Origin of the sequence: Rahnella sp. CG8 (assembly GCF_023701875.1) — a bacterium.
Classification (GTDB): Bacteria; Pseudomonadota; Gammaproteobacteria; order Enterobacterales; family Enterobacteriaceae; genus Rahnella; species Rahnella aceris.
This window is the reverse complement of sequence record NZ_JABAED010000015.1, coordinates 1-54,932: the sequence shown is the minus strand read 5'-3', so window position 1 is coordinate 54,932 and position 54,932 is coordinate 1. Positions and strand designations below refer to the sequence as shown.

The 54,932-nt window shown below is 51.8% G+C and carries 61 protein-coding genes and 1 pseudogene (1 of these 62 running past the window's edge); 19 read left to right on the top strand and 43 right to left on the bottom strand.

The features are described 5' to 3' along the window. From HGO41_RS15190 to HGO41_RS15115, 16 genes are all read right to left on the bottom strand, one after another. Positions 1-561 carry the 5' portion of a beta-ketoacyl-[acyl-carrier-protein] synthase family protein gene (locus HGO41_RS15190; protein ID WP_250981188.1) on the bottom strand. It extends 384 nt beyond the left edge of the window, so the window shows 561 of its 945 coding nt (coding positions 1-561); its start codon is at positions 559-561; its stop codon lies beyond the left edge, outside the window. Continuing rightward, on the bottom strand, positions 558-1,409 hold the full coding sequence (locus HGO41_RS15185; RefSeq protein WP_153376329.1) for a hypothetical protein: 852 nt from the start codon (positions 1,407-1,409) through the stop codon (positions 558-560). Before HGO41_RS15185 ends, HGO41_RS15190 begins: the two co-directional genes overlap by 4 nt. Continuing rightward, positions 1,396-2,526, bottom strand: a complete 1,131-nt coding sequence (locus HGO41_RS15180; RefSeq protein WP_250981187.1) for an acyl-CoA dehydrogenase family protein — start codon at positions 2,524-2,526, stop codon at positions 1,396-1,398. Before HGO41_RS15180 ends, HGO41_RS15185 begins: the two co-directional genes overlap by 14 nt. A 41-nt stretch (positions 2,527-2,567) precedes the next feature. Next, a complete protein-coding gene (locus HGO41_RS15175) occupies positions 2,568-3,554 on the bottom strand; it encodes a 3-oxoacyl-[acyl-carrier-protein] synthase III C-terminal domain-containing protein (protein ID WP_013577952.1) in 987 nt (328 codons plus the stop codon). Then, complete coding sequence (locus tag HGO41_RS15170; protein WP_225444953.1) at positions 3,538-4,269, bottom strand: alpha/beta fold hydrolase; 732 nt, start codon at positions 4,267-4,269, stop codon at positions 3,538-3,540. Before HGO41_RS15170 ends, HGO41_RS15175 begins: the two co-directional genes overlap by 17 nt. An 89-nt stretch (positions 4,270-4,358) precedes the next feature. Further along, the gene (locus tag HGO41_RS15165) at positions 4,359-4,865 is read right to left on the bottom strand and encodes a hypothetical protein (RefSeq protein WP_119262390.1); all 507 of its coding nucleotides are present in this window, start codon (positions 4,863-4,865) and stop codon (positions 4,359-4,361) included. Next, on the bottom strand, positions 4,856-6,004 hold the full coding sequence (locus tag HGO41_RS15160) for an acyl-CoA dehydrogenase family protein (protein ID WP_153376335.1): 1,149 nt from the start codon (positions 6,002-6,004) through the stop codon (positions 4,856-4,858). The genes HGO41_RS15165 and HGO41_RS15160 overlap by 10 nt, the downstream gene beginning before the upstream one ends. Then, positions 6,001-6,405: a VOC family protein gene (locus HGO41_RS15155; protein ID WP_013577948.1), complete on the bottom strand. Its 405-nt coding sequence runs from the start codon at positions 6,403-6,405 to the stop codon at positions 6,001-6,003. The genes HGO41_RS15160 and HGO41_RS15155 overlap by 4 nt, the downstream gene beginning before the upstream one ends. Positions 6,406-6,524: 119 nt before the next feature. After that, positions 6,525-8,039, bottom strand: a complete 1,515-nt coding sequence (locus HGO41_RS15150; protein WP_014416592.1) for an AMP-binding protein — start codon at positions 8,037-8,039, stop codon at positions 6,525-6,527. After that, on the bottom strand, positions 8,008-9,561 hold the full coding sequence (locus tag HGO41_RS15145) for an AMP-binding protein (protein WP_250981186.1): 1,554 nt from the start codon (positions 9,559-9,561) through the stop codon (positions 8,008-8,010). Before HGO41_RS15145 ends, HGO41_RS15150 begins: the two co-directional genes overlap by 32 nt. Next, positions 9,562-9,816, bottom strand: a complete 255-nt coding sequence (locus tag HGO41_RS15140) for a phosphopantetheine-binding protein (protein WP_013577945.1) — start codon at positions 9,814-9,816, stop codon at positions 9,562-9,564. Between the two features lie 10 nt (positions 9,817-9,826). Beyond that, the gene (locus HGO41_RS15135; RefSeq protein WP_250981185.1) at positions 9,827-11,407 is read right to left on the bottom strand and encodes a class I adenylate-forming enzyme family protein; all 1,581 of its coding nucleotides are present in this window, start codon (positions 11,405-11,407) and stop codon (positions 9,827-9,829) included. Beyond that, on the bottom strand, positions 11,404-12,294 hold the full coding sequence (locus HGO41_RS15130; RefSeq protein WP_223510018.1) for a beta-ketoacyl-[acyl-carrier-protein] synthase family protein: 891 nt from the start codon (positions 12,292-12,294) through the stop codon (positions 11,404-11,406). The genes HGO41_RS15135 and HGO41_RS15130 overlap by 4 nt, the downstream gene beginning before the upstream one ends. Before the next feature lie 119 nt (positions 12,295-12,413). Further along, the gene (locus HGO41_RS15125; RefSeq protein WP_014416588.1) at positions 12,414-13,325 is read right to left on the bottom strand and encodes a hypothetical protein; all 912 of its coding nucleotides are present in this window, start codon (positions 13,323-13,325) and stop codon (positions 12,414-12,416) included. A 9-nt stretch (positions 13,326-13,334) separates the two neighbouring features. Then, positions 13,335-14,642, bottom strand: coding sequence for a type III PLP-dependent enzyme (locus HGO41_RS15120; protein ID WP_112197096.1), 1,308 nt, complete (start codon positions 14,640-14,642; stop codon positions 13,335-13,337). Further along, the gene (locus HGO41_RS15115) at positions 14,623-14,925 is read right to left on the bottom strand and encodes a hypothetical protein (protein WP_013577940.1); all 303 of its coding nucleotides are present in this window, start codon (positions 14,923-14,925) and stop codon (positions 14,623-14,625) included. Before HGO41_RS15115 ends, HGO41_RS15120 begins: the two co-directional genes overlap by 20 nt. A 285-nt stretch (positions 14,926-15,210) precedes the next feature. On the opposite strand from HGO41_RS15115, the gene HGO41_RS15110 reads away from it, so the two are divergent. From HGO41_RS15110 to metQ, 3 genes are all read left to right on the top strand, one after another. Beyond that, positions 15,211-15,546, top strand: a complete 336-nt coding sequence (locus tag HGO41_RS15110) for a DMT family transporter (protein WP_014416586.1) — start codon at positions 15,211-15,213, stop codon at positions 15,544-15,546. Positions 15,547-15,865: 319 nt separating this feature from the next. After that, positions 15,866-17,077 carry an MFS transporter gene (locus HGO41_RS15105; RefSeq protein ID WP_013577938.1) on the top strand — a complete coding sequence of 404 codons (1,212 nt, stop codon included), beginning with the start codon at positions 15,866-15,868 and terminating at the stop codon, positions 17,075-17,077. A 196-nt stretch (positions 17,078-17,273) separates the two neighbouring features. Beyond that, on the top strand, positions 17,274-18,086 hold the full coding sequence (gene metQ / locus HGO41_RS15100; protein ID WP_013577937.1) for a methionine ABC transporter substrate-binding lipoprotein MetQ: 813 nt from the start codon (positions 17,274-17,276) through the stop codon (positions 18,084-18,086). 71 nt (positions 18,087-18,157) lie between these two features. Here the strand turns inward: metQ and HGO41_RS15095 are convergent, their stop codons facing one another. From HGO41_RS15095 to HGO41_RS15085, 3 genes are all read right to left on the bottom strand, one after another. Continuing rightward, a complete protein-coding gene (locus HGO41_RS15095; RefSeq protein WP_225444951.1) occupies positions 18,158-18,496 on the bottom strand; it encodes a YuaE family lipoprotein in 339 nt (112 codons plus the stop codon). 155 nt (positions 18,497-18,651) lie between these two features. Then, on the bottom strand, positions 18,652-18,987 hold the full coding sequence (locus HGO41_RS15090) for a nuclear transport factor 2 family protein (RefSeq protein ID WP_013577935.1): 336 nt from the start codon (positions 18,985-18,987) through the stop codon (positions 18,652-18,654). Between the two features lie 125 nt (positions 18,988-19,112). Next, positions 19,113-19,292 carry a GDFGVC terminal motif YodC-like protein gene (locus HGO41_RS15085; protein ID WP_013577934.1) on the bottom strand — a complete coding sequence of 60 codons (180 nt, stop codon included), beginning with the start codon at positions 19,290-19,292 and terminating at the stop codon, positions 19,113-19,115. A 134-nt stretch (positions 19,293-19,426) separates the two neighbouring features. On the opposite strand from HGO41_RS15085, the gene HGO41_RS15080 reads away from it, so the two are divergent. Beyond that, positions 19,427-19,858, top strand: a complete 432-nt coding sequence (locus HGO41_RS15080) for an OsmC family protein (RefSeq protein ID WP_013577933.1) — start codon at positions 19,427-19,429, stop codon at positions 19,856-19,858. 62 nt (positions 19,859-19,920) lie between these two features. On the opposite strand, the gene HGO41_RS15075 is transcribed toward HGO41_RS15080, so the two are convergent. Together HGO41_RS15075 and HGO41_RS15070 are read right to left on the bottom strand one after the other, a co-directional pair. Further along, complete coding sequence (locus tag HGO41_RS15075) at positions 19,921-20,268, bottom strand: type II toxin-antitoxin system RelE/ParE family toxin (RefSeq protein WP_014416584.1); 348 nt, start codon at positions 20,266-20,268, stop codon at positions 19,921-19,923. Between the two features lie 40 nt (positions 20,269-20,308). Then, complete coding sequence (locus HGO41_RS15070) at positions 20,309-20,539, bottom strand: type II toxin-antitoxin system prevent-host-death family antitoxin (protein WP_013577931.1); 231 nt, start codon at positions 20,537-20,539, stop codon at positions 20,309-20,311. Between the two features lie 224 nt (positions 20,540-20,763). Between HGO41_RS15070 and HGO41_RS15065 the strand changes: the two genes are divergently transcribed. Continuing rightward, a complete protein-coding gene (locus HGO41_RS15065; protein WP_013577930.1) occupies positions 20,764-20,961 on the top strand; it encodes a hypothetical protein in 198 nt (65 codons plus the stop codon). 158 nt (positions 20,962-21,119) lie between these two features. Here HGO41_RS15065 and HGO41_RS15060 read toward each other — a convergent pair whose 3' ends face one another. Both HGO41_RS15060 and tehB read right to left on the bottom strand, forming a co-directional pair. Next, positions 21,120-21,392: an ElaB/YgaM/YqjD family protein gene (locus HGO41_RS15060; protein ID WP_013577929.1), complete on the bottom strand. Its 273-nt coding sequence runs from the start codon at positions 21,390-21,392 to the stop codon at positions 21,120-21,122. Positions 21,393-21,474: 82 nt separating this feature from the next. Then, positions 21,475-22,074 (bottom strand): tellurite resistance methyltransferase TehB, encoded by a 600-nt coding sequence (tehB, locus tag HGO41_RS15055; protein ID WP_112151503.1) that lies wholly within the window; start codon positions 22,072-22,074, stop codon positions 21,475-21,477. Positions 22,075-22,279: 205 nt separating this feature from the next. On the opposite strand from tehB, the gene HGO41_RS15050 reads away from it, so the two are divergent. Further along, on the top strand, positions 22,280-23,521 hold the full coding sequence (locus tag HGO41_RS15050) for a diguanylate phosphodiesterase (protein WP_153376345.1): 1,242 nt from the start codon (positions 22,280-22,282) through the stop codon (positions 23,519-23,521). Positions 23,522-23,631: 110 nt separating this feature from the next. On the opposite strand, the gene HGO41_RS15045 is transcribed toward HGO41_RS15050, so the two are convergent. The 5 genes from HGO41_RS15045 to HGO41_RS15025 all read right to left on the bottom strand — a co-directional run bounded on the left by HGO41_RS15045 (position 23,632) and on the right by HGO41_RS15025 (position 26,677). After that, a complete protein-coding gene (locus tag HGO41_RS15045; protein ID WP_014416580.1) occupies positions 23,632-23,889 on the bottom strand; it encodes a biofilm development regulator YmgB/AriR family protein in 258 nt (85 codons plus the stop codon). Between the two features lie 99 nt (positions 23,890-23,988). After that, positions 23,989-24,360, bottom strand: a complete 372-nt coding sequence (locus HGO41_RS15040; RefSeq protein ID WP_013577925.1) for a biofilm/acid-resistance regulator YmgB/AriR — start codon at positions 24,358-24,360, stop codon at positions 23,989-23,991. Between the two features lie 421 nt (positions 24,361-24,781). After that, complete coding sequence (gene ycgZ, locus HGO41_RS15035; protein ID WP_013577923.1) at positions 24,782-25,021, bottom strand: regulatory protein YcgZ; 240 nt, start codon at positions 25,019-25,021, stop codon at positions 24,782-24,784. A 171-nt stretch (positions 25,022-25,192) separates the two neighbouring features. Continuing rightward, positions 25,193-25,735, bottom strand: coding sequence for a GNAT family N-acetyltransferase (locus tag HGO41_RS15030; protein WP_112151505.1), 543 nt, complete (start codon positions 25,733-25,735; stop codon positions 25,193-25,195). A gap of 27 nt (positions 25,736-25,762) precedes the next feature. Next, on the bottom strand, positions 25,763-26,677 hold the full coding sequence (locus HGO41_RS15025; RefSeq protein ID WP_250981184.1) for a LysR family transcriptional regulator: 915 nt from the start codon (positions 26,675-26,677) through the stop codon (positions 25,763-25,765). A gap of 114 nt (positions 26,678-26,791) precedes the next feature. Here HGO41_RS15025 and HGO41_RS15020 point away from each other — a divergent pair, with 114 nt between their 5' ends. Together HGO41_RS15020 and HGO41_RS15015 are read left to right on the top strand one after the other, a co-directional pair. Next, positions 26,792-28,180: an MFS transporter gene (locus tag HGO41_RS15020; protein ID WP_250981183.1), complete on the top strand. Its 1,389-nt coding sequence runs from the start codon at positions 26,792-26,794 to the stop codon at positions 28,178-28,180. Then, the gene (locus HGO41_RS15015; RefSeq protein ID WP_013577919.1) at positions 28,177-28,566 is read left to right on the top strand and encodes a hypothetical protein; all 390 of its coding nucleotides are present in this window, start codon (positions 28,177-28,179) and stop codon (positions 28,564-28,566) included. The genes HGO41_RS15020 and HGO41_RS15015 overlap by 4 nt, the downstream gene beginning before the upstream one ends. A gap of 56 nt (positions 28,567-28,622) precedes the next feature. On the opposite strand, the gene HGO41_RS15010 is transcribed toward HGO41_RS15015, so the two are convergent. From HGO41_RS15010 to HGO41_RS14995, 4 genes are all read right to left on the bottom strand, one after another. Beyond that, positions 28,623-29,894, bottom strand: a complete 1,272-nt coding sequence (locus HGO41_RS15010) for a c-type cytochrome (RefSeq protein WP_013577918.1) — start codon at positions 29,892-29,894, stop codon at positions 28,623-28,625. Between the two features lie 15 nt (positions 29,895-29,909). Further along, the gene (locus tag HGO41_RS15005; protein ID WP_013577917.1) at positions 29,910-31,679 is read right to left on the bottom strand and encodes a GMC family oxidoreductase; all 1,770 of its coding nucleotides are present in this window, start codon (positions 31,677-31,679) and stop codon (positions 29,910-29,912) included. 45 nt (positions 31,680-31,724) lie between these two features. Next, positions 31,725-32,450 carry a gluconate 2-dehydrogenase subunit 3 family protein gene (locus tag HGO41_RS15000; RefSeq protein ID WP_013577916.1) on the bottom strand — a complete coding sequence of 242 codons (726 nt, stop codon included), beginning with the start codon at positions 32,448-32,450 and terminating at the stop codon, positions 31,725-31,727. Positions 32,451-32,939: 489 nt separating this feature from the next. Further along, positions 32,940-33,962, bottom strand: a complete 1,023-nt coding sequence (locus tag HGO41_RS14995; RefSeq protein ID WP_049804370.1) for a LacI family DNA-binding transcriptional regulator — start codon at positions 33,960-33,962, stop codon at positions 32,940-32,942. A 359-nt stretch (positions 33,963-34,321) separates the two neighbouring features. Between HGO41_RS14995 and HGO41_RS14990 the strand changes: the two genes are divergently transcribed. The 6 genes from HGO41_RS14990 to chbG all read left to right on the top strand — a co-directional run bounded on the left by HGO41_RS14990 (position 34,322) and on the right by chbG (position 39,601). After that, positions 34,322-34,642 (top strand): PTS sugar transporter subunit IIB, encoded by a 321-nt coding sequence (locus tag HGO41_RS14990; protein WP_013577914.1) that lies wholly within the window; start codon positions 34,322-34,324, stop codon positions 34,640-34,642. A 127-nt stretch (positions 34,643-34,769) separates the two neighbouring features. Next, positions 34,770-36,128, top strand: coding sequence for a PTS N,N'-diacetylchitobiose transporter subunit IIC (chbC, locus tag HGO41_RS14985; RefSeq protein ID WP_013577913.1), 1,359 nt, complete (start codon positions 34,770-34,772; stop codon positions 36,126-36,128). A gap of 65 nt (positions 36,129-36,193) precedes the next feature. Then, positions 36,194-36,541 carry a PTS N,N'-diacetylchitobiose transporter subunit IIA gene (gene chbA, locus HGO41_RS14980; protein ID WP_013577912.1) on the top strand — a complete coding sequence of 116 codons (348 nt, stop codon included), beginning with the start codon at positions 36,194-36,196 and terminating at the stop codon, positions 36,539-36,541. 14 nt (positions 36,542-36,555) lie between these two features. Next, entirely contained in the window at positions 36,556-37,392 is an 837-nt protein-coding gene (gene chbR / locus HGO41_RS14975; protein WP_013577911.1) for a transcriptional regulator ChbR, read from the top strand. Positions 37,393-37,452: 60 nt separating this feature from the next. Continuing rightward, complete coding sequence (locus HGO41_RS14970) at positions 37,453-38,796, top strand: 6-phospho-beta-glucosidase (protein ID WP_250981182.1); 1,344 nt, start codon at positions 37,453-37,455, stop codon at positions 38,794-38,796. Positions 38,797-38,842: 46 nt separating this feature from the next. Continuing rightward, positions 38,843-39,601 (top strand): chitin disaccharide deacetylase, encoded by a 759-nt coding sequence (gene chbG, locus HGO41_RS14965; RefSeq protein WP_013577909.1) that lies wholly within the window; start codon positions 38,843-38,845, stop codon positions 39,599-39,601. Positions 39,602-39,659: 58 nt separating this feature from the next. Here the strand turns inward: chbG and HGO41_RS14960 are convergent, their stop codons facing one another. The 6 genes from HGO41_RS14960 to HGO41_RS14935 all read right to left on the bottom strand — a co-directional run bounded on the left by HGO41_RS14960 (position 39,660) and on the right by HGO41_RS14935 (position 45,497). After that, positions 39,660-40,550: an oxidoreductase gene (locus HGO41_RS14960; protein WP_013577908.1), complete on the bottom strand. Its 891-nt coding sequence runs from the start codon at positions 40,548-40,550 to the stop codon at positions 39,660-39,662. Between the two features lie 20 nt (positions 40,551-40,570). Continuing rightward, entirely contained in the window at positions 40,571-41,398 is an 828-nt protein-coding gene (locus HGO41_RS14955) for a DMT family transporter (RefSeq protein WP_013577907.1), read from the bottom strand. Positions 41,399-41,473: 75 nt separating this feature from the next. Then, positions 41,474-42,379 (bottom strand): transcriptional regulator GcvA, encoded by a 906-nt coding sequence (gene gcvA, locus HGO41_RS14950; protein WP_112151509.1) that lies wholly within the window; start codon positions 42,377-42,379, stop codon positions 41,474-41,476. Positions 42,380-42,500: 121 nt separating this feature from the next. After that, positions 42,501-44,381, bottom strand: a complete 1,881-nt coding sequence (locus HGO41_RS14945) for an amidohydrolase (RefSeq protein WP_013577905.1) — start codon at positions 44,379-44,381, stop codon at positions 42,501-42,503. Between the two features lie 14 nt (positions 44,382-44,395). Further along, positions 44,396-44,962: an antibiotic biosynthesis monooxygenase gene (locus HGO41_RS14940; RefSeq protein ID WP_250981181.1), complete on the bottom strand. Its 567-nt coding sequence runs from the start codon at positions 44,960-44,962 to the stop codon at positions 44,396-44,398. 118 nt (positions 44,963-45,080) lie between these two features. Further along, positions 45,081-45,497, bottom strand: coding sequence for a winged helix-turn-helix transcriptional regulator (locus HGO41_RS14935; protein WP_013577903.1), 417 nt, complete (start codon positions 45,495-45,497; stop codon positions 45,081-45,083). Positions 45,498-45,617: 120 nt separating this feature from the next. On the opposite strand from HGO41_RS14935, the gene HGO41_RS14930 reads away from it, so the two are divergent. Next, positions 45,618-46,475 (top strand): SDR family oxidoreductase, encoded by an 858-nt coding sequence (locus tag HGO41_RS14930; protein ID WP_013577902.1) that lies wholly within the window; start codon positions 45,618-45,620, stop codon positions 46,473-46,475. Between the two features lie 59 nt (positions 46,476-46,534). Here the strand turns inward: HGO41_RS14930 and HGO41_RS14925 are convergent, their stop codons facing one another. Further along, on the bottom strand, positions 46,535-46,792 hold the full coding sequence (locus HGO41_RS14925; protein ID WP_014416568.1) for a biofilm/acid-resistance regulator YmgB/AriR: 258 nt from the start codon (positions 46,790-46,792) through the stop codon (positions 46,535-46,537). Positions 46,793-47,295: 503 nt separating this feature from the next. On the opposite strand from HGO41_RS14925, the gene HGO41_RS14920 reads away from it, so the two are divergent. After that, positions 47,296-47,832 carry a P-loop NTPase family protein gene (locus HGO41_RS14920; RefSeq protein WP_241917423.1) on the top strand — a complete coding sequence of 179 codons (537 nt, stop codon included), beginning with the start codon at positions 47,296-47,298 and terminating at the stop codon, positions 47,830-47,832. On the opposite strand, the gene idi is transcribed toward HGO41_RS14920, so the two are convergent. From idi to HGO41_RS14900, 4 genes are all read right to left on the bottom strand, one after another. Then, positions 47,785-48,318 (bottom strand): isopentenyl-diphosphate Delta-isomerase, encoded by a 534-nt coding sequence (gene idi, locus HGO41_RS14915; RefSeq protein ID WP_250981180.1) that lies wholly within the window; start codon positions 48,316-48,318, stop codon positions 47,785-47,787. The two genes, HGO41_RS14920 and idi, sit on opposite strands and share 48 nt — an antisense overlap. Positions 48,319-48,899: 581 nt before the next feature. After that, positions 48,900-49,376: a DUF2778 domain-containing protein gene (locus tag HGO41_RS14910; protein ID WP_014416566.1), complete on the bottom strand. Its 477-nt coding sequence runs from the start codon at positions 49,374-49,376 to the stop codon at positions 48,900-48,902. Next, positions 49,373-49,855: an Hcp family type VI secretion system effector gene (locus HGO41_RS14905; RefSeq protein WP_013577896.1), complete on the bottom strand. Its 483-nt coding sequence runs from the start codon at positions 49,853-49,855 to the stop codon at positions 49,373-49,375. The genes HGO41_RS14910 and HGO41_RS14905 overlap by 4 nt, the downstream gene beginning before the upstream one ends. A 206-nt stretch (positions 49,856-50,061) precedes the next feature. Beyond that, positions 50,062-50,481 carry a MarR family winged helix-turn-helix transcriptional regulator gene (locus HGO41_RS14900; protein ID WP_013577895.1) on the bottom strand — a complete coding sequence of 140 codons (420 nt, stop codon included), beginning with the start codon at positions 50,479-50,481 and terminating at the stop codon, positions 50,062-50,064. A 51-nt stretch (positions 50,482-50,532) separates the two neighbouring features. Here HGO41_RS14900 and HGO41_RS14895 point away from each other — a divergent pair. The 3 genes and pseudogenes from HGO41_RS14895 to HGO41_RS14885 form a co-directional block, all read left to right on the top strand. After that, a pseudogene (locus HGO41_RS14895) lies at positions 50,533-50,630 on the top strand (hypothetical protein); the annotation flags it as partial. 726 nt (positions 50,631-51,356) lie between these two features. Continuing rightward, positions 51,357-52,736 (top strand): glycoside-pentoside-hexuronide (GPH):cation symporter, encoded by a 1,380-nt coding sequence (locus HGO41_RS14890; RefSeq protein ID WP_014416564.1) that lies wholly within the window; start codon positions 51,357-51,359, stop codon positions 52,734-52,736. Beyond that, positions 52,733-54,772 carry a glycoside hydrolase family 31 protein gene (locus HGO41_RS14885; protein ID WP_250981179.1) on the top strand — a complete coding sequence of 680 codons (2,040 nt, stop codon included), beginning with the start codon at positions 52,733-52,735 and terminating at the stop codon, positions 54,770-54,772. Before HGO41_RS14890 ends, HGO41_RS14885 begins: the two co-directional genes overlap by 4 nt. The last annotated feature ends 160 nt before the right edge of the window (positions 54,773-54,932 follow it).

The following is a 54,932-nucleotide window of genomic DNA, read 5'->3' as shown; positions in this document are numbered from 1 at the left end:
AAAACAGTGAATGCCGGACACCCTGCGCTCACCGCCGCCCGGTCTCAGCAAGGCACACACAAAGGCATCACCGATTAATGTGCAGCCGGGAACATAGCGCTCTGCCAGGCTGAAATCTGCCAGCGTGTCGCCTGCCAGCAGAGCCACACACTGATATTTTCCCTGCTCAAGCATGCGCTCAGCCATCAGCAGACCCCAGAATAACGTGGCGCAGTTTTGCTGATTAAGGGTGATGAGATGTGCGTCAGGGGCAATAAAATCAAAACGTTGCCGCAGCAACGCTAAATCAACCCGTTGCCGTCGTGAACGGGCGGGCAATCCCTGAACCAAAATAATCGCATCGATTTTTTCAGCCTGCGTTAACTGTACGACGGTTTGCTGCAACAGCGATTCAAACGTCGCGGCGGCACTTTCGTCTTCAGCCAGCGTTGATGCTTCCTGAAAACCGAAAAGATGCCGGAAGGTCCGGGCTTCGCTGGGGTTCGCGCCGCGATGGGCGAGGATCGCGTCAAGCGATATCCGTGTGACAGGAATACAGGTTTTCAGCGCAAAAATATTCATCTCAGGTTCTCTGCTGCCGCCAGACCGCACAGGCTTATCCGTCCGTTGTGTTCACTCATCAGCAGATAATCACGTCCGGGCTGCCAGTTTTGACCCAGGGCGACAAAAGGCGCCGCGCAAAGTAAACGGGGATTGACCGCCAGTGACGTAAAGCCTTCCGGTAAACTGGCGAGACAATTTTGAGGGCCGATCAGCGTTAACCGTTCGCGGGTAAAACCGAAATGCTCAACGGACTGCAAGATGGCCTCGCTAAAATCTGCGGACGTTTTCAGACGCTGATACCCCAGATAACGTAATCCGCGCTGTTGCGTATTGACCAGACAGAGGCAGGCATTGTTTTCCGGTTGCAGGCGCGCCATCAGCGGTGAAAAGTACATCAGGCTTTTTTGTTCGGCGATCAGTAACAATCCGTCTTCCGCTTTCCCTTGCAGGCAGTCGCTGAGGCCATCAAGGGCAAACAACGCCGCATCCGGCCCGCGATCGCTGATTGCCAGCGCCAGACAGTCGGTGAGGCCAAGCTGATGTATGGCTAAATTCACCACAGAACTCCCCATGTGCAGGTCAGGCGTCCAGTGCGCCATCAGCACCGTTTTCACCCGCTGCGGCTGAACGACCGGGGCAAGATGTGGCAGCAACGTAGCGACCATATCGCTGAAGGCTGCCCGTTCATTGCTGGTGATCCAGGTGTTAACCTGCTCGTTTTCCTGACTGAGCGGCTCACCGTTAGCGGCGAAAAAATGCTGAACATACGAACGCCAGTGCGGAATATCCGTTTCCCACTCCGGTTGAGGGACGTCGGTGTGATGAAACGACTGGCTGACAATATCGGCGGGATCAAGGTACAGCATGGCGTTGATCTCCCTGAATTTCAGGTGTGCGGAAGCTGTTAAGTAAGTGGATATTGCTGGTGCCTTCCATGTATTCAAAAGCAAAGCTGTCGCGGTAGCGCTTGCGCAGGAAAGTCTCTTCCAGCCAGTCTTCGGTGGCGAGCCAGTGGGGCAGATGGCTCGCCGTCTCTTCGGCCAGACGGGTAGCGCTTAATTTGAGGCGGCTGGTGCTGGCATATTGCTGCTGACCCGTACGGTAGCCTTCCGCCAGTGCGAGCATCTGCTGAAAGAGAACATGATATTTACGCCACTGGCAGGCGATCCAATGTTGCGCAGTTGCGGGTAATGGTCGGGTTTCCAGCGTTTTCAGCAGACCGTAAGTGGTGCCCAGCGCCATAGCCGCCACCATGGGACGGTGGCGCTCAAAGACCTTGCTCAGCGCATTAAGCCCCTGCTGCAATCCCCGGCGTTCATGCCCTAAAATATCGTCTTCTTTGACACTCAGATTGGTCATCGTCAGACGTGTCAGTGCCGCACCCGCTAACCCGAAGGTATCGAGCAGTTCACGCTGCAAAGGTCCGGTTCTGCCTTCGGGAAACACCATCACCAGCCGGTGGGTCTGTTCATAACGGGCAAATACCAGGCCCGCGCTGGCGCGCATCGCGCCGCCGACCAGCATCTTTTGCCCGTTCAGCCACCATCCCTGACTGTTTTGCGTGAGTTCGCAGGCAATTGCCGTGGCGTCGGAGCCAAACCCCGGTTCGGTGACGGCAAAAAATGTCCAGGCAGGGCTGTGTTCAAAGCAGGCGAAAAACCGTGCCTGTTGCCGCTCAGTGCCGAGCGTCAAAATAGCGCGGGTGCTAAGGGATGCACCGGGCAACATCATCATCGCGCTGGCATCTGCCCGGCTCAGATATTCGATGATCTGTAAGTGATGTGAGTAATCAACGTCAGAGAAGGCCGCCGTTTCCCAGGGATTAAAACGGGAGGGAATGCCGATACAGGCAATGCTCATCAGTTCGGGATGATCAAAACAGGCCAGCGCCTGATCCGGTTTATATTCCGAAATTTTGCCAGCCGTGGTGAGCAGTGCCTGGAGTTCATTCAGCTGCGGGTAGTATCGGGTAATATCAGCCATGAGGAGTTAACACATCACATAAAGAACAAGTGCGTATTAACTTAATCCTGCTTAATATCTGGAAATTGCTCCAAATTGCAAAATACCGGAATTTCATTACCGGCTGATAATACCAGCAGCAATGAAGAGAAGGTCGCGCCCATGCCTACGCTTACCAGCATCACATGATTGCCGGGCGATAATCTTTTCTGACGGATCAATGTCGCCAAATTCAGATAAGGATCTGCGCCGAAACAATGACCATAACGTGGCACGTTTTCGAGAAATAGTGTTTGCCGCGGAATATTCAGTTCGTCAGCAAGTTTCTGCCATGACGATAAATTCACATTATGCGGTGCAATCCAGTCAAGCGAACCGGCAGTATGCCCGAAATGTTCCAGGGCATTGCGCATCGCGGTGGCGATAAAAGAAAAATAAACGCTGGCGAAGCGTGATTCCTTACCTGATTCATTTCCGCGATGCTGACTGAATTCTCCCGCCTGCATGCTGTATCTGGCGGTCACTTTGCAGCGTTCCCCGGCGCGACTGAGCAGAACGGCGCAGGCCGCTTCGCCCATAATGGTGGTATCGTCGATCAGTTCGACTTTGGGGTGAAAGGCCTTTTCGCCGACCAGCAACAAGGCATATTCCCCCGTTTTAATCCGGCTGCAAACATATTCCACGGCTGACAATGACGTCGAACAATGCCCCATCGTCAGCGAGGTGTAATGGGTGTCGTCAGCAAATCCGGCCTCGTCGAGCAGGGCTTTGCCCGACAGGTCGAAAGGGCGAATGCCGGGCAGCGTATGGGCATGCACCACATGTTTAATGCGGGGGAGCCAATCAGCGTGATGGTCGGTGAACTGCTTTAACAACGGGCGCAACAGATCATCAAGTGAACCCGGCTGGCGTGGGAAATTTGCCAGCCCGTAAAAGCGGGAAAACATTCTGATATCCAGCGGACTCAGTTGCAGCGCGGGCGCGACTTCCGCCAGTGATTTCCGTTGTTCAGGAATGTAGACCGTCAGGGATTCAATGTGACCCAACATAGTGGCTCCTTTTTTCAGGATCAGCGTTTGCCGTACGGAGAAAGGCGTTTAATTCGTAGTGTGTCCGTTGATGAGTCAGCACACCCAGATGGCCGGTATGCTCTATCAATGCCAGTTGGCTGCCGGGTAACTGACGGTGAATTTTCCACGCATCGGCCGGATTGATTCTGGTGTCCTGCTGACCCTGAAGTATCAGTGCAGGGATGTCGCCCAGCGCAAAAAGCGAGTCCGTTGCGGGCATCTCCGGTGCCGGGAAGCGGGCCTGATACCACGCGCACAGCGGGGCAAGATAAGATTCAGGCAGATGATTTTGCCGCAGGTAGTGTTGCAGCAGGCTGGTAAACGAGGCCGGAACTGACATCAGCACCAGCCGGCTGAAGCGAAAGCCGAGAGATGCCGACAAGGCGGTGATCAGCCCGCCAGCAGAATGGGCAACGACGGTGTCGAAAGCACCAAAGGTATTTTGCAGGGTGAGCAGTAACTGGCACTGTGCGGGAAAATCACAGGGGGCTGGCGTTTGCGGATCATGTCCGAGTAAAAACGGCAGATACACCTCATATCCCTGCGCCAGCAGAATATCTTTAGCCTGCGCCAGCATCAGGGGATGACCACCCCAGCCATGTAACACAAGCGCTTTTTTTGCCGCCTGCATCGGACCTTGACTGATCAGCACCCGGCTGCGATATGGCCCGCAATGCACTGTTTCCGTTCTCATCAGCGCGAGCTGCTGCACCTCTGAGGGACGCATCGGAAAAACAGCCGGGGTTGACAGCTTATCTGTCAGCGAAACCAGCAAATTATCCATTACTTTCTCAACATCCGTGCCGAGAAAATCAGATAGTGCAATTCTGACTCCTGAGGCGTGGGATCCTGACTCAGCCTTTGTATCGGGTCGTAGAGATAAAGTAAGCGGCATTCCTCCTGCATCAGGGTCTGAGCCAGCCTGTACGCCTCACCGGGATCAAAACGGCCACTGCAAATCCCCCAGGCTTCGGAAAATTCCGGGCAGTGGCACAGCAAACTTTGCAGTAAAGGGGTGGCGCCGCGTGCGGCCGGATACCGTGAATCGTAGACCAGCAGACTCTCCGTAGAGGAGAGAACATGGTGCTGGCAAAGCGTGATCAGGGCTTTAGCATGCAGACGGTTTCCGCAATCCTCTTCAGGCCAGTGATGATACCAGTTGCCCGCCGCCCTGTGTTCTGTCGCCAAAAGTTCTGAAGCAATGAAATGCCGGCTGTCCGGTGTGACGGCCTGGCTGCGGGTGAGAACCGTTATCGTGCCCTGACCGAGCAAGGTGACGGTTACAGGCATGTGTTCACCTCTTGCGGCCGGGAAAACCCCTGATTTAAACGGTGGATCTGCCGCGTTCCCTCAGTGTATTCAAAGGCTTTCACATCCCGGAAGGCCTGCCATAGTGTGTTTAGCAGACGCATATCTCTGGCCGGTGTACGGTGAATCAGTCCGCAAATCAGCTCTTCCGCCAGGATCACGCAACTGGTTTTTACCATTCCGGGATGATTTTCCGGCGCAAGCTTATCTTCGGTTTGCTGGCAGACCCGCAGCCCGTGGTGATAGACCACCAGCCAGCGGCGTTCCATCTGCGACAGCCAGGCAGACTGCGAAGGTGTCAGTCGCCGCTCATGTTGCCATTCGTGCAGTGCGCGCCGCGCGACACCCAGCGCCAGCGCGCCGACGCAAGGACGCAGGGCATCGAATGTGGCGATGGCGGATTTTGCAAACCGCTCCGTCGGCTTCAGATGCCTGCCCAACATGTCTGCTTCAGGGATAAACAGATCATCAAACTGCATGTGCGCAAGGTTAGTGCCTTTCAACCCGTTTAATTCCAGTGCGTAGCGGGAAATTTCTGCTGACTGCGGATTAAAAATAAAAGCATTAATACCCAGAGGTCCGGGTGCTGTGCGGGCAAATATCACACCGGTATCGGCAATCATGCCGTTGCCGATGAACATTTTTCTCCCGCAGAGCAGATACCCGCCGTCAACCGGCGACGCCGTGGTTTCCATGGCACCTGCATCGCTTCCCTGCGCCGGTTCAGTCATCGCAAAACAAGACCAGCTTAAGGTCTGCTGAAAGCGGCTAAAAAAAGCATCCTGTTGTTGTTCTGTCCCCAGCCCGGAGACGGCAAAAGCCGCCATGCCGGGGCCGGGAGCCGAAAACATGAGTATCGGGGAGATAAAGGCCACTTTTTCATAGAGCCGGTAGCGCTCAGTCAAACGGATGTGCTGATAAGCCTGAAGATGTGGCTTGTGTGACGGGTATTCAGCGGGCACGCCGAGGAGATTAAACGCCGCAGCCTGCGACCACTGGCTGATGACCGTCCGCGTGTCGTCCGGCGAGGTTATCTGGCGGAGCTTATCGGCAATCGCCTGCGCCTGGGCATCCGGCGTGAAAAAATCCGCGTCTGATGGGTGATCGTAAAATGATTTCATAGCGACCCCGACATGATTTCGATGATTCCGGCATCAGGATGATAAAGGTGGCTGGCGCGGTGATGATTATTAAAGGCATGAAACGGGCGCGTTAATACCATCCAGCCTGCGGATTTCATGGTTTGATATTGCTGGTCAAAATCATCGACAACAAAACAAATATGATAAGGCAGGGATGACTTGCCTGATTTATCCAGCATGCTTTGCAGATGAATATTATCTGGCAATGGTTCAACCAGCTCGATCTGGTTATTTCCCTCTGCCGTGGACAGCAACGTGATTAACACCCGCTGAGCATGAATCTGTTCTTTATACCTGACGGTCACGGGGAAAAAGAGTTTAATAGCCGCGACGGTTGCATCGGTATCTGATACGACATAACCGGTATGATCGAAACGCATGATAACCCCGTTAACCCGTCATAAAATTATATGGCCTTCATCATCATGAAGATAAATTGATGCCGGGTATTTTCTCAGCAATTACGCTGGATTTTTTATATGTGATTGCAGGATGTCGATTAAAAACTGTCAGAAACCGCGTATTGCCGGACGAGTTCCTGCCGGTCTATTTTGCCATGCAATGTCAGGGGGAAGTGTTGGCAAAAGACCAGTTGTTTAGGGATCATGTATCCCGGTAGCTGCCCGGACAAGAAATGGCGTAATGCTTGCCGCTGCAGCGCATTGTCATCATGCAGTTGTACAAACAGTTGCAGGTCGGTCACTTTTCCCTGTTCTTCGAGCGGTACCAGACAGCACTGGATCACGTTGGCATTTCGGCACACGGCGGATTCTACTTCTGCCAGCTCAATGCGATTGCCATGCAACTTAAACTGTCCGTCATCTCTGCCGCAAATAAACAGTGACTGATTTTCGTCGACAAAACCGCGATCGCCCGTGGCGTAATAGCGACCCCATTCATCCTCAGCAAAAGCCTGATTGCGGGGGTGATCCTCCGGCAGATAGCCCTGTGAAACCTGAGGGCCGTAAAGCCTGACTTCACCTACCGTTGTGGCAGAAACCGGATGACCGGCCGCATCGACGATGCGAATGCGGTTCAGCCCTTGCGGCTTGCCCAGCGGCAATAACCCCGCCTGATGGTGTAGCGGCTGGGACAAAAGATGCGTATGCGTCACGCAGGTTGTCTCGGTCGGGCCATAAGCGTGCATCACTTCAAGCGACGGAAAACGCGTCTGTAACTGTGTGATCAAACCTGGCGCAACCCGTTCACCGCCGATATAAAAACGCTTCAGGGCGGGGAACTTAACGTGGCTGAACAGCGCGTCTTTAAGCATGAGTTCAGCAAAACTGGGTGTTGAAAACCAACTGGTGACGGCCACATCTGGCTCTCTTGTCATCAGCCTGATGTTTTGCCGGGGCAAAACATTATTGCAATGATCCAGCATCAGCACGGTCTGCCCGCGGCTGAGAACCGGAATGAGATCGAGGATCGCCATATCAAAAGAAAAACAGGCGTGATTAATATGGCAGCCCTTGTCCGTTCCGCCGGTGACTTGCGGTGCGAACCACGCGCTGAAAGCGGCAAAATTGTCATAACTGACCATAACGCCTTTAGGCTCACCGGTGCTGCCCGAGGTGGAAAGGATATAGAAAAGAGATTGGGTTAATGATGGTTCAGCGGGCAGCGTTGCAGGAGAAATGTCTGCCAGTGAAGCACTGACACACTGCGGCCATTGCTCCAGCCCGGCGAGGGGGTGCGGCAGGGTGGTGATGATCACTTCCGTGCGCGTCATCCGGGCTATTTTTTCAATTCTGGACGGCGGATTTGCCTGATCCACAAAGGTGAAGCAACAGCCTTTACTGATGCAGGCCAGAATAGCGGCGACCGCATCGAGTTGTTTATGACCATAGATCAGCACATTGCGACCCGCGAGAGGGGTAAGAAAATGGGCGATGGCGGCCGTCCGTGCGCCCAGTTCAGCAAAACTGTAGGTGCCTTGCTGATTAATCAGCGCGATGGCGTCATCGCGGTTGCGAAGCCGGTCAAACAGCGGTCTGATTTGCGATAAAAACATATTTCTCCCCTTTATCCAGTGCCAGATCACGCGCCGCGCTGCGGTCAAGTTTTCCGTTATGATTCAAAATAGTATGAGGAATGGCATACCAGTAACGGGGGATCGACCACGGCGGGAAATGTGCCTGCATCGCGTGGCCCAGCGCTGAAAGCGCGCAGGAATCATTGAGGATCACGCAGGCCTGGATGGCCTCGGCATTGCCTTTGCGTAGAAAAGGCACTGCAACGACATCCGACACGAGATTCTGGCTACGCAGGAAATGCTCAATTTCATAGAGATCGATGCGGTGTCCCTGGATCTTGACTTCCCCGTCCTCGCGGCCAAGAAAATAGTAACAATCTCCCTTCGCCTGGCCGATATCACCGGTCAGATAGGCATTTTGCCCGGCATGGCGGATAAACTGTGTTTGCTGTTTCAGCGGTGCATTGAGGTAGCCTGGCCCGATGCAGGGGCCGCTGATTAACAGCTCGCCCCGGCCGCTGTCACTTTCCTGTCCGTGCAGGCTGAGTACCGCGCCCGGTCTGGCCGCGCCAATCGGCAAGGGTAGCGGGTCGCTGATCATTTCAGGTGTAATAAGCACCGAGGTCACCGCAACCGTGCATTCCGTCGGGCCATAGGTGTTTATCACGCTGGCATCGGGAAATCGTGTCCATAGCTGTGTGACGATGTCTTTTGTCAGTGTTTCACCGCAAAAAATAAACCGCCGGAGCAGGGGAAGTTGTGCGGCACTGAACGTGGGGTCCAGCAGATAAAGGCGGATAATCGAAGGCGTGGATACCCAGCAGACAACACCGGTTTCTGCATGCTGTGCAATCATTTTGCGGGTGCTGATGAGTTCGCGGTGATCGAGCACCGACAGCGGTTGCAGGAAAACCCAAGCTAACCAGATTTCAAATAAGGAAACATCAAAGCAGTAGCGAACATTGCCGGTGACGGCACCGTCCAGTGGAAAATCTTCGCGGATCCAGTGAATGAAATTCACCATATTGCGCAGGGTGATTTGGATCCCTTTCGGCTCGCCGGTGGTGCCGGAGGAAAACATGATGTAAGCCAGCGGTTCGCCGGGGACATCCTGCAAACGCTGGCGGCTTTCACTCAGCAGCGCATGCAGTGTGGCATCCGTACAGACAGGTCCGTTAATTTCCGCCGTGTTGAGTACCCTGACCGCGTTCATCTGAACCGGCGTCGCCGTCGTATTCAGCAGCAGACCTGCACCGAGGGTGAGCGCAATTTTCTCCACGCGTTCCGGGCTGTTATCCGATTCAACAGGCACCACAGGGCAGCCACAGAGCAGGCATGCCCACCAGGCGGCAATAAAATCGAACGACTTATGCCCGTAGACCAGCACCGGTTTTACATGGCGGTCAGTGTCTGTCTGATGCTGGCGGATCTGCACGGCGAGATCCATTGCGCGCTGACTCAGCGTGGCATAATCGCGACGGTGTGTATCATGGCACCAGGCAAGTTCGGGCCGGTGCCGGAAACGCATGAAAATCGCGATAACCTCTGCCCATTGTTCCATTCAGGCAGCCCGGTTCGCGAGTTGCAGTTGAATGAATCTCGATAAGCTGCCCACGGTTTCAAAATGCTCAAATTCCAGCGTGGCCGGATCCAGGATCAGCCCGTCGACTTTCTCTTCCAGATACATAATCAGTTCAATATACAGCCCGCTTTCAAAGCCTAAATCGCGTTCCAGATGTGTTTCTGCATGCAGTTCTGAGAGATGAGAACTTTCCAGCACTAAGCCGATGGCCTCAATGATTGTTGAAGTAAACATAATGATTTCCTTATGATTTTACGGATTCGCGTTGAACATCATGGGAGCGCTGTAACAGGAGTTCAGGCAGCCGGTTACGATCAATCTTTCCGTTATTATTTTTGGGTAACGCCTCACTGAAATAATAGCGGTGAGGGCGCTTGTAGCTTTCGAGATGGGTCTGACAGAAGGCTTTGAGCAGGGCAATATCGGGCGCCGTCACACATTCAATACAGGCGACGATCTCATCACCGTAAATGGCATGAGGGACGCCAATCACCGCTACCTGTCCGACCCCGGGGATGCGTTTGAGCACGCCTTCGACTTCCCGCGGCGCCACTTTTTCGCCGTTGGTTTTCAGAATGTCATCTTTGCGGGCGACAAAATAAAGCAGGCCACGTTCATCCAGCCGGCAGATGTCTCCGGTATACAGCACGGATTCGCCGGGCAGCGGGCCGGGACGTAATTTCTTTTGCGTCTGTTCTTCATTGCGCCAGTAACCGCGCATGACCGTCGCGCCACGAATAACCAGCTCGCCCGTGGCATTGCTGCGATGCGGGACACCGTTGTCATCCACCACCCAAAGTTCGGTATTCGGGATGGCGTAACCGACGCTCTCTTTATGTGTCGACAACATCGCTGGCGGAAGCCAGGTGCAGCGATGGCATTCCGTCAGTCCGTACATAGAGAAAATTTCTGCCTGAGGGAACAGGGCAATCAGCGTATCAATATCATTGGAATGCAACGCGGCAGCCGTATTCGTGATTTTACGCACGGATGAAAAATCATAACGTTTTGCCAGAGGGGCAATGAGGGCCAGCATGGTGGGGACAATCGGCAAAACCGATGCCCGCTGTTTCACCAGTTGTTTGAGGGCAAACAACGGACGGCTGAAATCTTTTTCGATAATCAGCGTCGCGCCCACTCTGGTGGCCATGATGGCCTGATAAAGCCCGTAGTCAAAACTCATCGGGATCGTGCAGAAAATCCGATCGCTTGCCCTCAGATCCAGATAGGTGCTGACGGATGTCGCCGCGCTCAACATATTGCGCTGGGTCAGCATGACGCCTTTCGGATCTCCGGTGGAACCGGATGTGTAAATCAGGCAGGCCAGATCGATATCCAGCGCGTCTTCCGGCACAAGCGGTGTAACGTCTGCCTGCGCCGCGATCTGCTGTAATGAAAGTAACGCCGGGCGGCTCAGACTTTCTGTGCCCGGCTTGTCAAACAGCACCGGATACGGGGCGTGATCTGCACTAGCCGTGACCCGCGCATCCGCCTGATCTGCACTGCTGATCAGCAAACTGGCTTCTGCGTTGTTGCATATCCAGCCCACGCGCGCGACGGGCGTGTCAGGGTTAAGAGGGACAAAAATGGCTTGCAGGTGCTGAACCGCCCAGAAGCACACCACAAAGTCGATACTGTTCGGCAGCCAGCCCACCACCCGATCGCCCCGTTTAATGTGATGCTGTTGCAAAGAGGTGGCCGTTTTCATGACCCGCTGGAACAGTGCTGACCAGCTTATCTCTTCATCACCGGCAACCAGGGCGGTTTTCTCGGGAAAAGCCTGTGCAGCACGGGCCAGCCACTGCGTTAAATGGGTTGTGCTCATGGAATATCCTCATTGTCTGATTCGAGAACCATTGCGCCAAAGGTGCCCGCCACGCCTGAGGCCAGAGCCAGAATGCACCGCGCTCTGACGGCATTATCCCCACAGGCAAGCAGGCTTTTGATATTGAGAAACGCATCGCTGCAAAAGCAGTGACCGAGCGTGTAGAGGTTATGGCGGAATACGATGTCCCGGCTAAATCCGCTGCGATCAGCAAGGCGGTCAAAGGTCACCGGGCTGATGTGGTAAGGGAGCACGGCGCTGAGTTCTTCCGGTTTACGTCCCGCGCCCGCCAGCGTTTTTTGAATGGTTTCGGTCATCACCGGCAAAAATGCGTGGTCATAGGCATTTTCACTTTCGCGATCCGTTTCCCGCATCCGCGTGCCATAAGCCCCGAGTTGTTGTAAATGCAGTGCGCGCAGATGCAGCGAATGAGGAGAAGGGGCCATGCCAACCAGCGTGGCGCAAAAGGCTTCGCCAAAATAACCATTCTGATCGACATATTGCACCGTGCGGTGAAAACATTTTTCACCGGTGATCAGCACCCCGCAGACAGAGGCCTGGTTCTCAGAGCCACAGTTCTCAGAGAGAGTGTTCTGCTGTGCGGCGCGCATTTTCGCCTGCAAATATTTCAAACTCACCAGACCTGAAGCGCAGGAAGCCTGTGTCGCAGAAAAAAATTCGATCTCCTGGTCGCCAAAAAACGTCTGAAATACCGTGGACAGTTCTTCCATCCGGTCAAACGGGCTTGTGGCGTGCAGAGAATGCGCCCAGGCGACATAGCGGATTTGGCGAAATAAACCGGGGTCGCATTCAGCGCGTAATTTTTGCAGAAGGTCGGAGAGCAGATCCGGCAATGTTTCATCAGCAAACAGACTGGCAGATTGCATCTTATGAAAACGGCTAAAAATTTTATGATTCCGTTCTCCCCAGCAGTATTTTTTTTCCAGCAGGGAGAGCGGGGTAAGAACCGGAGCTATCAGGCTTGTGATGGCATGGATATACACCTTCAGCTCTCCATCACAAAACTGGCGAAGATCATATTCTTCCCTTCCGGCATCATTAATAAGAACCGCGTATTTTTCTGAGCGAGCTTTTTTAATAACACCCAGGGTGCTGAAGACAGTAAAGCATCGTCCCAGGTTTCTATCCTGACACCCGAGAAGTTGGCATCCCGTTGCAGAACCTGTGAAAACGATTTGCTGGTCAGAATAATCAGCGGCAATGCGTTTTCAGCGGCACTGAACATCTTCAGCGTGGAAAGCAGGGGATAAATGTCCGCCGTTGAAACCGGCAGCGAGGTTTTCTGATAATTTTTAAAGGTAATATTACCGGCGACCTTATGGGGTTCGTGGGTCGCGTTGCTTTGTAAAAGGAGCAAACAGCAACTGGCCGCAGGGTGGAAATTGGCGAGATAAGGGCTGTCATACAGAATGGCATCCTGATCTGCCATCATCAGCAGGGCTTTACGCGGACGTTTGTCCCCGCTGATATCTTCCAGGTAATCTTCAATGATTTGCAACGCGACAAATCCACTGCTTAAACCATGATCGCTGATGGCAATACCAAAAGCGTTATGAGAACCGGTTTCATAAATAATGGCATTGGTCACTGAAGCGCCAATTTCAGCATCGGGGGTCCAGTGGGTCAGTACCACCAGATCCAGGTCATTGACCAGCGCCTGCTCTTCCAACTGGGTCACCAGTTTTTTGAGCATCGTCGTGAATGTCAGGTTTTGAGAGTTAACCCAACGGGAGACGGGCTGAAGCTGGGCTTCGCATGTGCGGGAATGTGACTGAAAAAAAGCGTTAACAAAACTTTTAACTTTATCCAGTTGTTCACTCTCCACCGTAGCAGAAGGATTGTTATTTTTTTCAAACTCATGCCAAAGAATATTGGAGGCTGAAAATTCCAGAGACATACAGATTCCTCAGGCATTTCCGACAGATAAAGGCTGACATATCTGAGGTGCCAGTAATGTCTCAATGCTATCTGCGGTTCGGATAAGGAAAGCCTGACCTTTCTCCACCAGAATTTCGGCGGGATGACCAAAACTTAAAAAGTTGACGGGTGAAGCACTGGCCCCGTATGCGCCTGAATGTCCGATGCCGATCAGATCACCCGGATGCAGTTCCGCCAGCATAATGTTTTCACCTAATATATCGGTGGGGGTACAAAGCGGGCCGGTGACCTGATAACGATGTTGTGTCCCGGCACGGGTTTCACCCAGACGGGCCATCGGAAAATTACGCCGGATCAGCGAGTTGATGCCAGCGGCGCTGCCGTGACAGTTGGCTCCGCCATCACACACCGCGAACCATTCGTCCCGGGAGGGTTTAAGATAATTAACGCGGGTGACGAAAATGCCTGCACGGGCAATCAGATATCTGCCCAGTTCGACGATGATCTTACAGCGCGGAAATTTGTCATGATAATTGCGGATAACGGGCGCTAACGCGCCACCGAGCGCAACAATATCCAGTGGCTTTTCTTTATCAAAATACCTGACGCCAAAACCCCCGCCGACATCGACAAAATCAAAATCGACCTTGTAGATCTCCTGCAAAGATCCCGCCAGTGACAGAATATTCAGGGTATTTTTAGCCAGCGCTTGCCAGTCGAGGATCCGTGTACCGAGATAAATATGGATCCCCGCCAGTCGTAAATTTTCCTGTTGTGCGACACAGGCAAATGCCTGCGGTAAAAGTTGTTCGTCGATGCCAAATTGCCGTGGTTTGCCGCTCATCACCAGTTTGGCTTTTTCGCCCGTAAAATCAGGGTTGATGCGCAAGGCGATGGTTTGTATAACGCCCATGCTGGCAGCAATATCATTCAGAAGTTTTATTTCTTCAATGGATTCGATGACGACAGCTTTAATACCGATGCGACAACATTGGGTTAATTCAGCAATGTATTTTCCGGGACCCACAAAAATAATATCCTCCGGGGGCACACCCTGACTTATCACTGTTTCCAGTTCTGCCAGAGAACACACTTCACAACCCGTACCTTCCCGGTTTAACAACTGAACCAGTGTTTTATTGGGATTAGCTTTGAGCGAATAAAAATAATGAATCTCATCCGGAAGTGACTTTTTTAATGCTGAAAAGTCGGCCTTTATTTGCGAGGCGCTGTAGGCATAAAACGGCGTCGGCACCCTGTCAGCCAGACGCTGATAAGGAATGTCGTCGATTTTTTCTGTACTGATAAACTGGCTATCAGGAGGAAAAGCTGACATCGCTAAACCTCCGGGATAACAGTGATTCAATCTGATTGATATTTTTGAAGTTTTCGAAAAGATCGCCATCGAGGATATCAAAAAAACTCCCGGAAACCTCGGTTCTGGCTTCCATCCATTCGCCCATCTCTGCGATAAAGCCCACTAAATGGATTGAGTCCAGTAACCCTTCAGGCCCGTAGATATCAGCTCCCTGTGCAATAGCCGCCAACTTTCTATTGTCAACACCCACTTTCTCTAAGCATGAGAGTATAAATTCTTTCGTTGTCGATGAAATAGTCATTGGTTTCGCCACTTTAAAAACTTCGAACTGACATGATATCCGCCGTATCAGGAAAGATTTGCTTGAAATTGCGCCTGCAATAAAAGAAGAAAATCATAAAGCGGGAGAAGCACACCGGCGTTGTGACAGGGCGCTGACATAATAATTTCCGGCCATGCGGAGTATTCGTACCCGGTTATTTTTATGACAACAGTAAAACCCGGCATGATTGCCGTTAAGACGGTTTAATGTAAGACTCTGTGGGGTAATGTTTTATTTTTATAAATCTCATATTGAGAAGGTCTTATGTTCAAAATATATCTCATCCTTGCTGTTTCTATCTGCGCTGAAACACTGGCGACGACCATGATGAAGGCGTCTGATGGATTCACCCGGTTAGTGCCGAGCGTCATTGTGGTCGTCGGTTATGCCATCTCCTTTTATGGACTTTCTCAGGTCGTTAAAGTGATGAATATCGGCATCGCCTACGCTATCTGGGCAGGCATGGGGATTTTCCTTGTTTCGGCCATGTCATTCTTCATCTACAAACAGCGGCTTGATACTCCGGCGCTGATTGGCATGGGCTGCATCGCTCTCGGCATTATGATCATCCAGCTTTATTCTAAATCTGTGTCGCATTAACCCTGAAACGCTCTTTCCCCGTCACGTTATTCGCCGCCGCATCCGGCGGTTGATCTCTTTTTCTGCAATTTAGTTACAACATACTTATATGTGGAATCATTTCCTGTCCACGTTATCTGTATGTGCCTTTTCCGTTTGAACCTCCGCGCGCCTCTGCAGCCTGCATCGCAGGCGGAGACTGGCTTATCTGGCAGGTGCATAAGAAATACCCTGGCAGTCATTATGAAAAGGGCTTGACCCTGTGATGGTGATCACGTTTATTACGTTCAAATACTAAAACAACACCTTCGAAATAATTCACCTTGCTAAGGATCATAAAATGACTGAGTGCTCATCGCTGGACACCCGGCCAGAAACTTCTGCATTCCGCCGCTGGCTGGCGGTTTTCTCACTGGCCTGCGGCACCTTCGCGCTGGTTAATACCGAATTTCTGCCGATCGGTTTACTGTCGCCCATCGCGCAATCTCTGGGTGTCACTGAAGGGCATGCCGGTCTGGCGGTGATGTTGCCCGGTTTAGTTGCCGCGATTTCTGCGCCGCTGATCATGCTGTTTGCCCGAAAAATGGATCGCCGCACCTTATTATTATTGCTCTCTGCGACGGTGATCGTGGCCAACGGTATCGCCGTGATGGCTCAGTCGTTCAACATTCTGCTGATCGGACGCATAATTCTGGGCATCGGTGTCGGTGGTTTCTGGTCATTTGCTATTCCTTCCGGGCGGCGGCTGGTGTCAGAGGAGCAGGGCGCCCGGGCCATTTCGCTGATCACTGCGGGCGTGGCGGTCGGCACGGTCGCAGGTGTACCGGCGGGCGCCTTTATCGGGGATCTGTTCGGCTGGCGCATGGCATTTATGCTTAACGCCGTGCTGGCGCTGGCGTTTTTCGTGCTGCAATGGCTGGCGCTGCCTTCGCTGCCGGCACAACACTCTATCGGCCTGCGTGCGATGCTCAGCGTCACGAAAGTCGCGGGGATCCGCTACGCGCTGATCATTGGCGTATTTATGGCAGGCGGCCATTTCGCGGCGTATACCTACCTCGAGCCGTGGCTGCGGTTTAGCCTGCATCTTTCAGCCAGCAATATTTCTTTGTTACTGATGGGCTACGGTGTGGCGGGGTTATTAGGCACGCTTACCACGGAAATTACTGTCCGTGAGCTCGGTGTAAAGAAAGCGTTTATGCTCAATATGCTGCTGCTCAGCGCCTCGGTGCTGGTGTTGTCGCTGTTCCCGGTGCCGCTGGCGCTGGCCTGTGCCCTGGTGATCCTCTGGGGACTGGCGTTTGGTGCGCTGCCGGTGTGTCTGAATATCTGGACGTATCAGGCGTCGCCTGCGTTGTTTGAAACCGGCTCGGCGTTGCTGGTGTGTGTCTTCCAGACGTCGCTGGCGCTGGGCGCATTGTTCGGCGGGATCCTCGCTGACAGCGCGGGCGTCAGCAGTGCCTTCCTGCTCGGCGGTGTGCTGACATTGCTGGCGGGCATCACCATTTTCCTGTCCCGCCCGCAACCTGCGGTATTACACGCGGCGGGCAAATGATCGGTTTACGATCAGGAAATCTTTCCACATAAGACAATCCTCCTGCCGGAACCTGCATACAGCGGGTTCCGGCAGCATTCCCGCTCTAGGTTATTTCTTTTTCGTATTTGCGCATCCCGACAGGCTTTGAAACACTGAGCATCTTCAGCGATGCTGTTTCAACCTTTTAATTATTCACGGAAAGAGTAAAACCGTTATGCGCATAACACTAAAATTTTCAGTTCTGGCATTATCTCTGGTGGGCGCACTGGCGCTGAGTGCCTGTGATCAAAAATCGCAGGAAAACCACATTAAAGTGGGTATCAGCGCGGGTATCGATCAGCAGATGTGGGAAACCATCAAAAAGACTGCCAAAGACAAATATAACCTTGATGTGGAAGTCGTGACCTTCAACGATTTCGTGTTGCCAAACTCGGCGCTGAGCAGCGGTGACATTGATGTAAACTCGTTCCAGCACCGTCCCTATCTGGATAAGCAGATCAAAGAGCGTGGCTACAAGCTGGTGGAAGTGGGGAAAACCTTCGTCTATCCGATTGCAGGATACTCCCGCAAGATAAAATCCATTGATCAGCTCAGCGATAACGCGCAGGTTGCGGTGCCTAATGACCCGACTAACCTTGGCCGTTCGCTGTTATTGCTGCAAAAAGAAGGTTTGATCAAACTGAAAGAGGGCGTAGGTTTGCTGCCGACGTCTCTGGATATCGTTGAAAATCCAAAGCATCTCAAAATTGTTGAGATCGAAGCGCCGCAACTGACACGCGCCATTGATGACGACAAAATTGAACTGGCGATCATCAATACCACTTATTCAGGACAGGTCGGGCTGACGCCGGGCAAAAATGGCCTGTTTGTCGAAGATAAAGATTCACCTTACGTGAATATCATCGTGGCACGTGAAGATAACAAAGACAGCCAGGCCGTGAAGGAGCTGGTTGAGGCTTATCAGACGGATGCGACAGTGAAAGCGGCGGACGCTATCTATCACGGGGATGCGGTGAAAGGCTGGTAATGCGGGCAGGATGGTAGAGTAATCATTGAATCCTGAGATTATAAAATCCCAGGATTCAATGTCTGATTCTGTTAGATATCGTTGAGCATCTGAGAACGCTGATTCATGTTATTGAACACGGCGCTTTTAACTCGGGCACAGATAAGTGTCTGCTTATCTTTTAATTCAAGCGCAAACATTTCTTTGGAGTCTTTGTTAATCAGCGAAGCATTGGTTTTATAAACTGCATATGCGTCGTTGAGCTGACTAAATTGTTGCTTATAAACATTGAAAGCTTGTTTATCCAGCGTCTGAAGTGCCCTGAACTCACTGTAGCAACGGGTATTCAGTGCTGACTGATCCTGCTCAGTGTTTTTAACTGTTGGCTGCGCGCATCCGCTTAAAAATGCGGCGGCAACAAACACAGACATCCACGCAAAAGGCTTATTCATTATGGCCGGTCCCTTGATCAGATTATTCTCAGTAATTTCCGACCACTATATTCAGAATTTTACATAATTGGAAATTATGATTGAGGATATCCATCCGCAACCAATGAATACTTCCAGTCACAAAAAATGCATGATTATTCAAAATAGAACCAGGCTGTCTTAATCAGCCCGTTTTCGACTTCAAACACGGCAATGCTGTTGACGGGGGTCTCATAAATTCCGTAGATCATTTCATGGTCAAATACTTTATTGCCCAGCACGGTTCGTGAGATCAGCTCAGCACGTAATGCGCTGTTGTTGAACCGGTGGTTTTTATAGAACGTTCTGAGTGCGTCTTTCCCCTCTAAGGAAGGCAACATATTGGGCATGCGATAGGCGATAAAGTCTTCGCTGTAGCAGGCGGAAAAGGCATCGAGATCGTGGTGGTTATAGGCCTGAAACTGTTTCTCTACCGGAATGCTGGCGTCCATGTATCATTGTTCTCGTGAATTATTATTTAATAATATCGAATATTAATTCATGTTGTGCTTTTTGGCAATCTGACGAAAACAAAAAGGCCGCCGTGGCAGCCTTGAGGGATAAATTGATGGAGTGATCAGCACACGCCAAAATCGCCGTCTTCGTGATACAGATCCACGGTGTCGGCTTTTACTTCAATTTCAGTGGCAGAAAAGTCGTCCGTACGCGAGCACCACAGCGTGTCGCCTTCAACACGACGGACGATCATTTTCGGGCCGCCGGTTTTGGACTGAACAACATCTTGCGGTTTAAACATGCTTTATTCCTCGGTTATCTATTTTGTTGTGATTTATAGAAAAGTTACCCGCAGACCGCATAGCCCGGCCATCCTCGCGGATCACCGATCAGAAGCTATACTTAACGTTAATGTAATGCAAACCGGAGGAAAATATGACCATTCATAAGAAAGGACAGGCACACTGGGAAGGCGATATTAAACACGGTAAAGGTTACATCTCTTCTGAAAGCGGTGCCCTGAAGGAACAACCCTATGGATTCAACACCCGCTTTGAAGGTAAGCCAGGCACTAACCCGGAAGAACTGATTGGCGCGGCGCACTCAGCCTGCTTCTCCATGGCGCTCTCGCTGATGCTCGGCGAAGCGGGGCACACGCCGGAAAGCATCGATACTGTCGCAGATGTTTCACTCGATAAAGTGGATGGCGGCTTTGCGATCACCAAAATCGCGCTCGACAGCAAAGTGAAGTTGCCAGGCATCGATAAAGATAAATTCGATGAAATCATCAAAAAAGCCAAAGCTGGCTGCCCGGTTTCACAGGTTCTGAAAGCCGAGATTACGCTGACGTACCAGCTGGAAAACTGATGATTTAACAGAGGATGACGCGCTGAAAAAAGCCACGCGATGTTTGCGTGGCTTTTGCGTTGTTAGCCCATGATCAGCTTTTTAAACAGCAGCGCCTGAACATTTTGCCGCTGCGAAAGCAGCACATAAACAGAGATCAAATTTGCCGGTTCATCATAGGTATATATGATGCGATAACCGCTCAACGTACTGCATTCGCGATACTTGATAATCCCCAGCGCTGCAAGATCAGGTGAAACCGGGCAGGACAAAGGAAATACTTTCACTTTTGTTTCAAACTCATCTAATACAGCGTTGATGATCTTTAAAGGGTCGTTTCCCTGTAAGGTCTGGAACGAAGCGATTTCATCAATGGATAGCTTTACAGTTTGCAGGTACTCAATCGTAATTTTACTTTTCGTGGCAGACATAAATTGATCCCAATAATGAGCCGATGAGATGAGTGACTCATCAGTAGAGATCTGCTAACAACTGTTCCCTCGTCAATGTCCGGCCTTCAGCTTTATCATTTTCTGCCAGTGTCAGCAGCTTGAGTAAAGCGATGGTTTCATCCCTTTTTTGCCTGTCTTCATAGGATTCAATCACATAAGCCGGTTCACCATTCTGAGTGACCAGTATAGGTTGTGATAAATCAAGCGCAGCGGCATGCTTCTTCACGAAGCTGATGGTCTGTATTTGCATGTTTTACTGCTCCTGTCGAGGCTTCGGTCTAAATATAGGTCTTTTACAGACTGCTGACAAGGCGGAATTTCTCCGCCTCAGGCTATGCCAGCCGGATGCTGGATACCCTTAACCCTGATAGAAAAATGCGATCCCGGCTGTGCCCGAATTCTGACAAATGGCATTACATCAGCTATAGATACTGAGCGTTATCTGAAAAATTCGAATAATTTACCGGGGTCATCATGAAGGACGAAAGCGAAAAGACAGGCCTGATCGGGCTGGCCATTGGTGCGGCTGTTATGGGGTTAATTTCCAGCGGAACGATTATTAACCGGGAGAGCATCATTGATGAACTGCGGCGGCTCGGGCGTAAAAAAGGGGACGGTGTGGAAGATGAAATTTTCGTCAAAGCCGCTCAGCTGGTCGGTAAAGGGCAATGATTCACGCAAGCTGGCGAAAAAATACCCGTCAGGGGAGACGGGTATTGGATTTGCTACAAGGGGAATGTCTGAATAATCTGTAGATTGCTACAGAAGACAAGATCATACCCTCTTTTTGTGAATAATTTGTGTAGGAGAAATCTGTTTCTCCCGGACGGTTATTTGCGGCCTAAAAGTAGCCCCAGAACCACGCCAATCGCACCGGCAGCAATCAATCCCGACAGCGGATTTTCTTTGATTTTATCCGCCACGTCAGAAACTGCTTCACTCGCCTGCGCGGAGTATTTGCGTGCAGCACCTTTAAGCTGATGTTTCGGAGAGTCAACAAAATCTCCAAATTGCTTTTGCGCTTCACCGGCAAACTGGTTAACCGTGTTTTCTACTTTATCTTCCACACGGCTAGGATCTTTATCAAAGTCTTGTGATGACATATCGTGCTCCTTTTTGGGTGGAATTTAAGTTTAGTCGAAAAGCCAGGCTATGCAGGGTTTGCCTGCGAAGGACTGATGGATATCAGATTTTTCTTGCCAGCAGCGTCGCAAACCGCAACTTGTAACGGTCTCCGTTTTCGTCGCGTTTATGCAGTTCGCCGACATCTTCGTTATATTTCACGATTTCCCAGCCGCGATAATAATCACGCAGTTCTGACGGCTTGAACGTGAACGGGAAGGGCAGCGGGCACGGATAATCCGGGCTGTCCATGGCGGCTACAATCAGGTTATAACCGCCCGTGTTGGTGGCCGCATGCATGTCTTCAATAATGCGCGGGATGCTGTCGCGTTGCAGAAACATCATGACCACGGTGGAAAAGATAAAATCATATTCACCGCTGAAACGGTGCGTGTTCAGATCAGCTTCGCTGATATTGATGTTATTCAGTGATTCCGCCGCGATAATATCATTCACTTTTGCGACGCTTATGGCGTTGTTATCCCAGCCCGTCACCTCAAACCCTTTCAGGTTAAGATACAGCGAGTTACGCCCGCTGCCACAGCCTAAATCCAGTGCTTTACCCGGCCGGACATGCTGTGCGGCGTTGATGATTTCTGAGTGGGTACGGGTCAGGCCGTATTTTTCGCTGTAAAAATCTTCTGGTGCGGGTTGTTGAGTCATGCCCTGTTTCCTGTAAATGAATAGAATGTCAGCGATTATCCTCCAAAATGGCAACCGCGCCATTACTCTTAATGGTCACAGGCCTGAGCATCACGGCATTTTTTCACCACAATATGTTAGCGAAGATAATCAATTGAGATTTTTCCGTAAATAAAATTTCTGTTATCGTGGGGTTCATAACTGAAGCCTGCCCTGGAATTTCTTAATGCTTTTAACCCTCGTCTACCGCAGCCACATCAGTGACTCTGTCCTGCCTGCTTCTCTGGAAGAGATGGTGTCGCGAGCCAACATCGGGAATGAACGCAACAGTATTACCGGTATTCTGCTTTTTGACGGAATGCACTTTTTCCAGTTGCTGGAAGGGCCGGAAGAGGCCGTCGATGCTATTTATAATACGATTTGCAGCGATCAGCGGCACAATAATGTCGTTGTTCTCATGCGTGATTACGCGCCGTCGCGCCGCTTCGGTAATGTGGGGATGGAACTTTTTGACCTCAGGCACCATCACGAGGATGTTGTCCTTCAGGCCGTGCTGGATAAGGGGACGTCCAAATACCGGCTGACCTATGAAGACCGCGCGCTTCAATTTTTGTGCACCTTTGTACAGGCTCGTGAAAAGGAAAATTATCTCGAAATCCTTCCGGCAGATTCCTGGTCTTTTATCGCCGATGAGTCACTGAAACCTGAAGCAGGATTTATCTTTCCCGAGATGAAGGATTACAGCTTTACGTATCAGCCCATTGTTGATCCACTGAGTCGCGAGATTACCTCTTACGAAGCCCGTCTGTGCGGTCCAGGTGGCGGTTCTCCGATGGAGTACTTTTCTGCGCTTTCCAGAACAACCATTTATGAAGCTGACCTGAAAACCAAAAAGCTGGCTTTTGCACTGGCACAGAAGATGGGGATCAGCGACAAAACGCTGACAATCAAACTTTTGCCTATGACGTTAGTCCGGGTACCTGATGCTATCGGATTTTTAGTTCATGAGATTACTGCTCATGGTCTGGTTCCGGAGCAGATTGTCGTGGCAATCACCGAGAACGGCGTCGTGACACGCGAAGATAATTTCGTTACAGCGTTGCAACAGCTTAAAGCCTCAGGAATGCGACTGGCGATTGATGATTTCGGCGCAGGATCAGCGGGATTGTTGTTGCTGACTCAATGCCAGCCGGAAAAGATTATGATTGACCGCAATATGATTTGTGACATTCATACCAGCGGACCCAAACAGGCCATTGTTCAGGCCATTATCAGGTTTTGCTCTTCTTTGGAAATATCGGTTATCGCGACGGGTGTTGAAAAAGCAGAAGAATGGATGTGGCTCGATGCGGCAGGGGTGTGTAATTTCCAGGGCTCGCTGTTTGCTTCACCAAGGCTAAATGGAGCACCGGTTGTCGCGTGGCCGGAAGTTAAGCAGGAATATCTGTTAACAAACCGAAATCTTTAAATATCAAAAGTCCGATAAAAGATTTCAGTAAGATTAAATGAATCAGCCGGACAAATATAAAATATTTATCCGGCTGATTCGCAAAGTCTTAACGCTACGCAGGTGATATATTATACGACATCATCATCAGGAGTGCGGTATACGACGTATTCAAGTGCCTCTAAGTATACATCCTGTTTACCCGAATCACTTTCCTGCTCAATTTTTTGAATCAGGTAAAGAATAATATCTTTATGGGTTACCCGTTCTTTCCGATTTTTTAAATTATTATAAATACGGATGACAGTTTCATTTCCGACCAGAAGTTCCGGGTCTTCTGTCAGAATATAATCAGCTAATTTGACATGAGTATAAGACACATCTTGCATTTTGATACCCTCCGCACTTGCTGTTTATGAGTGAAGTCACGTTCGGTTTTCAAAAATGAACGTGAAATTATTAAATATAATAAATCTAATCAGCCGGGATCAGACGCCGGAATTTTCGGGTGTCATACCCACAACCATTTCCAGTGCACTACGCAGAATATCCAACTGCACCACATCGGATGTGCATTCAAGCTGTGTAATCAGGTGCAATATAATGGCTTTATTTGTCACTTTGCCTTGTTCGGCCAGAATGACGCGAATAGCGGCACCCAACACTTCGGTTTCACTCAAAAACAGTTCGCCCGCATTGTTGAAATAGTTATAAACATCTGAGTGATAAACAGAATCTGTCATCGTCTGGGATGGGTTTGAATTCATCGCATCGCCCTGATTTAGCGAATGATTCTTTGATGAATCAATGTCTTTTCTTGTCATCGGACGGCCCTTCAGCATTGAAAAAGTGTCGTACATTATCGACATCCCGCACTTCGTAGGTAATTCGCGCACGTTTATCAGCCAGATCATGGCGGATCTCATTAATAATCCGCTCGCAGGCACTTTTCCGATTTATGTTGTCAGCACTTGCAGCCATAAACTGTAATTGTGCGATGAGTCTGTCAGTCGATATCGGGTTCTTCGATTTAAGCAAGGAAATTACGGCCTCACCTATCAGCTTATCAGTCAGTCTTTCTTCATTACTTCTGTACATATTAGCAGCCTCTGAATATATGCCGGCCAAAGTTCTTGGGCAGATTAGCTTCAGGTTCAGAGTTGGTACTTTACGCCTGAGGGCATAAAATTTGGTAGGCTGTGAATTAATCAAGCCCGCATAATATGTCGAACTGAAATGCTATGAAGCCAATCTTTGCACTATGATCTTAATCAGGGTGGATCATGAATCTCGTTCAAGTACCAGACGGATAAGCTTCATATAATGCTTTTCCTCTTCTTCACTTCCAGCCGCTTCAACACGATTTAAAAGTTTTGAACATAAAGCTTTGCGATTGAGGTTCTTTCCTGCCTCAAGAATTTCAACAACAACGCGCCCCATTGTTTCCTCTTCAGAAAAGACCTGACTGTATAAGGAATGAGACGTGTCCGGGGCCATTCCGTTGTGTCTGTTCTGACGCATAATTAACCCTTATGTTAATAGATGTGTGAGTAATGATTGCCTGTGTGACTATAAAGTTATACAAGATATAGAAAGTTGTACAGGTATTTTTAGAAAAAAAAAGCTAGCAATGCCTGAGACTCAGAATTTTCCGATCTCAGGCGGGGGACGATCGCCCAAGGTGGTTTTATGTCAGCTGAACGATGGGCCGCTGACTGTGCGCGGGTTGGTCTGCCGGTAAAGGTAACTGCCCGTGCCATGGAGCGGATCGCCCTCAAAACCCACTTTCTGCATGCCGATTTTTTCCAGAACGCGCTGTGAAGCCAGATGATTTTCACGTACGGTAGCCGAAATCCGCGGTATGCCCAGTTTCTCAAAACCGGTGCTGAGCGCTGTGCTGGCAAACTCCGTTGCCAGTCCTTTTCCCCACGCTGTTGTCGCAAAGCGATAGCCAAGAAACACACGGTGATTTTCGTAGCCTTCACGGATACCCAGCCCGCCGAAACCGATAATCTGATCCGGTTGATGATTGTGCGCAATGGCCCAGTGCCCGTAACCATTATCCGGCCATTCCCTCAGCCAGTTGTTCAGTTTTTCCTGTGCTGCCGCGATGTCCGGCAATGGCCCGCGCGGGTTAAAAAGATTGGTTTTCGGATCGCCGTAAATAGCAAAAAACGTGGGAATATCCTCAGCCGTAACAGGCCGGAGCAGCAACCGTGATGTCTCGATGATCATAATGAATGTTTCCTCCCGTGAGCTGAGTTAAATCTTAGCTTGGGCGGGGAACTCCGCCAGCCGGCTTTGCAGAAAATCAATAAAGCTTCGCACCTTTTCAGGCACGTGACGGGTGTTAGGATACAGCGCGAAAATGCCCTGTGGGGGAAAACGGTGACCGGGCAGCACATGGCATAAACGCTGTGCGTCGATTTCCGGCTGCACCAGCCAGTCCGGCAACAGCACGACGCCTGCACCTGCCAGCGCAAAGGCTAACAACGCCGAGGCGCTGTCGGCCACAATGGCGGGCGGCGTCGTCACGCGAAACGGGTTTTGCTTTCCCTGAGCATCAGTGACCGGCCAGCTCATAGGTAACGGCAGACGGCTGTGAGCGATCCACCGGCTTGCGGCCAACTGGTCCGGCGTAGTGATGTTTCCGTGTTCGCGCAAAAAGGCCGGAGATGCCACCGGCAGTATACCGAAACGCCCGAGTGCGGCGGCGTGATGACTAGAATCAGTCAACTGGCCGAGACGGATCGCCAGATCAAAACGTCCGGCGATCAGGTCGTCGTGATGTGAAGAGGCGACGTGCTGAATGCGCAGTTGCGGATGCAGTGCAGAAAACGCCGCCAGCGCCGGAACCACCACGCGCGCGCCGTATTCCGGGGTACTGGTGATCCGCAACTGACCGCTCAGGCCACCGTGATCACGACGCACGTCGTCGAGCACCGCTTCGGCTTCCTGCAATAAATCCTGACAGCGTTGATAAAAGCGTTCGCCTGATTCCGTCAGTGCCAGCCGCCGGGTACTTCGGGTCAGCAGTGCGACGCCAGTTTCACTTTCCAGTTGCTTCACATTAAAACTCACTACCGCTTTGGTCAGCCCGAGGGAGACTGCTCCGCCGGTAAAACTGCCTGCGTTAACCACCGCGACGAAAATCTCCAGCCGCTGTAAATTCAGCATTCTGTGTGTCCTTACTGTCAAAATAATTTTGACAGTGTAACTGCACCGCGTCCGTTTATCCGTAAGAACTTCTCCGTTACATTGGCCGCCTTTACCCATTGTGGATGCGTAAGAATGAGTCACAGGGCGCGGGTTGCCGCAGTGTATTTGCTCGGTTTTTTCGTTGATCTGATCAACATGTTTATCGCCAATGTGGCGTATCCCGGCATTGCACGGGAATTTCAGGCACCAGTCAGCGCGCTGGCGTGGGTCAGTACCGGATATATTCTGGGGCTGACACTGGTTATTCCGCTCAGCCGCTGGCTGGCGGGGCGTTTCGGTGCGCGGCGGGTGTTTATCCTCTCGCTGACGATTTTTATGCTTGCCTCACTCGCTGCAGCGGGCGCCGCAAGCCTGACCACGCTGATTGGCTGGCGGGTTTTGCAGGGGCTTGGCGGCGGATTGCTGATCCCGCTCGGGCAGACGCTGACTTATGCACTGTACCGCAGCCATGAACGCGCCCGGCTGTCTGCGGTGATCATGCTGGTCGGGCTGCTGGCACCGGCGCTGTCTCCGGCTCTCGGCGGCATTATCGTGGACAGTTTTAGCTGGCGCTGGGTGTTTATTGCCAGCCTGCCGCTGTCGTCGCTGGCCTGGGTTCTGGCACTGTGCTGGCTGCCGCAAACGCCACGTGAACCGGCAGGGAGGTTCGATCTGAAAGGATTTGCGCTGCTGAATGGCGGGCTGGCGCTGGTGCTATGGGGGCTGACATCTCTGGGCGAAAACAATGAATGGCTGAGCGGCAGTGCATTATTCGTGGCCGGTGCAGGGCTGATGACGATGTTTGTACGGGCATCGCGAAAACACCCTGAGCCGCTGCTGGATCTGACGCTGATAAAAGATCCGTTATTGCGCACCGGCATGCTGATTTATCAGTGTATTCCCGGCGTGTTTACCGGCGTCAGCCTGATTGCCATGCTGTATCTGCAGAATGAACACCACTTCTCGGCGGCGCAGTCGGGCGGGCTGATGTTGCCGTGGTCGCTGGCGTCATTTGCTGCCATCAGTTTTACCGGCAAAATGTTTAACCGGCTCGGGCCGCAGGCGTTATTTATTCCGGGCTGTCTGATTCAGGGTGCGGGTATTGGTTTGCTGGCGCTGCTCAGTGTGTTTCCCGCAGCGCCGTGGCTGGCAATCGCGGCGTTTACGTTAATGGGGGCGGGCAGCAGTCTGTGCAGCAGTACGGCGCAAAGCGCTGCGTTTTTACATATCCGTACTGAACAACTGGCTGACGCCAGCGCCCTGTGGAACATCAACCGCCAGCTGAGTTTTTGTCTTGGCGTGACGCTGGTCAGCGTGATGCTGAGTGCCTGGCAGCTTTCTGTTCCGGCATTCGCCTATCCGCTGAGTTTCACCGTTGCGGCGTCCAGCGTCATTATTCCCATCATGTTGTGTCTGCGGTTACCGGGGCACGCCATTATTCAGGAACGGCTTCTACAGGAACACCAACAGGAAAAGTTATGAATCGTTTTGTGAAAGAAGTGTTTGATGCGCATGGGTTAATTCAGCGCTGGTTTTCAGACTCCGCTGCACCTGGGCAGGTTTGTGATGAACTGCTGGCGCGGTTTAGTCCGGCCTATTCGATGGTAACGATCACCGGCCACCGGCTGGATCATCCGGCATTGTGTGCTTTTTTCAGGGCGCAGCGGGGCGCGAAAAGCGGGCTGAAGATTGAGGTCGAAAAGCCGGTGGTGATTGCTGAAAGTGAAAAAGGCGCGGTAGTCGCGTATCAGGAACGCCAGCAGTTGCCCGGCCAGCCGGAAACGCTGCGTTATTCGACGGTGTTATTTGTGGTGGATGCAGAAGGGAAAATTCTGTGGCGTCATTTGCATGAAACGCCCGCTGCCTGATCGCCTATAAAAAAACGGCCTTCCGTGAGGAAAGCCGTTTGAGCCTGCAAAAGTGATTACTTCGTCAGGGTTTTTCTGACTTCGCTGACGTCTTTCGCCGTCACTGCCGGTGCGTTGTTGCCCCAACCCTGACGGATAAAGGTCGACAATTGCGCCGCTTCTTCGTCCGTCAGACGGCTGGCAAAGCCCGGCATCACCAGCGTGGACGGTGCCCGTGCCGTTGACGGTTGCTGCGCGCCCGCCAGAATGGTGTGGATCAGCCCGGTCGGATCTTTCGCGTTCACAATCGTTGCCTGATCCAGTTGCGGGAAAACGCCCGGTGCACCTTTGCCGGTGACAAAGTGGCAGGCGCCGCAGTTATCCAGATACAAACGCTCGCCTTCGCTGAGGTTTTTCGCCGCCGTCAGTCTGGCTTCGGTCGCGCTGGCTTTTTGCGTGTCCTCTGCCGGAACCGGCGGGTTACCGCCCAGGAACTTGATGTAGGCCGCGATGGCTTTGAGGTCGTCATCGGTCATGTGTGCGGTACTGTTTTCCACCACAGACGTCATTTCGCCACCAACTGCTGCTTTGTCATTACGCCCTTTGCCCAGATAATCGACAATTTCCTGCTCGTTCCAGTGCGCCACGCCGCGCAGGGAAGGCACATCCCAGTTATTCAGACTGCCGCCTGCCAGGAAATCAGAGTCGCTGCTGTCCAGCGCTTTTTCGTTCATGCCGAAACCGCGGGGAGTATGGCAACTGCCGCAGTGCCCGAGACTTTCCACCAGATACGCACCCCGGTTTACCTGCTCAGAAGCGCCACCGATTGGCTGGAAAGGTTTGTCAGACGCGAATGCCCAGTTCCAGAAACGCATGCCCCAGCGCTGGCTGAACGGGAAGCTCAGATCGGTCTCAGGCGGTTGTTCTGCGCTCGGTTTTACGCCCTGCATAAAGTAAACGTAGAGCGCGTGCATATCCTGATCGTTGATTTTAGCGTAATCCGGATAAGGCATTGCCGGATACAAACGGGTGCCGTCCGGCAGAACGCCTTTGCGCACTGCATCCGAGAATTGTGCTTCGCTATAACCGCCAATACCGTGGTCTTTATCCGGTGTAATGTTGGTGGAATAAATGGTGCCCAGATTGGAGTTGATCGCCAGCCCGCCTGAAAACGCCGGTTTCCCCGCCACCGTATGACAGGCGCCGCAGTCGCCCAGACGCGCCACATATTCTCCCTGTTTGATCAGCGCTGCGTTGTCGGGTTGTGTATTGGTATCCGCCTGCGCATTCGCCATAAAACCCGCACCCAGCAGCAAGGCGTTAGCGATAAATAAACTTTTGAGTTTCATCCTGTTCATCTCCGCTTATGCCTGAACCAGTGGACCAGGGTTTTTCAGGTACTGATCTTTAATCGCCTGCGCCGCCATCAGGGTGATCGCGCCGATGGTGTCCGTCGGGTTAGCCTGGAAGTTTTGCGGGAAAGCGTTACCGCCCGGCACAAATACGTTATGCACATCCCAGCTTTGCAGGAACTTGTTCAGCGCCGAGGTTTTCGGGTTATCGCCCATCACCGCGCCGCCCACGTTGTGGGTAGAGACGTATTTGGTCAGGTCAAAATGCGCGTCCATCGGCAGGAAGCTTTCGCTGTAACTGTCCGGGTTCAGCTCTTTGGTGATATTGCCCACGATGCCTTTCAGATATTGCTGCAATTTGAGTTCGTTCTGTTTCCAGTCGAAGGTCATACGCAGCAGCGGATAGCCATATTCATCTTTGTAATTCGGATCCAGATCCAGATAAATATCGCGGTAAGACTGGCAGGTGGTGGTGATGCTGATTTTCATCGAATGGCCGTACCATTCTTCCATGCCTTCTTTCCAGCCGGTGCCCCACGCAGGCGTGCCTTTTGGCAGCGAGGTGCTGATTGGCGTGCCGGTGGCCTGCGAACTGTGAATTTTCGCACCGCCGATAAAGCCAAGGGAAGGGCCGTCGAAGTTGCCCGGAGAGATATCGTTGAACATCTGGCCGGTGGCGCCTGCGGTGGCAAACGGATTGAAGTTTTTGTCTTTGAAGAACAGCGTCGAACCGCCGTTACTGAGGAACGCATAGTTGCGGCCAATCACGCCTTCTTCGGTGATCGGATTGTAAGGCTTGCCGATCCCGGACAGCAGCATCAGCCGCACGTTGCAGAACTGGAAGCTGCTCAGTACCACGATTTTCGCTGGCTGGAAGCACTCGTTGCCGTCTGCATCCATGTAGATCACGCCTTTGGCGGTTTTCTTATCATCATGCAGTTCGACTTTCAGCACATTGGCATGCACTTCATAAGAGAAGTTATCCATGCGTTTCAGCGCGTCCATCACCGCCGTTTGCGGCGACGCTTTCGAGTAGTTCAGGCACGGGTATTTACTGCAATAACCGCAGTAGTTACACGGCGCGATCTGGTTACCGTACGGGTTAGTCCAGGCGCGGGACACGCAGGCTGACGGGTTCGGGAACGGGTGGTAGCCCATTTTTTTGGTGACTTCAGCAAACATGCTGCTGTTGAGCGTGTCTTCCAGCGCAGGCAGCGGATACGGCTCGGAACGTGGCCCTTCGAACGGATCCCCGCCTTCCATAATCTGACCGCGCAGGTTACCGGTTTTGCCGGACTGACCGCAGATATGCTCAAACTTAGTGTAATACGGCTCAATTTCATCCCAGGAGAAAGGGAAATCCATGATCCGCATGTCTTCCTGCAGGATGCCTGGTTTGTAGGCTTCGTCAGCGTAAGTTTTGAGTTTTAAATCGGTCGGCGTCGGGCGAATCAATACCGCCGTCCAGTGCAGACCGGAACCACCCACGCCGGTACCCGGCGCGAATGCACCCCATTTACGGGTTGGCAGGGCGGTTTCACTCATGTTGTAACGCACGGTGACAGCGGCTTCAGCCGGCGTCGCCATGACTTTATTGCGTACCGCGTAGGCATATTCGTCCGCCGGTTTCGGGTAAGCAAATTCTTCGTAGCCGCGATCGCCGCCACGTTCGAGCGCACGAACGGTCAGGCCCGCCATCGCCAGCTCGATACTCATCAGCGAGCCAGCCCAGCCGAGGCCGACAACAACGACGTCGACTTCTGGTTTAGTTACTTTTGCCATCTTTAATCCTGTCAGTCATCAGAAAACGGTAATAGGGCGAGGCACTCAGGCACGCGCGCCCTGCAGGCTCACAGGCCCCAGCGGATACGGGACATTGTGCTGCTTAACCCACTCAGTGAAACTGGCGCGTGCGCCGGGGAAGCCGATGGCAATCCACGCCTTCATCCCTTTGTTCCCGCCGTAGATCGGGTCTGCCAGATAGCCGTGTTTGGTGTCTGAAAGCAGTTCGCTGAAGAATTGCGAGGCGACAAGATTTTCTTCGCCCGCATCGGCAAATTTGATGCCGTTTTTCTGCAACTGCGTCAGCACATTGTCTTTGTCCTGATCGGCCAGTTCATGGAAGGCTTTCTGATGATTTTGCTGACACCAGGCGTTCGCAATACGAATGCCGGTTTTGTAGATTTGCTGCGGACGGAACGGGATCTGATACCCCATCGTCGCCGGAGCATGCACGTTGAACGGGCCCTGCATATAGATTTCTTCGCCGAAATCGCCGTGCATTTGCTGATCGATAAAAATCGGCACATTGGTTTCGAGTGCGCCCGGTGCTTTGCCTTTGCCACCCGCAGGGATCAGGCGGTCAGCGGCGGCCATAATAAACTGCCACTCATCGGCGCTGAAAAATATCGGCTTATATTCGAGTAAATCCGGGGCAGCCATTTCTGCAGCTTGTGCCGCTGACAGCCCTTTCATCATGATGGTCCCGACAGGCAAAGCCATCAGCGACCCAAGTAAAAACTTGCGACGGGTTGTTTTTTTTTGAAGGAGCATAGAATTACGACTCTCACATGCCTGATGTTAAGTTTGGGTTAATTATTATTATTTTTTGGGTACAAATCGATAATATCACCGCTACATCTAAAATAAATGAATAAATTCCCCATGAACTATAAGGCGGGAAATGCATTAAGGAGTTCCACGGGTTTAATTTGATTTAAAGTCTCATTAAATCAATGAGATATTGATTGTTTTTATTGTGAATGGCTAAGGGGGAAATAGCATTGTTTATCAAAGTATTCTTCATGATTTTGTGGGTAGAATTTAGATCAATATAATTCCGTACGGAAAGTTTCTGTTATTTGTTGTTATGAATGTTAGCTAACATTTTTAACAAATAAGAATGAGTTTCAATTGTCAGGGTTATTTATAACCGGGAAAAATATAAAGTTGAATTAATTACGCGGACAACTCCCTCCCCTGCGAAGGGGAGGGTTGGGGTGGAGTATTATGGTTAAAACAAAAGCTGAAGTGTGCAAGGCGCTAAGCTGATTCCCGAATAACCAGTTTGTAACCCATATCAACAATAGGTTCCTCAACCGCGATGCCTTCAATTTTATCCGCCAGCATATCTGCCGCGCGGATGCCTAAATCCCATTTTTCGACGCTGACGGTGGTTATCGCCGGGCGGTTATGGGCAGCAAAATTCAGGTCCGCGAAACCGATCACCGAGAAATCATCCGGCACGCGTAAACCCTGCGATTCGGCTTCCATGATTGCGCCCTGCGCCAGGGTGTCGGAGCTGCAAATGATGGCGTCAAAGCGGTGATCGCTGGCGAGCAGTTGGCGCAATGCCTGGCGTCCGACTTCCATATTCGCCGGACGGGAAACAATCACTTCTTTAATGTCGTGCTCAGGAATGGCCCGCAACACGCTGATTGCCCCATTTTTACGCACCATTGCTCGGCGATCGGAAGCACAGATAAAGCCAAAACGCCTGAAGCCTTTGCCGAGGAAATAGTCACCGATGGCATTGCCGACTTTTTCGTGCGAGAAGCCAATCAGCATGTCAATCGGCGTGGGCGTTAAATCCCAGATTTCTACTACCGGAATATTGGCGTTAAGAATGATTCTTTTCAGTTCCGACGTGTGATGAATGCCGGTCAGCACAATCCCGTCCGGTCGACGCGAAAGCAGGGTGGCGACAATATCGGTTTCATCTTCCGGCTCATAGCCGACAATACACAACAGCATGTGATAACCCCGTGCCGCCAGTTGGTCGCTGATGGCCTGCACGGTATCAACAAACATATTGTTGTTAATCTGCGGCACGACGACGGCAATGAGTTTCGTGCGGCTGGTCGCCAGACCACCGGCCAGCATATTGGGGATGTAACCGGTACTTCTCACGGCTTCCATCACGCGGGCAATGGTCGCCGGGCGCACGACTTTGGGATTGTTTAAGGCGCGGCTGACCGTCATGGGTGAAAGGCTGGCGGCCTGAGCAACATCTTCGAGCGTAGCCGTACGGGAACGGCCTTTCTGAGCATTTATTTTATTATTCAAAGCGTTGACCACTGAATTATGGCGTCAAAATAGTAATGTTTGCGCAATCATTGCCAGTTTCTCATATTGTCCCCTGCTTGGGTAAGTGTAAATGTTAACTTCTTGTTGCGTGGCCGTGCGTCTTTATCTTATTTATCCTCGCGAGTTATTTACCCAAAACGTGAAGGGAGTCATAAGGGATGGTCAAGGAGAGACAATTTCTATAAGTTCCGAATTATCGCGCCCTGAAGTGATGCCGTATACTGCTTTCAGGCAGAGACGATTCGTTATCTTCAATTTATTTGCTCTGAATACATTCTCGCAGGTGAAGGAAAAACCGTTGCCTGAGCTGCAATTTATCGGGATATGAGGGTTTTATCATGGAAAAGAAAGTCATTTATTTGTTTTGCTCCGCCGGAATGTCAACCTCGTTACTGGTTTCTAAAATGAAGGTTCAGGCTGAGAAGTATGAGGTCCCGGTCATTATCGAAGCATTTCCTGAAACACTGGCTGCAGAGAAAGGTGCGGCAGCCGATGTCGTTCTGCTTGGGCCGCAAATTGCCTATATGCTGGATGAAATTAAAAAGGTCTTGCCGGGTAAACCGGTTGAAGTGATCGATTCTGGCCTGTACGGCAAAATTGACGGGTTAGGTGTTCTGAAAGCAGCCGTTGCTGCGATCAAAAAAGCAGCAGCGCAGTGATCTTACGTTTTTCCTTATTTTAAAATTGAACGTCTTTATATTGAAATTTTTAAGTCAAAGAGAACTCCAGTCAAAGAGCGAATTTCTTCCCCTGGCCGCCAGATGGCGGCATTAAAGGAAAATACCAATGAGCAAAGCCATTGATTCACTTGAAAAGATACTTCTTCCTTTTGCCGTTAAAATAGGTAAACAACCGCATATTAATGCCATTAAAAATGGCTTCATAAAACTCATGCCGCTGACCCTCGCGGGTGCCATGTTCGTTTTAATTAATAACGTATTCCTGAACTTTGGTGCGGGTTCTTTCTTTTATTCTTTAGGCGTGCGCTTAGACCCGTCAACTATCGATACGCTGGCCGGTCTGAAAACCATCGGTATTAATGTTTATAACGGTACGCTCGGTATTATGTCGCTGATGGCGCCATTCTTTATTGGCATGGCATTAGCGGAAGAACGTAAAGTTGATTCCCTCTCCGCCGGTTTATTAGCCGTTGCAGCCTTTATGACCGTGACGCCATACAGCGTCGGTGAAGCTTATGCGGTGGGCGCAAACTGGTTAGGTGGCGCGAATATTATTTCCGGTATGGTAATAGGTCTGGTTGTCGCAGAAATGTTCACCTTTGTGATTCGCCGCAACTGGGTCATTACCTTGCCGGCGAGTGTGCCGTCTTCGGTTTCCCGATCCTTCTCCGCGTTAATTCCGGGCTTTATTATTCTGTTTATCTTCGGGGTTATTTCCTGGTTACTCGGATTATATGGCCACAACTTCCACCAGATTATTATGGATTCAATTTCCAAACCTCTGGCGGCAATGGGCAGCGTGGTTGGCTGGGCGTACGTGATTTTCAACTCACTGCTGTGGTTCTTTGGTGTACACGGATCTCTGGCGCTGACCGCGCTCGACAACGGCATCATGACCCCGTGGGCGCTTGAAAATATCGCGCTGTACACCGAATACGGTTCCGTGAGTGCCGCGATTGATGCAGGGAAAACCTTCCACTTCTGGGCCAAACCGATGCTGGATTCCTACATCATGCTGGGCGGTTCCGGTGCAACCCTCGGGCTTATCATCGCCATCTTTATCGCCTCACGCCGTGCCGATCATCGTCAGGTGGCAAAGCTGGCACTGCCGTCAGGCATCTTCCAGATTAACGAGCCCATCCTGTTTGGTCTGCCGATTATCATGAACCCGGTGATGTTTATCCCCTTCGTGCTGGTTCAGCCGATTCTGGCCGCCATCACGATCGCCGCGTACAGCATGGGTATCATTCCTCCGGTCACTAACCTGGCGCCGTGGACCATGCCGACCGGGCTTGGCGCTTTCTTTAACAGTAACGGCAGCATCGCGGCACTGCTCGTCGCATTGTTCAATCTCGGTATTGCCACGCTGGTGTACATGCCATTCGTGATCTTGTCTAACAAGGCGCAGGCGATTATTGAAGAAGAAGAAAGCGAAGAAGACATTGCCGCTTCACTGAAATTTTAATCTGAACGGAGGGCGGGCAGAGGCCATCTTCCCGCCGTTATCCGGCCAATCATGGAGAGACAGAGATGATGGATTTAGACAGCATTGTTGAAACTGAAAGCGAAATGCAGGATCTCGAAGAAGTGGTGATGGGGTTGATCATCAACTCCGGACAAGCACGCAGCCTGGCTTACGCGGCGCTCAAAAAAGCCAAAGAAGGTGATTTTGAGCAGGCGCGTTCGGTGATGGCGCAGTCAAAAATGGCGCTGAATGAAGCGCATCTGGTGCAGACTCAACTGATTGAAGGCGATCAGGGCGAAGGAAAAACCAAAGTCAGCCTGGTGCTGGTGCATGCACAAGATCACCTGATGACGTCAATGCTGGCCCGCGAACTGATTGCGGAACTCATTGAGCTTCATGAAAAAATAAAATAACGTAGGGAGCCATAATGCAGCCACCGGTACTGAGCATGGAAATCAAGACAGCGCGCGAAAATCAACTCTTCGACGGTCAGAATTTCCACATGTTCATCTACAACAAAGTAGAAAGCATTTCCGGACTGCATGAACATGATTACTACGAATTTACAGTGGTGCTGACCGGCCGGTATTACCAGAACGTCAATGGTAAACGGGTGTTGTTAGAACGCGGCGATTTTGTCTTTATCCCTCTGGGTTCCCATCACCAAAGTTTCTATGAATTCGGTGCGACGCGGATATTAAATGTCGGGATCAGCAAAGCGTTCTTCGAGCAACACTATTTATCTTTACTGCCATCCCGTTTTGTGGCGTCACAGGTTTATCAGATCAAGACTGAATTTCTGGCTTATATAGAATCTGTGATCGCTTCTCTTAATTTCAGGAACGGGGAATTTAATGAGTTTCTGGAAATGGTGACGTTTTATATTGTGAACCGTTTACGCCATCACAGAGAATCAGAAATCACGACAGATGCGCCAGGCTGGCTTAAAAATACCATCGAAAAGATGCACGACAAAGCACAGTTTAGTGACAAAGCATTAACGAATATGGTGGCCCTTTCCGGCAAATCACAGGAATATCTCAGCCGTGCCACGCAGCGACATTATGGCAAAACACCGATGCAGATTATTAATGAAATTCGTATTGATTTTGCCAAAAAACAGCTGGAGATCACCAATTATTCGGTCACGGACATCGCGTTTGAATCCGGTTACAGCAGCCCGAGTATGTTTATTAAAAACTTTAAAAAGCTAACTTCTTTTACCCCCAATCATTACCGAAAGAAGTTATGCAGTATTAATTAAACCGAATCATTTATTTCTCTGTTTAAATTTGCAGTGCATTATTATTGCACGGGAGTTCCTATGCGTAAAAAACTGAAAGTCGTCACAATTGGTGGCGGAAGTAGTTATACCCCGGAATTACTGGAAGGCTTTATTAAACGCTACGATGAATTGCCTATTACCGAGTTATGGCTGGTCGATGTGGAAGCCGGAAAAGAGAAACAGGATATTATTTTCAATCTTTGCCAGCGTATGGTGGAACGTGCAGGTGTGCCGATTGTAATGCATAAAACGCTGGATCGCCGCGAAGCCTTGGTGGATGCCGATTTTGTCACCACGCAACTGCGTGTTGGCCAGCTCAAAGCACGCGAACTGGACGAACGTATTCCGCTCAGCCACGGTTATCTCGGGCAGGAAACCAACGGCGCTGGTGGCCTGTTCAAAGGCTTGCGTACCATTCCGGTGATTTTTGACATCATTAAAGATGTCGAAGAAATCTGCCCGGACGCCTGGGTGATTAACTTCACCAACCCGGCCGGAATGGTAACGGAAGCGGTATTCCGGCACACCAGATTCAAGAAATTCATCGGCGTGTGTAACATCCCGGTTGGCATGAAAATGTTCATTCAGGATGTGCTGCAACTGACCCCGCAGGACGATTTATCCATCGACCTGTTTGGCCTGAACCACATGGTGTTCATTAAAGATGTTCTGGTCAACGGCGAATCACGTTTCGCCGAACTGCTCGACGGCGTCGCGTCCGGCACGCTGACCGCCGGTTCGGTGAAAAACATCTTTGATTTACCGTTCAGCGAAGGCCTGATCCGCTCCCTGAATTTGCTGCCGTGTTCTTATCTGCTGTATTACTTTAAGCAGAAAGAGATGCTGGCGATTGAGATGGGGGAATTCTACAAAGGCGGTGCGCGCGCCACGGTGGTACAGAAGGTTGAAAAGCAGCTGTTCGATCTGTACAAAAAACCTGATCTGAACGTCAAACCGAAAGAACTGGAATTGCGCGGCGGGGCCTATTATTCCGATGCCGCCTGCGAAGTGATCAGCGCAATTTACAACGACAAACAAACCGAGCAGTACGTCAATTTCCCGCATAACGGCCATATTGATAACATCCCGTCTGACTGGGCGGTGGAAATGACGTGCACCATCGGGCGTGACGGCGCAAAACCACACCCGCGTATCACGCATTTCGACGAAAAAGTGCTTGGCCTGATATACACCATCAAAGGCTTTGAGATTGCCGCCAGCAATGCCGCACTGAGCGGTGAATTCAATGATGTTCTGCTGGCGATGAACCTCAGCCCGCTGATCCATTCCGATAAAGATGCTGAGATACTGGCGCGCGAAATGTTGCTGGCACATGAAAAACTACTGCCAAATTTTGCTAACACCATTGCTGCGCTGAAATAACCCCACGGCCTTCCCTGAAAAGGGAAGGCGTTCAACCGGGACATTTATGGATAAATTACTGATAGTGAACGCCGATGATTTCGGGCTTTGTAAAGCGCAAAACTACGGGATCATCGACGCATTCAACCACGGTGTGGTGCGGTCGACGACGGCGATGGTGAATATGGCCGCTGCAGAACATGCCGCGGTGCTCAGCAAAGAAAATCCTGATCTTGCCGTCGGCATGCATTTCGTGCTGACGCTCGGACGTCCCTTGTCATCCATGCCGGGGCTGGCCCGCGACGGTGAACTGGGAAAATGGATTTGGGAAATGGCAGAGCAGGGCACGTTACCGCTTGATGAAATCGCGCAGGAACTGCAATGCCAGTTCGGGCGTTTTGTGGCTCTGTTTGGCCGTTTGCCGACACATCTCGACAGTCATCATCATGTGCATATGTTCCCGCAGATTTTCCCGATCGTGGAAGCGTTCGCGAAAGATCAGGGCATTCCTGTACGCATCGATCGTGACGAGATCCGCCGGGGCAAGATTGCGCTGTGTGGCGCGAAGAGTACCGACGGTTTCGACAGCAGTTTCTACGGAGAGACGGTTTCAGAAGCCCTGTTTGTGCAAACGCTGGACAACGCCACGCAGCGCGGTGACCGCTCGGTGGAAATCATGACCCATCCGGCGTTTATCGATAACACCCTTCTGGCGAGCAAATATTGCTATCCGCGCCTGGCGGAGCTGGATGTACTGACGTCGGCCTCGCTCAAAACTGCGATAACTGAACGCGGATTCCGGCTGGGATCGTTTAAGGATTTATAAGCTGTCATACGTAAAGCCCGCCGCTGGCATGACGCCTGCGCCGGGCTTTTTATTGGCGTCAGCCGGGCCCCTCACTTCCTGCCGCCAGCAGCGGTACCAGAATGTCGCTAACGGGCGTAGGAATACCCCGCGCGAGACCGTAACGCTGTATGACACCGTTGCGTATATCCCATTCCAGCGGGCGGTTAGCCTGGCGGTCGGCGAGAATAGAAGTGCCCAGGTCCGCAGGCGCACGATGAAAACCGTCAACGATCTCTTGCGGAACGTTATCGCTGAGTACCGCACCTTCCGCACGCGCGACAGTCAGACACTCACGCAGATAAGCCAGTGCCAGTTGCGTGATATCCCCGCGTGAGAACATTCCGGCACGGCGGTTAGAGAGAACCATCAGACCCGCGACCGCATTTTGCAGCAATTTGCGCCATGCGATCGTGAGGAAATCGGATGATAATTCAACCGTACAGCGTGTGCCGCTGAGCGCATCAGCGATCCGTTTTGCCGGCGGCACATCCGGCAGCGTCAGACGCGGTTTTGCGCGCAGCCGGACAGAGGCATCCGGCTCACGTTGTGCTGGAAACCAAACAACGGAAGGCAGTACTGTTGCTCCGTTGACGTAGGGTTCCAGCGAGGTTTTCTGTTCGACGCCGTTTTGCAGTGCACAGACAACGGTATTTTTATCGCACAATGCGGTAAGCCAGCCGGCGCTGTCAGCCACCTGTGTGGTTTTCACCGCAACAAAAACCAGATCACACGGAGAGTGGACCTTAGACGGATTGATTAATACCGGGCCTGGCACCACCACCTCGCCGTCATCATGACGCAGAATTAATTGCGGATGCGCAGTGCGCCCGCAAAGCAGCGGCGTGCGGTTAACTTCATGCAGTGCTGCAGCGATGGTCGTACCAATCGCACCGGGACCTATCAGAGCAATAGCAGGGCGGTCAGACATCTCGAGTTCTCCTGATTTGATTAACCTATCAACAGTGTGCCGGTAGCAATTACCGCACACGCCAGCATTTTTCTCAGTGTCAGTGTTTCACCAAGAAACAGATAACCCAGAACGGCGGCAAACAGCACACTGGTTTCGCGCAGCGCGGAGACGGCGCCCATGGGTGCGGCCACCATGGCATAAATGATCATGCCGTAAGCCAGCAGCGACACCACACCCCCTGCCGCCGCACTGAGTAAACCGGGCCGCCAGCGCAGTAAACTTTTCGTGTCGCGCAGGGCGATATAAAGCGCTGGCATCAGTACTCCCCATAACATGCTCATCCACACGGTATAGGAAAACGAATTGCCGGAGACACGCACGCCAATACCATCCACTACGCTGTATGCCGCGATAAAAGCGCCGGTGGCCAGGGGATATTTCAGGCCCGGTATCGCCAGTTTACGGCTTCTCATGGCAAGCATCAGAATACCGCCAGAAATTAGCGCGATGCCGACAAGGGTGTTGAAGGCGATCTTTTCCCCGGCGAACAGAGCTGCGCCACAGGTCACCATCAGCGGCGAAGAACCGCGCGCAATCGGGTAGGTTTGCCCGAGATCACCGCTTTGATAACTGCGTATTAAACACAGGTTGTAACCGACATGCAGCAGGGCCGATAACACCGCATACTTCGCGCTCGCGAAGTCAGGAAGTGGCAGAAACAGCGCGATAACCCCGCAGGTAACGGCAATCGTCACGCACATGATGGTCATCGACCACAACCGGTCAGTTCCGCTGCGTAATAAGGCGTTCCAGCTGGCATGCAGCAGGGCGGCGAATAAGGTCAGAAAAATAATATGAGCGGGCATGTACTGATGCTAAACAGCCTGTGCCCGGATTAACAGTGAAGTGTTGTCATCGTGGTATGAGCAATAACTCATACTTCAACGGTAACTGCGCTGCGCCTGCTGTGATTCGGCCAGCAGCCAGTTACGGAATTTCAGGATGTGCGGCTGCGTCTCGATGCCTTCCGGACAGACAAAGTAATAGGCGGCCGGAGAGGGGAAAACGACGTCAAAGAGCCTGACCAGACTGCCATCATGGATTTCTTTTTCAACGTGGCCGCTGCGCGCTAACGCAATGCCCTGACCCAGTAACGCGGCTTCGATTGTCATATTTGTGTCGGCGAAGCGCACGCTTTCGTGCAGTACATCAGTATTCACGCCGACCTGCTTAAACCAGGCATCCCATTTCGGTACCAGATCAGCCCCGTCACGCGTCAGCAGCGGAAAACGCAGCAGTTCAGCAGGTTCAGCGGGTATACCAAAACCGGCTAAGAATGCGGGGCTGGCAACGGGAAATAATTGTTCGCGAAACATAAACTCTGTATGCAGCGCCGCATAATTACCGTGTCCGAAACGGATCGCTACATCGGAATCTGCGCTGGCGAAGTTAATGGCTTTATCGGTACTTTCCAGCGAGACCAGAATTTCCGGATGCAAACGTGCTAATTCCGGCAGGCGCGGTAACAGCCACTTTAACGCGAAAGAATAGGTGGTGCTGACACGCAGCCGCACCCGTCCTTTTTGTTCACGCAGATCGGCAAGTGTCGTTTCAAGCTTACTAAAGAATTCCCGTACCAGAGGGGCAAGCGCTGCACCGGCAGGCGTCAGGCTCAGGGTTTTACCACGCTGAAAAAGCTGCAGGCCCCAGCTATCTTCCAGTTTTTTCAACTGATGGCTGACGGCACTTTGTGTAATAAACAGCTCCTCTGCGGCTGAGGTAAACGTCGTGTGGCGGGTGGCGACTTCAAAGGCGCGAAGTGTGGCTGTAGGGGGAAGGTCACGCATCATTCAGTTCCTGTTAATGAGCTAATGCTCATAACAGGGTATGCCGGAGCGTGTGCAAAAGATACGGTGACAGAAAAAAATGGCCTGCAATGCAGGCCATTTTCATGTCGTTCTCAACGGGTCAGAACGAGAAGCACGAACATCCTAACGCACCCCAGAAAGCGTTGTCATCGGACACCGGGACATCGGAACCGCGGGCAATATCATGGCTGTGTTTATGCACGCCACACGGGCCGACGCACTGATGCCCCTGACGAACCAGCCCGACGCGCGCTGCACCTTGTGGCGGCGCAGAGCGGTAATGCCCAGGCACTGTGGTGACCGGCGACCAGTCCGGCAGCACCGGGATGGCTGGCGGCGCGAGCGGCGAGAAACTGCCTGCGGCGTAAACCACTTTGCCATCGACCACGGTCATCACCGATTCGATGCCCTTGATACGTTCTTCCTGCACGCTGAAGAAATCTTCGGAAAGAACGGCCAGATCGGCCAGTTGCCCGACTTTGATCTGACCTTTCTTGCCCTGTTCGCTGGAGAACCAGGAACTGCCCTGCGTCCACAGCATCAGCGCGGTTTCGCGGTCAATACGGGCGGCGTCGTCATACATCGCCATGCCGCCGACGGTGCGACCGGAAACCAGCCAGTACAGTGCCGTCCATGGGTTATAACTGGCAACACGGGTCGCGTCGGTGCCCAACCCGACCGGCACGCCTGCGGACAACATTTTCGCCACCGGCGGCGTATGTTTGGTGGCCTCGATACCGTAGCGTTCAGCGAAGTATTCTCCCTGGAACGCCATACGGTGCTGTACCGCAATGCCGCCGCCCAGCGCTTTGACGCGCTCGATGTTGCGTTCGGTGATGGTTTCCGCATGGTCAAAGAACCAGTGCAGCCCGTTGAACGGGATATCGCTGTTCACTTTCTCAAAGACATCCAGCATCCGGCTGATCGACTCGTCATAGGTTGCATGCAGGCGGAACGGCCAGCGGTGCTCCACCAGATGACGCACCACGCGTTCAAGTTCGACCTCCGTTCCCGGCGGTAAATCCGGACGCGGTTGCAGGAAATCTTCAAAGTCTGCGGCTGAAAATACCAGCATTTCGCCTGCACCGTTATGACGGTAGAAATCAGTGCCCTGGCCGGGTTTGAGCATGTCGGTCCACAGCTCGAAATCTTCCAGTTCATGTTGCGGACGCTGGGTAAACAGGTTGTAAGCAATACGTACCGTCAGTTGATTTTTCTGATGAAGCTCATCGATGATCTGATAATCCTCAGGGTAATTCTGGAAGCCGCCGCCTGCATCAATCGCGCTGGTGAGGCCGAGACGGTTCAGTTCACGCATAAACTGGCGGGTGGAGTTCACCTGCTGTTCCAGCGGCAGTTTCGGTCCTTTCGCCAGCGTAGAATATAAGATCATCGCGTTTGGCTTGGCGATCAGCATACCGGTCGGATTACCATTGCTGTCACGCTGAATTTCACCGCCTGGCGGATTGGGGGTGTCTTTGGTGTAGCCGACCACTTTGAGCGCGGCGCGGTTGAGCAGTGCGCGGTCATATAAATGCAGGATAAACACTGGCGTATCGGGCGCGGCCTGATTAATTTCATCCAGCGTCGGCATGCGGCGTTCGGCAAACTGAAATTCAGTCCAGCCTCCTACCACGCGCACCCACTGCGGGCTTGGTGTCCGCAGCGCCTGTTCTTTCAGCATCCGCAGGGCATCGGCCAGTGAAGGCACGCCTTCCCAGCGCAATTCCAGGTTGTAATTCAGACCGCCACGGATCAGATGCAGGTGCGAGTCGTTCAGGCCCGGAATGGCGGTGTGTCCGTGCAAATCCACCACCTGCGTCTGCGCATCAGCAAACTGCATCACTTCATTTTCGGTACCGACAGCCAGGAATTTACCGTCTTTGATTGCGACAGCATTTGCCAGCGGTTTTTCTCTGTCAACGGTGTGGAATTTGCCGTTAAGCAGGATCAGTGAAGCAACATTATTTATTGAATTCATTGGAAAATCTCCTGTTATTGCGCGGAAGCGCGCGTCAGCCATGAATGGAACACTCGTGTAACGATTGGCATCCAGAGGAAAACCACCAGCCCTACGACCGTGGCGTCATTGAGTAAATGACCGCCTTCGGTGCCTTTAAGCTGTGGCAAACACTGCCCCCAAAACCAGGGCACAATATGAGTCGATGGATAAATTACCCCCAATGTCAGCAGATACTGTTTCCAGCGGGCGGGCGGGCGGACATTCGCACTTGGCGGGGTGAACCAGAATTCGGCACCGGGACGCACCTCGGTGCTGTCGTTTTGCAACAACAGCGGGCTGACTTCCGCCACCAGTTGTTTACGCAGATCCGAGTTGTGCCATGCATTAAGATTTTCCAGCGTGTCGAAACGCACCAGAATGGTATAAGCATCGCCGCTGCGGCTCGGGCGGATGACGTTGACGCCAAGATGCCCCGGGAAGGTACTGGCCTGTGGCATAATTTTATTCAGCCAGGCTTCATATTGCGCTTCGCTGGCTGGCGCAATCTTATGGGTAATGACGAGCGTGACATGTTGCTTGTGGGTCTGGGACGGGGACATACATCACCTCAGCTGATTAAAATAAAAGGTTTTATCGAATCAATGAAATGATGTTAGTCGGTGGATAGAGTCAATGATAGGTGAGAATTTTTGGGGACTTGTTAAGTTTTTTTGTTAATTACTCTGCACCTACGATACGCAGGCTACGCTGTTTCATAACGCGATGCAGATTCGACTCCAGCCAGTCTGCAAGTCCGGCAACCTGATCTTTTACTTCGATGCCGAGGGGGGTCAGAGAATATTCCACATGCGGCGGCACCACCGGATAAGAACGGCGGTCGATGAAACCGTCTTCTTCGAGGGACTGTAAAGTCTGCGCCAGCATTTTTTCGCTGACACCGCCGACTTTGCGGCGCAGTTCGCTAAAGCGCAATGTGTTATCGCTGAGCGCGATCAGGATCAGTAATCCCCAGCGGCTGGTGATGTGACGCAGGATTTCGCGCGACGGGCAGTTGGGATTCAGGACTTCGCCCCGGCGGATTTGTTCTGACAGTGGCAAACGTTCAGCGGGTTGCTCAGAGGAAATTATTTTCATACTAACCTTAGGGTACGTACTTACGAAAAGTTAGTGTATCGCATAGGATGTGTTGACGGCGACATTTTTAGCGCCTTGAAAGCATAAATCATCTGTCGAATACTTTTTGGAGAAACCATTATGATCGCAATTACCGGTGCTACCGGCCAGTTAGGCCGCCTCGTTATTGCTGCACTTCTGAAAAAAGTGCCTGCTGATCAGATTATTGCCGCGGTGCGTAATCCGCAAAAAGCTCAGGATCTGGCAGATCTGGGTATTGACGTGCGTCAGGCCGATTACAGCCAGCCCGCCACACTGGATTCTGCGTTTAAAGGCGTCGAAAAACTGCTGCTGATTTCTTCCAGTGAAGTCGGTCAGCGCGAAGCACAACACAACGCGGTCATCGACGCAGCAAAACGTGCAGGCGTGAAACTGCTGGCCTACACCAGTCTGCTTCATGCAGACAAAAGTCCGCTGGGACTGGGTGTTGAACACCGTGCGACCGAAAAAGCATTAAGCGAATCCGCCATTCCATTCGTGCTGTTGCGTAACGGCTGGTACACCGAAAACTATGCGGCGAGTATCGCCCCGGCGCTGGCGCATAACGCGTTTATTGGTTCAGTCGGTGAAGGAAAAATCTCTTCCGCTGCGCGCCAGGATTATGCTGAGGCCGCGGCGGCAGTACTGACGCAGGAAAATCAGGCCGGTAAAATCTACGAACTGGCCGGGGATGAAGCCTACACGCTGGCGGAATTCACTGCTGAAATTGCCCGTCAGTCCGGTAAAAAAGTTGATTACATCAACCTGCCGGAGGCGGAATTTGCCAAAGCGCTGCTTGGTGCCGGTTTACCGGAAGGTCTGGCGAATATGCTGGCAGATTCTGATGCAGGTGCAGAGAAAGGGGGCTTGTTTGATGATTCTCATACATTGAGCAAACTGATTGGTCGTCCGACCACGCCGGCTAAAGATGTGATCGCCGCGACACTGAAATCGCTTTAACAAAACAGTTATTGCGCTCCGGCCTGTTAACATCATCTTTAACAGGCCGGTAATATTTTTTAAATCACATCGTCCTGCGTGGAAAGTAACACCAGTTCCAGTAAGTTACGGCAACCTTGCTGATTACTGATGTTGGTCTCCTGTTCCAGATGGCGCACCAGACCTTCAATGATGGCCTTATTACTCACCGGATAGTGGCTGGAGAGAAGTCCTGAAACAATAGTCCCGAGGATCTCAACTTCGCTTAATGTCGGCGTTTCCCGCACATTTAAATAATCACTGATTTCTGTAACTGTTTGTTCTGCTTCGATTTGCATGTAGACCTCCTTAAACTTTTCAGCGGATTCGTCTCACGTGAAAAGTGCCTATTGCCAGTCAGAAAAGAGAGTATTGTGAAGTTTTTCTTCACAATTTCCGGCCCTGACTCATCTGATCGTTGTGTTGTGCATCACGAAAACCCCAGCCATGAAAAAAACCTTTGGAAGAAGGGAAATCCAATTTTTCTTCCAAAGGTCAGGCTGAATACGCCCGTAAAAGACGGACTAATGATGAAGCAGGGGTAACAGAAAGTTATACAAAGATTGCCAATCTGTACAGGTATGGCTGCAAGATATTTTAGATTTTGTTGCTAGCAATCGAAAAAAAAGCACAAATAGTTCATCCATTCGCAGCGGCAATACATTCACACGACAACTAAGTTCTGTGCGTAATGGTTGCGGGCTTTAATTCATGTGCTTGTACAAGTGAAATATGTTGCGGCATAATATGCGCCCTTTTTTCAGGCCAGATGCAACATCCGGCAGCGGATAAGGATCATGTGGTGAAAATCAATGTTATTGGTACCAGCGGAAGCGGGAAATCAACGCTTGCGCGCAACATTTCTCAGAAACTGAATATTCCTTATATTGAACTGGATGCGCTGTTCTGGAAGCCGGACTGGCAGGGCACACCGGATGAAGAATTTTTTGCCCGTCTGACAGAAAAACTGGCGGCCAGTGACGGCTGGGTGATTGACGGAAATTACAAACGTACTCAGGCCGTAAAATGGCGCGAAATCGATATGATCGTGTGGGTGGATTATTCGTTCGGGCGCACGTTATATCAGGCGGTGAAACGCGCCGCCACGCGGGCATGGGGACAAAAGGAAATCTGGGCGGGAACGGGGAATCGCGAATCGTTTCGTAAAAGCTTCTTCAGCCGGGATTCAATTATTCTGTGGACGCTGAAAACTTACGCGAAAAATCGTCGCCAGTATCAGGCTTTGTTTAACGATCCTGACTGGCAGCATGTCCGCTTTGTGCGCCTCACATCACCCCAGCAGACTGAGGTTTTCCTGCGTGATCTGACCCAGTTGTAACACCATCCACGGGCTGAATGCCCAGGGTGTTGCCCGAACGCTGTTCAGCAAATCTTCCGGCTTAACCCACTGATAATCCATGACTTCAGAAGCAAGCGGTACGGGGAGCTGGCGGGTGAAAGCGGCAAATATCGGGCAAAGCTCGTTTTCGACAATCCCGGATGCATCGGTGGCACGATACTGAAATTCGTCAACCAGCGACGTGATTTGCTCCACGGATAAACCCAGTTCGTACTGACAGCGACGGCAAACTGCCGCCCGCAGGGATTCACCCGGCAGCGGGTGTCCGCAGACAGAATTGGTCCAGACGCCGGGCCAGGCCACTTTGCTCAGGGCGCGTCGTGTCAGCAGGATTTCGCCGCGATCGTTGTGAATATAGCAGGAAAAAGCAAGATGTAAGGGTGTCTGGCCGGTATGCACCAGCGCTTTGTCCATGGTGCCCGCCGGTTGATTTTTACCATCAAGTAATACGACTTCTTCAATCATAAAAACTCCCGTTAGTCCTCCATCATAGACCCTGTATAACCTCCTTCCAACCGTTCACTCTCCGTTGACATCCATCCCCTGATGCGGCCTGAGTCAGACATCCTGATCGATGGCGGTGGTTTCGAGGGACGACAATAATTTTCGGTGTTGTTACGCATAGCTTCAACGATGCCACTACGGATGAGTTTGATGATCTTCCGTGCATGTAAAAAACCCGGCATTTAGCCGTCTTATTCCATCCTGAGTTATACCAATCTATACATCCTGGTTATTCACCATAAGCGGTCCTTCCATGCATCACTGTATTGAATACCAGCCCGGCTTGCCGCCGGGCTTTGATTACTCTTTCTTTCTCAGTAAAAAGGCGACAAGCCAGATCAGTGAAATGTTCAACAGGAATGAAGTCAGATGGATAAAGGTCATAAAGATATTTGCCCATGATTGTTCTGTTATAAAACCTGTTTTTTCTGTCAAAAGTGAGTACGCGATATTTTCGGGTATTAAGGCGAAAATGGTGACGAGTATTACGACAAAAGACGCCGAGCCAGCCATCCAGATCAGAATATATTGGTATGGTTTCATTAGTACACCTGCACTGTGCCAAACGCTTTCATTGTTGGGCTAACCATCGTGGTTGGTGTCTTGAGTAATGCTTCTCGAAGGATATCGAAGTGTGACTTACTGGTAAATGTTATGCAGCCGTTACTTGTCCCCTGATATCCAGCCGGATGTAATCTGAAATTTCCACGTTCGACATCCTCAATGAAAGTCGTGTCATCAATCAAGCTATCATCGCGAAATAATGCAAACCACGCTGCATGATCTGAACCGCTGACAATTGACTTAAGCCAATCACGCTGCTTGTACATTAAACCCCCCACAGGGCGGGATACGATGTAGTACCTGCCTGGTGGTAGTGGTCCTATGTTTTTGACCGCTGTCTGTTCAGGATCGTTGCGCTGTGCGGGATTGCCTGAGTATGCAGGGAAAAAACCAATTCCCGGGCAACTTAGCGTTGATATACCCGCTCCGTTTAACCGAAACATGCACTTGATCATCTGTCATTCCACGCATCTGAAAAAATGATATTCCCATCGCAATGTTTCCACGTGATCCGCTCGTAACGCAGTGAAATTGACTCAAGATGGTTATGTTTATCAGTGGCAGGGTTTTTGCAATCATGCATTAGCGGGCAAACAGAAACGACCTTTACATTTTCCATCAGCATATTGAAATATTCAGCTTCCTGACCAGCATCGTTGATCCTGTACCACCTTATCTCCGCAGATTTTAAGGTTTGGCCTTTTGCGACGGCCTTGTAAAGGTAGGGCGATGAGCTATCGAATTCTTTTTCAAAAGTCAGCGCGGAATGTACACGAGTACCGGTGATCTTGCCTGTGTTGTTGTCAGTAGGTAAAAACAAGCCGTGCCCAAATCCTTGAACCTCGATACTCCCCTCACGCCCATTCACATCGACAGATCCTTTGATGTCAGCGCCGCCGTCATCTTTAAGCCATAGGTAAGCGGGTATTGCCATTTTGATAAGTCCCTTTTGAGATTGAGGGTATAAGTTATGCCCATCAATCGCCGAAAACAATTAGCGAATATCGTAATAAGTTGATTTTCAGAGGTTTATTATCAGTGAGCGTTCACCTGGGCAAGGCGCTGAATACAGATTAATGACTGGAATTATGGAACGAAGTGGGCCTTCACCTCATCAAGCCGCAAGGCTTTACGGCAAAGTTATACTGAATCCTCTGTCATAGACTTCAGCAGGCGGACTAAATGCTGTTGATCGTCTGGAGAAAGTCTTGCCAGAAATTCAGTATCTACCTGCTGACCGACGGGCTGGGTTTTCGCGAGAACCGTTTTCCCCTCCGCCGTCAGCGTAATAAAACGCCGGCGTTTATCTGCCGGATCGGCTTCACGGACCAGCAACCCGCGCGTTTCAAGGCGCGCCAGCATTTCCGCCAGTGTCGCTTTGCTGCTGACGGCGACATCCGTGAGCAGCACCTGCTCAATGCCGGGATTTTCAGCGACAGAGCGCAACACCGCATATTGCGGTTTGGTCAGTTCCGGGATGCACTGCTGCCATCTCGCGGTGTGTTGCTGGAAAACCTTGCGCATTAAGTGAAAGGCTTCCTGTCTCAATTCTGTGCTCATCATCACTTCCCGAATTTCTTATTGGTCTGCCTCTATCTTAGCAATCTCTGAAGCGCGAACGCCACCGGCCGTATCGGCGAAGGCGCCCCGCGCTGTATTTCGATAATGTGGAAGGATTTACTGATGCGCGCATTGCGCTCAATACCCTTTAAAGTCAAAACCGTGGGTTGCCACCCACACTGGCCTCAAGGGGCGCCTATCGCCGCACCCCTTGAGAATCCCGGGCTCTTTCACTGCGCGCTACCGCTGGACACTATGTTTCAGAAAGCCATGTGATAGCCGCAAAATCCCGCCGCTGCGCGGTGCCCTCCCATCGGGTTACAACCCGCGTATAAAGACACGCGGTTTTCCACCTCTCGTCCGGCGTGATTTTGGAACCGGCCTCCGGATTCTACTGCGCAACCTTACTGCTTGTGGTTTTAAAAAAGCTAAAGGCGATTCAGAAATCTTGCTGAACGGAGCGTCCCGGAGACCAAAGGCTCCGGGACCGAGAGAAGGCACCGCGCAGCGGCAAGATTTCCAGCCTGTCACTGCGGTACCTGAAACATAGCGTCCAGCGGTAGCGCGCAGTTTAAAAAACGCAGGATTCCAAAGGGTTTCGTTTAAAACCTTTTGGGCCAGTGTGGGCGGCTAGCCCACGACCTTGACCTTGAAGCCTGTGTGGGTGGCAACCCACGGTCCTGACTCAAAGGCCAGGTCAAAGGACTGCAAGATCCTTTCCCCTCCTCATGTTACCGGTATCACACAAATCAAAAATCATAAGAAATTTATAACATCTCGTAATTGTGACTCGCTTTTAACCATTCTATAACAAGTCCTCGGGCCACGGACGGACTGACTTTTTTGTGTTTAACCTACAAAAGGCAGGACGAAAAATGACTGCGAAGTTATCCGTAAAAGAAAAAGTGAGTTACGGTCTGGGGGATATGGCGAGCCATATTGGTCTGGATAATGTGATTATATTTTTGACGTTTTATTACACCGATGTTGTGGGATTACCGGCAGTCTTTGTCGGGACAATGTTTCTTGTTGCACGCGTCGCTGATGCGATTGTGGATCCGGCGATGGGGCTGATCGCTGACCGGACACAAACCCGGTTTGGTAAATTCCGGCCTTATATTCTCTGGCTGGCGTTACCTTTCGGGGCAAGCTGTTTACTGGTGTATGCGGTGCCGGAATCTCTGACGCTGGGCGGTAAAATGGTGTACGCCAGCGTCACCTATTGCGTGATGATGCTGATGTACACCGCCATTAACATTCCCTATTGCTCGATGGGCGCGATCATTACGCCGGATAATACCCAGCGTATTTCCCTGCAATCCTATCGGTTCTTCCTCGCTACGCTGGGCGGCGCGATGTCCACATTCCTGATGATGCCGCTGGCGGAAATGATGGGCGGTGGCAATAAACTCGACGGCTATTTTGGCGCGATGGCGATCATGGCGTCGATTGCCGTGGTGATGTTCCTGCTGTGTTTTCTCAATACGAAAGAACGTATCAGCGCGCCGCCGACACATGAGAATTTTCTCTCCGATTTACGTGACTTAGTGCGTAACGATCAGTGGCGGGTGGTGGCGGCGCTGATCTTCTTCAACATCTCCTTCGGCGTGGTGCGTCTCGGCGCAATGATGTATTACGTCACTTATTATCTCGGCAATGCCAGCTACTTTATGTGGCTGCTGGCGGCACACATTGTCGGCAAAAGTCTCGGCAGTCTGCTGGTTAAACCGCTGACCCGCAACCGCAGCAAACTCGCGGCCTTCACACTGTGCGCCATTCTGACCGGTGCGCTGAGCGCGGCGATTTTCTTCGTTCCGGCGTGGATTTCCCTGCTGGTGGGCATGACCTTGCTGGTCTCCACCTTCTATCAGGTCACCACCACGCTGATGTGGGTGATGATGTCTGATGTGGTGGATTACGGCGAATACAAACAGGGCAAACGCATGGATGGCACCGTGTTTTCCACCTTGCTGGCGATCCTCAAAATGGGGATGGCGGTGAGCGGGGCAGTGGTCGGCTGGACGCTGGGCATGAGCGGTTACGTGCCGCATGCCGCACAGCAGAATACTGTCGCGATGCTGTCGATTATCGCGCTGTTCTCGCTGGTGCCGGGCGTGCTGTCAATGTTCAGCGCGCTGTCGATGCGCTGGTACAAGCTTAATGACGCCACCATGAAACAAATCAATCAGTCAAAAATTTCCCGGGAACATGAGCCTGAACCTCAGGCCACCTTGCATACACAGGAGTCCGCATGAGCGAATTAATCGCCGAAAAGAACCGTATCCTCTGGCATTTTGATCAGCAAACGCTGGTGATTGAACCCTGGGGCGAGAACAGCCTGCGCGTGCGCGCCACCTGCCGTCCTGAACTCAATGATTCGTTGTGGGCGCTGCTGCCCGCGGACACTCAGCCACAAGCAGAAATCAGTCACAGCACAGAAACCCTGACGCTGCGCAACGGTAACATCACCGCGACGGTGAATATCAAAGGGCAACTGGCGTTTTATAACCTGCGTGGTGAACTGATCCTCGAAGAGTACTGGCGTCAGCGTTCGACTGTGGGCATTGGCGCAACGGAAAAGAGTCAGGATAAATACATCAGTGCACTGAAGATGGATGCCCGCGAATTTAAAGCCATTCCCGGTGGCAAGCATCAATTAACCGTGCGTTTTGAATCGCGTCCGGACGAGAAAATTTATGGCATGGGGCAGTACCAGCAGAGCTGTCTGGATCTGAAAGGCTGCACGCTGGAACTGGCGCAGCGTAACTCGCAGGCCAGCGTACCCTTTATGCTTTCAAGCCTGGGTTACGGCATGTTGTGGAACAATCCGGCGATTGGCGAAGCGACATTCGGCAAAAACATTACCCGCTGGGAAGCGCAGGTCACGGAGCAGATGGATTACTGGATCACCGCCGGAGACACGCCCGCTGACATCCTGCATCAGTATGGCCGCGCGACCGGCACTGCGCCGCAAATGCCGGAATACGCGACCGGTTTCTGGCAGTGCAAACTGCGCTACCGTACGCAGCAGGAAGTGCTGGAGGTGGCGCGTGAATACAGGCGGCGCAATTTGCCGGTTTCGGTGATTGTCATCGACTTCTTCCACTGGCCGAATCAGGGCACCTGGTGTTTTGACCCCGTGGACTGGCCGGAACCGAAAGCCATGGTCGCGGAGCTTAAATCGCTGGGCATCGAAACTATGGTGTCGGTCTGGCCGACGGTAGACAGCCGCACCGACAATTATAAGGAAATGAAATCCAAAGGTTATCTGGTCAATACCGATCGCGGTGTGTCGGTGAATCTGGATTTTCTCGGCAACTGTACCTTCTTTGATGCCACACATCCCGGCGCGCGTCAGTTTGTCTGGGATAAGGTGAAGCAGAACTATTACGATCTGGGCATCCGCACCTTCTGGCTGGACGAAGCCGAGCCGGAATACCGCGCTTATGATTTTGATAACTATCGCTATCATCTCGGGCCGGTGCTGGAAGTGGGCAACATCTATCCGCAAAAATTCGCGCAAGGTTTTCACGACGGTTTACAGCAGGAAGGTGAGCACGAGATCGTGAATCTGGTGCGTTGCGCCTGGGCAGGCAGCCAGCGTTACGGCGTGCTGGCGTGGTCGGGCGACATCCATTCTTCCTTCCACGCGCTGCGTAATCAGATTGCCGCCGGTCTGAATATGGGGCTGGCGGGCATTCCCTGGTGGACGACGGATATCGGCGGTTTCCAGGGGGGGAATGTGAATGATCCGGCGTTTCATGAGTTGCTGATCCGCTGGTTCCAGTGGGGCGTATTCTGTCCGGTGATGCGTTTACATGGCTACCGCGAACCGCAAATCCAGCCGTCAGAACCGTGGCGTGACGGCATTGCGCAATGCAACAGCGGCGCACCCAATGAAGTCTGGAGTTACGGCGAAGAGAATTACCAGCTGATGAAAAGCGGGTTATTCCTGCGCGAAAAACTGCGCCCTTACATCAGCCGCGTGATGCAGGAAGCGCATGAAAATGGCGATCCGGCGATGCGCACTATGTTCTATCAGTATCCGGGTCAGGCTGAAAGCTGGCAGGTGGAAGATCAGTACATGCTTGGCGCAGACATTCTGGTCGCGCCGGTGTTGTATGCCGGTCAGCGCGAGCGGGAAGTGTGGTTACCGGCGGGGGAGATTTGGGTGGGGCTGAATGGGGAACGGTATCAGGGAGGAGAGGTTATAGTGGCTTCCGCGCCACTGGACGGGATACCGGTGTTTGTGCGGGAGGGGGCAGACGTGAAAGGAGAACTTGGTATTTGACCTGCTCCTCCCCCTGCGAAGGGGGAGGCGGGGAGGGGGTTTAGCAGACAACCCCCATCTTCGTATACACTCTGACCTTAGTTTTTGACCTTAATACCCCACCCCAACCCTCCCCTTCGCAGGGGCGGGAGTGTACGCCATCCCCCCATTTATGCCAATA

Bases quoted from the DNA above. Each gene is read 5' to 3' on its own strand.
- HGO41_RS15185 (WP_153376329.1), bottom strand. From the start codon at position 1,409: ATGCTGTACCTTGATCCCGCCGATATTGTCAGCCAGTCGTTTCATCAC.
- HGO41_RS15180 (WP_250981187.1), bottom strand. From the start codon at position 2,526: ATGGCTGATATTACCCGATACTACCCGCAGCTGAATGAACTCCAGGCA.
- HGO41_RS15175 (WP_013577952.1), bottom strand. From the start codon at position 3,554: ATGTTGGGTCACATTGAATCCCTGACGGTCTACATTCCTGAACAACGG.
- HGO41_RS15170 (WP_225444953.1), bottom strand. From the start codon at position 4,269: ATGAGAACGGAAACAGTGCATTGCGGGCCATATCGCAGCCGGGTGCTG.
- HGO41_RS15165 (WP_119262390.1), bottom strand. From the start codon at position 4,865: ATGCCTGTAACCGTCACCTTGCTCGGTCAGGGCACGATAACGGTTCTC.
- HGO41_RS15160 (WP_153376335.1), bottom strand. From the start codon at position 6,004: ATGAAATCATTTTACGATCACCCATCAGACGCGGATTTTTTCACGCCG.
- HGO41_RS15155 (WP_013577948.1), bottom strand. From the start codon at position 6,405: ATGCGTTTCGATCATACCGGTTATGTCGTATCAGATACCGATGCAACC.
- HGO41_RS15150 (WP_014416592.1), bottom strand. From the start codon at position 8,039: ATGTTTTTATCGCAAATCAGACCGCTGTTTGACCGGCTTCGCAACCGC.
- HGO41_RS15145 (WP_250981186.1), bottom strand. From the start codon at position 9,561: ATGGAACAATGGGCAGAGGTTATCGCGATTTTCATGCGTTTCCGGCAC.
- HGO41_RS15140 (WP_013577945.1), bottom strand. From the start codon at position 9,816: ATGTTTACTTCAACAATCATTGAGGCCATCGGCTTAGTGCTGGAAAGT.
- HGO41_RS15135 (WP_250981185.1), bottom strand. From the start codon at position 11,407: ATGAGCACAACCCATTTAACGCAGTGGCTGGCCCGTGCTGCACAGGCT.
- HGO41_RS15130 (WP_223510018.1), bottom strand. From the start codon at position 12,294: ATGCAATCTGCCAGTCTGTTTGCTGATGAAACATTGCCGGATCTGCTC.
- HGO41_RS15125 (WP_014416588.1), bottom strand. From the start codon at position 13,325: ATGTCTCTGGAATTTTCAGCCTCCAATATTCTTTGGCATGAGTTTGAA.
- HGO41_RS15120 (WP_112197096.1), bottom strand. From the start codon at position 14,642: ATGTCAGCTTTTCCTCCTGATAGCCAGTTTATCAGTACAGAAAAAATC.
- HGO41_RS15115 (WP_013577940.1), bottom strand. From the start codon at position 14,925: ATGACTATTTCATCGACAACGAAAGAATTTATACTCTCATGCTTAGAG.
- HGO41_RS15110 (WP_014416586.1), top strand. From the start codon at position 15,211: ATGTTCAAAATATATCTCATCCTTGCTGTTTCTATCTGCGCTGAAACA.
- HGO41_RS15105 (WP_013577938.1), top strand. From the start codon at position 15,866: ATGACTGAGTGCTCATCGCTGGACACCCGGCCAGAAACTTCTGCATTC.
- metQ (WP_013577937.1), top strand. From the start codon at position 17,274: ATGCGCATAACACTAAAATTTTCAGTTCTGGCATTATCTCTGGTGGGC.
- HGO41_RS15095 (WP_225444951.1), bottom strand. From the start codon at position 18,496: ATGTCTGTGTTTGTTGCCGCCGCATTTTTAAGCGGATGCGCGCAGCCA.
- HGO41_RS15090 (WP_013577935.1), bottom strand. From the start codon at position 18,987: ATGGACGCCAGCATTCCGGTAGAGAAACAGTTTCAGGCCTATAACCAC.
- HGO41_RS15085 (WP_013577934.1), bottom strand. From the start codon at position 19,292: ATGTTTAAACCGCAAGATGTTGTTCAGTCCAAAACCGGCGGCCCGAAA.
- HGO41_RS15080 (WP_013577933.1), top strand. From the start codon at position 19,427: ATGACCATTCATAAGAAAGGACAGGCACACTGGGAAGGCGATATTAAA.
- HGO41_RS15075 (WP_014416584.1), bottom strand. From the start codon at position 20,268: ATGTCTGCCACGAAAAGTAAAATTACGATTGAGTACCTGCAAACTGTA.
- HGO41_RS15070 (WP_013577931.1), bottom strand. From the start codon at position 20,539: ATGCAAATACAGACCATCAGCTTCGTGAAGAAGCATGCCGCTGCGCTT.
- HGO41_RS15065 (WP_013577930.1), top strand. From the start codon at position 20,764: ATGAAGGACGAAAGCGAAAAGACAGGCCTGATCGGGCTGGCCATTGGT.
- HGO41_RS15060 (WP_013577929.1), bottom strand. From the start codon at position 21,392: ATGTCATCACAAGACTTTGATAAAGATCCTAGCCGTGTGGAAGATAAA.
- tehB (WP_112151503.1), bottom strand. From the start codon at position 22,074: ATGACTCAACAACCCGCACCAGAAGATTTTTACAGCGAAAAATACGGC.
- HGO41_RS15050 (WP_153376345.1), top strand. From the start codon at position 22,280: ATGCTTTTAACCCTCGTCTACCGCAGCCACATCAGTGACTCTGTCCTG.
- HGO41_RS15045 (WP_014416580.1), bottom strand. From the start codon at position 23,889: ATGCAAGATGTGTCTTATACTCATGTCAAATTAGCTGATTATATTCTG.
- HGO41_RS15040 (WP_013577925.1), bottom strand. From the start codon at position 24,360: ATGTACGACACTTTTTCAATGCTGAAGGGCCGTCCGATGACAAGAAAA.
- ycgZ (WP_013577923.1), bottom strand. From the start codon at position 25,021: ATGCGTCAGAACAGACACAACGGAATGGCCCCGGACACGTCTCATTCC.
- HGO41_RS15030 (WP_112151505.1), bottom strand. From the start codon at position 25,735: ATGATCATCGAGACATCACGGTTGCTGCTCCGGCCTGTTACGGCTGAG.
- HGO41_RS15025 (WP_250981184.1), bottom strand. From the start codon at position 26,677: ATGCTGAATTTACAGCGGCTGGAGATTTTCGTCGCGGTGGTTAACGCA.
- HGO41_RS15020 (WP_250981183.1), top strand. From the start codon at position 26,792: ATGAGTCACAGGGCGCGGGTTGCCGCAGTGTATTTGCTCGGTTTTTTC.
- HGO41_RS15015 (WP_013577919.1), top strand. From the start codon at position 28,177: ATGAATCGTTTTGTGAAAGAAGTGTTTGATGCGCATGGGTTAATTCAG.
- HGO41_RS15010 (WP_013577918.1), bottom strand. From the start codon at position 29,894: ATGAAACTCAAAAGTTTATTTATCGCTAACGCCTTGCTGCTGGGTGCG.
- HGO41_RS15005 (WP_013577917.1), bottom strand. From the start codon at position 31,679: ATGGCAAAAGTAACTAAACCAGAAGTCGACGTCGTTGTTGTCGGCCTC.
- HGO41_RS15000 (WP_013577916.1), bottom strand. From the start codon at position 32,450: ATGCTCCTTCAAAAAAAAACAACCCGTCGCAAGTTTTTACTTGGGTCG.
- HGO41_RS14990 (WP_013577914.1), top strand. From the start codon at position 34,322: ATGGAAAAGAAAGTCATTTATTTGTTTTGCTCCGCCGGAATGTCAACC.
- chbC (WP_013577913.1), top strand. From the start codon at position 34,770: ATGAGCAAAGCCATTGATTCACTTGAAAAGATACTTCTTCCTTTTGCC.
- chbA (WP_013577912.1), top strand. From the start codon at position 36,194: ATGATGGATTTAGACAGCATTGTTGAAACTGAAAGCGAAATGCAGGAT.
- chbR (WP_013577911.1), top strand. From the start codon at position 36,556: ATGCAGCCACCGGTACTGAGCATGGAAATCAAGACAGCGCGCGAAAAT.
- HGO41_RS14970 (WP_250981182.1), top strand. From the start codon at position 37,453: ATGCGTAAAAAACTGAAAGTCGTCACAATTGGTGGCGGAAGTAGTTAT.
- chbG (WP_013577909.1), top strand. From the start codon at position 38,843: ATGGATAAATTACTGATAGTGAACGCCGATGATTTCGGGCTTTGTAAA.
- HGO41_RS14960 (WP_013577908.1), bottom strand. From the start codon at position 40,550: ATGTCTGACCGCCCTGCTATTGCTCTGATAGGTCCCGGTGCGATTGGT.
- HGO41_RS14955 (WP_013577907.1), bottom strand. From the start codon at position 41,398: ATGCCCGCTCATATTATTTTTCTGACCTTATTCGCCGCCCTGCTGCAT.
- gcvA (WP_112151509.1), bottom strand. From the start codon at position 42,379: ATGCGTGACCTTCCCCCTACAGCCACACTTCGCGCCTTTGAAGTCGCC.
- HGO41_RS14945 (WP_013577905.1), bottom strand. From the start codon at position 44,381: ATGAATTCAATAAATAATGTTGCTTCACTGATCCTGCTTAACGGCAAA.
- HGO41_RS14940 (WP_250981181.1), bottom strand. From the start codon at position 44,962: ATGTCCCCGTCCCAGACCCACAAGCAACATGTCACGCTCGTCATTACC.
- HGO41_RS14935 (WP_013577903.1), bottom strand. From the start codon at position 45,497: ATGAAAATAATTTCCTCTGAGCAACCCGCTGAACGTTTGCCACTGTCA.
- HGO41_RS14930 (WP_013577902.1), top strand. From the start codon at position 45,618: ATGATCGCAATTACCGGTGCTACCGGCCAGTTAGGCCGCCTCGTTATT.
- HGO41_RS14925 (WP_014416568.1), bottom strand. From the start codon at position 46,792: ATGCAAATCGAAGCAGAACAAACAGTTACAGAAATCAGTGATTATTTA.
- idi (WP_250981180.1), bottom strand. From the start codon at position 48,318: ATGATTGAAGAAGTCGTATTACTTGATGGTAAAAATCAACCGGCGGGC.
- HGO41_RS14910 (WP_014416566.1), bottom strand. From the start codon at position 49,376: ATGATCAAGTGCATGTTTCGGTTAAACGGAGCGGGTATATCAACGCTA.
- HGO41_RS14905 (WP_013577896.1), bottom strand. From the start codon at position 49,855: ATGGCAATACCCGCTTACCTATGGCTTAAAGATGACGGCGGCGCTGAC.
- HGO41_RS14900 (WP_013577895.1), bottom strand. From the start codon at position 50,481: ATGAGCACAGAATTGAGACAGGAAGCCTTTCACTTAATGCGCAAGGTT.
- HGO41_RS14890 (WP_014416564.1), top strand. From the start codon at position 51,357: ATGACTGCGAAGTTATCCGTAAAAGAAAAAGTGAGTTACGGTCTGGGG.
- HGO41_RS14885 (WP_250981179.1), top strand. From the start codon at position 52,733: ATGAGCGAATTAATCGCCGAAAAGAACCGTATCCTCTGGCATTTTGAT.